General features: G+C 40.2%; 45 protein-coding genes (2 of these 45 running past the window's edge). 16 read left to right on the top strand and 29 right to left on the bottom strand.

Features of this window, described 5'->3' with window-relative positions:
• The 3 genes from yajC to queA form a co-directional block, all read right to left on the bottom strand.
• Nucleotides 1-129, bottom strand: the 5' end (the start) of a protein-coding gene (gene yajC / locus P3L37_RS03150) for a preprotein translocase subunit YajC (protein ID WP_004905542.1). It extends 204 nt beyond the left edge of the window; only the first 129 of its 333 coding nucleotides appear in the window; its start codon is at nt 127-129; the stop codon falls past the left edge of the window.
• Between the two features lie 94 nt (nt 130-223).
• On the bottom strand, nt 224-1,351 hold the full coding sequence (tgt, locus tag P3L37_RS03145) for a tRNA guanosine(34) transglycosylase Tgt (protein WP_004914630.1): 1,128 nt from the start codon (nt 1,349-1,351) through the stop codon (nt 224-226).
• Between the two features lie 89 nt (nt 1,352-1,440).
• Nucleotides 1,441-2,511 carry a tRNA preQ1(34) S-adenosylmethionine ribosyltransferase-isomerase QueA gene (gene queA / locus P3L37_RS03140; RefSeq protein WP_109911878.1) on the bottom strand — a complete coding sequence of 357 codons (1,071 nt, stop codon included), beginning with the start codon at nt 2,509-2,511 and terminating at the stop codon, nt 1,441-1,443.
• A 567-nt stretch (nt 2,512-3,078) separates the two neighbouring features.
• On the opposite strand from queA, the gene P3L37_RS03135 reads away from it, so the two are divergent.
• From P3L37_RS03135 to ggt, 3 genes are all read left to right on the top strand, one after another.
• Nucleotides 3,079-3,690 carry an ACP phosphodiesterase gene (locus P3L37_RS03135; protein WP_123382497.1) on the top strand — a complete coding sequence of 204 codons (612 nt, stop codon included), beginning with the start codon at nt 3,079-3,081 and terminating at the stop codon, nt 3,688-3,690.
• Between the two features lie 217 nt (nt 3,691-3,907).
• Nucleotides 3,908-4,510, top strand: a complete 603-nt coding sequence (locus P3L37_RS03130; protein ID WP_109911876.1) for a peroxiredoxin C — start codon at nt 3,908-3,910, stop codon at nt 4,508-4,510.
• Between the two features lie 238 nt (nt 4,511-4,748).
• On the top strand, nt 4,749-6,515 hold the full coding sequence (ggt, locus tag P3L37_RS03125; protein WP_272667455.1) for a gamma-glutamyltransferase: 1,767 nt from the start codon (nt 4,749-4,751) through the stop codon (nt 6,513-6,515).
• Between the two features lie 57 nt (nt 6,516-6,572).
• Here ggt and brnQ read toward each other — a convergent pair whose 3' ends face one another.
• The 3 genes from brnQ to phoB all read right to left on the bottom strand — a co-directional run bounded on the left by brnQ (nt 6,573) and on the right by phoB (nt 10,412).
• Nucleotides 6,573-7,898, bottom strand: a complete 1,326-nt coding sequence (brnQ, locus tag P3L37_RS03120; protein ID WP_004914636.1) for a branched-chain amino acid transport system II carrier protein — start codon at nt 7,896-7,898, stop codon at nt 6,573-6,575.
• 490 nt (nt 7,899-8,388) lie between these two features.
• On the bottom strand, nt 8,389-9,699 hold the full coding sequence (phoR, locus tag P3L37_RS03115) for a phosphate regulon sensor histidine kinase PhoR (protein WP_004914637.1): 1,311 nt from the start codon (nt 9,697-9,699) through the stop codon (nt 8,389-8,391).
• Between the two features lie 23 nt (nt 9,700-9,722).
• Nucleotides 9,723-10,412 (bottom strand): phosphate regulon transcriptional regulator PhoB, encoded by a 690-nt coding sequence (gene phoB, locus P3L37_RS03110; protein WP_004914638.1) that lies wholly within the window; start codon nt 10,410-10,412, stop codon nt 9,723-9,725.
• A 250-nt stretch (nt 10,413-10,662) separates the two neighbouring features.
• Between phoB and sbcD the strand changes: the two genes are divergently transcribed.
• The gene (gene sbcD / locus P3L37_RS03105; RefSeq protein ID WP_109911874.1) at nt 10,663-11,877 is read left to right on the top strand and encodes an exonuclease subunit SbcD; all 1,215 of its coding nucleotides are present in this window, start codon (nt 10,663-10,665) and stop codon (nt 11,875-11,877) included.
• 1 nt (nt 11,878) lies between these two features.
• Nucleotides 11,879-15,562 carry an AAA family ATPase gene (locus tag P3L37_RS03100; protein ID WP_109911873.1) on the top strand — a complete coding sequence of 1,228 codons (3,684 nt, stop codon included), beginning with the start codon at nt 11,879-11,881 and terminating at the stop codon, nt 15,560-15,562.
• A gap of 47 nt (nt 15,563-15,609) precedes the next feature.
• Here P3L37_RS03100 and P3L37_RS03095 read toward each other — a convergent pair whose 3' ends face one another.
• A complete protein-coding gene (locus P3L37_RS03095) occupies nt 15,610-16,893 on the bottom strand; it encodes a cystathionine gamma-synthase family protein (protein WP_109911872.1) in 1,284 nt (427 codons plus the stop codon).
• A 48-nt stretch (nt 16,894-16,941) separates the two neighbouring features.
• Nucleotides 16,942-17,976, bottom strand: coding sequence for an isopenicillin N synthase family dioxygenase (locus P3L37_RS03090; protein ID WP_109911871.1), 1,035 nt, complete (start codon nt 17,974-17,976; stop codon nt 16,942-16,944).
• 238 nt (nt 17,977-18,214) lie between these two features.
• Here P3L37_RS03090 and P3L37_RS03085 point away from each other — a divergent pair, with 238 nt between their 5' ends.
• The 3 genes from P3L37_RS03085 to P3L37_RS03075 all read left to right on the top strand — a co-directional run bounded on the left by P3L37_RS03085 (nt 18,215) and on the right by P3L37_RS03075 (nt 20,764).
• A complete protein-coding gene (locus P3L37_RS03085) occupies nt 18,215-19,075 on the top strand; it encodes a MetQ/NlpA family ABC transporter substrate-binding protein (RefSeq protein WP_004914646.1) in 861 nt (286 codons plus the stop codon).
• 351 nt (nt 19,076-19,426) lie between these two features.
• The gene (locus tag P3L37_RS03080; RefSeq protein WP_004914649.1) at nt 19,427-20,026 is read left to right on the top strand and encodes a nitroreductase family protein; all 600 of its coding nucleotides are present in this window, start codon (nt 19,427-19,429) and stop codon (nt 20,024-20,026) included.
• 438 nt (nt 20,027-20,464) lie between these two features.
• Nucleotides 20,465-20,764: a hypothetical protein gene (locus P3L37_RS03075; protein WP_004914650.1), complete on the top strand. Its 300-nt coding sequence runs from the start codon at nt 20,465-20,467 to the stop codon at nt 20,762-20,764.
• 196 nt (nt 20,765-20,960) lie between these two features.
• Here P3L37_RS03075 and P3L37_RS03070 read toward each other — a convergent pair whose 3' ends face one another.
• Both P3L37_RS03070 and mak read right to left on the bottom strand, forming a co-directional pair.
• The gene (locus tag P3L37_RS03070) at nt 20,961-22,910 is read right to left on the bottom strand and encodes a bifunctional 2',3'-cyclic-nucleotide 2'-phosphodiesterase/3'-nucleotidase (RefSeq protein WP_109911869.1); all 1,950 of its coding nucleotides are present in this window, start codon (nt 22,908-22,910) and stop codon (nt 20,961-20,963) included.
• Between the two features lie 766 nt (nt 22,911-23,676).
• Entirely contained in the window at nt 23,677-24,582 is a 906-nt protein-coding gene (gene mak / locus P3L37_RS03065; RefSeq protein ID WP_272667456.1) for a fructokinase, read from the bottom strand.
• Between the two features lie 189 nt (nt 24,583-24,771).
• Between mak and rdgC the strand changes: the two genes are divergently transcribed.
• On the top strand, nt 24,772-25,677 hold the full coding sequence (gene rdgC / locus P3L37_RS03060) for a recombination-associated protein RdgC (protein WP_004914657.1): 906 nt from the start codon (nt 24,772-24,774) through the stop codon (nt 25,675-25,677).
• A 237-nt stretch (nt 25,678-25,914) separates the two neighbouring features.
• Entirely contained in the window at nt 25,915-26,430 is a 516-nt protein-coding gene (locus P3L37_RS03055) for a GNAT family N-acetyltransferase (RefSeq protein WP_004914659.1), read from the top strand.
• Nucleotides 26,431-26,769: 339 nt separating this feature from the next.
• Here the strand turns inward: P3L37_RS03055 and yedF are convergent, their stop codons facing one another.
• The 4 genes from yedF to exbB all read right to left on the bottom strand — a co-directional run bounded on the left by yedF (nt 26,770) and on the right by exbB (nt 31,114).
• Nucleotides 26,770-27,009, bottom strand: a complete 240-nt coding sequence (yedF, locus tag P3L37_RS03050; protein ID WP_004914660.1) for a sulfurtransferase-like selenium metabolism protein YedF — start codon at nt 27,007-27,009, stop codon at nt 26,770-26,772.
• Nucleotides 27,006-28,220: a selenium metabolism membrane protein YedE/FdhT gene (gene yedE / locus P3L37_RS03045; protein ID WP_109911866.1), complete on the bottom strand. Its 1,215-nt coding sequence runs from the start codon at nt 28,218-28,220 to the stop codon at nt 27,006-27,008. Before yedE ends, yedF begins: the two co-directional genes overlap by 4 nt.
• Before the next feature lie 1,530 nt (nt 28,221-29,750).
• Entirely contained in the window at nt 29,751-30,176 is a 426-nt protein-coding gene (gene exbD, locus P3L37_RS03040; RefSeq protein WP_004905603.1) for a TonB system transport protein ExbD, read from the bottom strand.
• Nucleotides 30,177-30,181: 5 nt separating this feature from the next.
• Entirely contained in the window at nt 30,182-31,114 is a 933-nt protein-coding gene (gene exbB / locus P3L37_RS03035) for a tonB-system energizer ExbB (protein WP_272667457.1), read from the bottom strand.
• Nucleotides 31,115-31,527: 413 nt separating this feature from the next.
• On the opposite strand from exbB, the gene metC reads away from it, so the two are divergent.
• Entirely contained in the window at nt 31,528-32,712 is a 1,185-nt protein-coding gene (metC, locus tag P3L37_RS03030; RefSeq protein ID WP_109911865.1) for a cystathionine beta-lyase, read from the top strand.
• 163 nt (nt 32,713-32,875) lie between these two features.
• Nucleotides 32,876-33,553, top strand: coding sequence for a DedA family protein (locus P3L37_RS03025; protein ID WP_004914669.1), 678 nt, complete (start codon nt 32,876-32,878; stop codon nt 33,551-33,553).
• Nucleotides 33,554-33,610: 57 nt separating this feature from the next.
• On the opposite strand, the gene P3L37_RS03020 is transcribed toward P3L37_RS03025, so the two are convergent.
• From P3L37_RS03020 to ribF, 9 genes are all read right to left on the bottom strand, one after another.
• On the bottom strand, nt 33,611-34,633 hold the full coding sequence (locus tag P3L37_RS03020; RefSeq protein ID WP_109911864.1) for a MerR family transcriptional regulator: 1,023 nt from the start codon (nt 34,631-34,633) through the stop codon (nt 33,611-33,613).
• Between the two features lie 202 nt (nt 34,634-34,835).
• Nucleotides 34,836-38,057, bottom strand: coding sequence for a carbamoyl-phosphate synthase large subunit (gene carB / locus P3L37_RS03015; RefSeq protein WP_109911863.1), 3,222 nt, complete (start codon nt 38,055-38,057; stop codon nt 34,836-34,838).
• 15 nt (nt 38,058-38,072) lie between these two features.
• Nucleotides 38,073-39,236 (bottom strand): glutamine-hydrolyzing carbamoyl-phosphate synthase small subunit, encoded by a 1,164-nt coding sequence (gene carA / locus P3L37_RS03010; RefSeq protein WP_164528422.1) that lies wholly within the window; start codon nt 39,234-39,236, stop codon nt 38,073-38,075.
• 446 nt (nt 39,237-39,682) lie between these two features.
• Nucleotides 39,683-40,504 (bottom strand): 4-hydroxy-tetrahydrodipicolinate reductase, encoded by an 822-nt coding sequence (gene dapB, locus P3L37_RS03005; protein WP_109911861.1) that lies wholly within the window; start codon nt 40,502-40,504, stop codon nt 39,683-39,685.
• Between the two features lie 290 nt (nt 40,505-40,794).
• Nucleotides 40,795-41,748, bottom strand: a complete 954-nt coding sequence (gene ispH / locus P3L37_RS03000) for a 4-hydroxy-3-methylbut-2-enyl diphosphate reductase (RefSeq protein WP_004914678.1) — start codon at nt 41,746-41,748, stop codon at nt 40,795-40,797.
• On the bottom strand, nt 41,729-42,199 hold the full coding sequence (fkpB, locus tag P3L37_RS02995) for an FKBP-type peptidyl-prolyl cis-trans isomerase (RefSeq protein ID WP_004905629.1): 471 nt from the start codon (nt 42,197-42,199) through the stop codon (nt 41,729-41,731). Before fkpB ends, ispH begins: the two co-directional genes overlap by 20 nt.
• 82 nt (nt 42,200-42,281) lie before the next feature.
• Complete coding sequence (gene lspA, locus P3L37_RS02990; protein ID WP_109911860.1) at nt 42,282-42,785, bottom strand: signal peptidase II; 504 nt, start codon at nt 42,783-42,785, stop codon at nt 42,282-42,284.
• The gene (gene ileS, locus P3L37_RS02985) at nt 42,785-45,595 is read right to left on the bottom strand and encodes an isoleucine--tRNA ligase (RefSeq protein WP_004914683.1); all 2,811 of its coding nucleotides are present in this window, start codon (nt 45,593-45,595) and stop codon (nt 42,785-42,787) included. Before ileS ends, lspA begins: the two co-directional genes overlap by 1 nt.
• A 28-nt stretch (nt 45,596-45,623) precedes the next feature.
• Nucleotides 45,624-46,562 (bottom strand): bifunctional riboflavin kinase/FAD synthetase, encoded by a 939-nt coding sequence (ribF, locus tag P3L37_RS02980; protein ID WP_109911859.1) that lies wholly within the window; start codon nt 46,560-46,562, stop codon nt 45,624-45,626.
• Nucleotides 46,563-47,151: 589 nt separating this feature from the next.
• Between ribF and rpsT the strand changes: the two genes are divergently transcribed.
• Nucleotides 47,152-47,412 (top strand): 30S ribosomal protein S20, encoded by a 261-nt coding sequence (gene rpsT / locus P3L37_RS02975; protein WP_004914688.1) that lies wholly within the window; start codon nt 47,152-47,154, stop codon nt 47,410-47,412.
• A 54-nt stretch (nt 47,413-47,466) separates the two neighbouring features.
• On the opposite strand, the gene nhaR is transcribed toward rpsT, so the two are convergent.
• Together nhaR and nhaA are read right to left on the bottom strand one after the other, a co-directional pair.
• Nucleotides 47,467-48,387, bottom strand: coding sequence for a transcriptional activator NhaR (gene nhaR / locus P3L37_RS02970; protein ID WP_004914690.1), 921 nt, complete (start codon nt 48,385-48,387; stop codon nt 47,467-47,469).
• 195 nt (nt 48,388-48,582) lie between these two features.
• Nucleotides 48,583-49,752 (bottom strand): Na+/H+ antiporter NhaA, encoded by a 1,170-nt coding sequence (nhaA, locus tag P3L37_RS02965; RefSeq protein WP_004914692.1) that lies wholly within the window; start codon nt 49,750-49,752, stop codon nt 48,583-48,585.
• Between the two features lie 391 nt (nt 49,753-50,143).
• Here nhaA and P3L37_RS02960 point away from each other — a divergent pair, with 391 nt between their 5' ends.
• The gene (locus P3L37_RS02960; protein ID WP_110731400.1) at nt 50,144-50,992 is read left to right on the top strand and encodes an EamA family transporter; all 849 of its coding nucleotides are present in this window, start codon (nt 50,144-50,146) and stop codon (nt 50,990-50,992) included.
• A 120-nt stretch (nt 50,993-51,112) separates the two neighbouring features.
• On the top strand, nt 51,113-52,513 hold the full coding sequence (locus tag P3L37_RS02955) for an amidohydrolase (protein WP_004914697.1): 1,401 nt from the start codon (nt 51,113-51,115) through the stop codon (nt 52,511-52,513).
• A gap of 68 nt (nt 52,514-52,581) precedes the next feature.
• Here the strand turns inward: P3L37_RS02955 and dnaJ are convergent, their stop codons facing one another.
• Entirely contained in the window at nt 52,582-53,718 is a 1,137-nt protein-coding gene (gene dnaJ, locus P3L37_RS02950; RefSeq protein ID WP_109911858.1) for a molecular chaperone DnaJ, read from the bottom strand.
• 110 nt (nt 53,719-53,828) lie between these two features.
• Nucleotides 53,829-55,745: a molecular chaperone DnaK gene (gene dnaK / locus P3L37_RS02945; protein WP_109911857.1), complete on the bottom strand. Its 1,917-nt coding sequence runs from the start codon at nt 55,743-55,745 to the stop codon at nt 53,829-53,831.
• A gap of 335 nt (nt 55,746-56,080) precedes the next feature.
• Between dnaK and satP the strand changes: the two genes are divergently transcribed.
• Entirely contained in the window at nt 56,081-56,647 is a 567-nt protein-coding gene (gene satP, locus P3L37_RS02940) for an acetate uptake transporter (protein WP_004905651.1), read from the top strand.
• 79 nt (nt 56,648-56,726) lie between these two features.
• Here the strand turns inward: satP and mog are convergent, their stop codons facing one another.
• A complete protein-coding gene (mog, locus tag P3L37_RS02935) occupies nt 56,727-57,308 on the bottom strand; it encodes a molybdopterin adenylyltransferase (RefSeq protein ID WP_004914701.1) in 582 nt (193 codons plus the stop codon).
• Between the two features lie 191 nt (nt 57,309-57,499).
• Nucleotides 57,500-57,671, bottom strand: the 3' portion of a protein-coding gene (gene tal, locus P3L37_RS02930) for a transaldolase (RefSeq protein WP_004914703.1). Its footprint extends 782 nt past the window's final position; only the last 172 of its 954 coding nucleotides appear in the window; the start codon falls outside the window, past its right edge; its stop codon occupies nt 57,500-57,502.

Here is a 57,671-nt window from a genome sequence, read left to right as displayed (position 1 = left end):
TTGCTGTGGACGCAAAATCATGAAATAGAAGATCAGCGCGAAAACAACAAGCATGATAACCATAGTGTACGGGCTACCTTGCGCTGGTGCACCTGCTGACGCCGCTGCTTCAGAAATAAAAAAACTCATTCAACTTTCCTCATTGTTTTATTGAAAGCAATTTTACATACAAAAAAGCTAAGTTTGATATGCTACACAGATTAATGGCATTTCGCACTTAAATTCATTCGATATTTAATGAAGGTTCAGGTTTACCAATCTTTTGGTAAAAATCTTTAGCAAACTCTTCAAAATTCCCATTTTCAATGGCTTGGCGAATACCGGCCATCAAGCGCTGGTAATAACGTAAATTATGGATGGTATTGAGCCTTGCACCAAGAATTTCATTACACCTATCAAGATGATGCAGATAAGCGCGGCTATAATGACGACAAGTATAGCAGTCACACTCAGCATCCAGTGTTGATGTGTCTGATTTATACTTAGCATTACGAATTTTTACCACGCCATTTGTCACAAATAAATGCCCATTTCGCGCATTTCGTGTTGGCATCACACAATCGAACATATCGATTCCGCGACGAACCCCTTCCACTAAATCTTCAGGCTTACCAACCCCCATTAAGTAACGAGGTTTTTCCGCTGGAATTTGCGGGCAGACATGTTCTAAGATTCGGTGCATATCTTCTTTCGGTTCGCCAACGGCTAAGCCGCCTACAGCGTACCCATCAAAGCCGATTTCCACCAGCCCCTTAACTGAAATATCACGTAAATCTTCGTAAACACTACCTTGAATAATACCGAATAAGGCATTTTTATTGTTAAGTTCGTCAAAACGTTGGCGGCTACGTGCAGCCCAACGCAGCGACATTTCCATTGATGTCTTTGCATAGTCCCAATCTGCTGGATATGGCGTACACTCGTCAAAAATCATGACAATATCTGAACCGAGGTCATACTGAATTTCCATCGACTTTTCAGGACTTAGGAAAACTTTTTCACCGTTGATTGGGTTACGAAAATGCACACCTTCTTCTTTAATTTTGCGCATCGCGCCAAGACTAAAGACCTGAAAGCCACCTGAATCGGTTAAAATTGGGCCTTGCCATTGCATAAAGTCATGGAGGTCACCATGCAACTTCATAATTTCTTGCCCAGGGCGCAACCACAAGTGGAAAGTGTTCCCTAATAAGATTTGAGCACCAGTCTCTTTAACTTCTTCCGGTGTCATGCCCTTAACAGTACCGTAGGTTCCTACTGGCATAAATGCAGGGGTTTCCACCACACCGCGCTCAAAAACTAAGCGACCACGGCGTGCATTGCCATCGGTCGTTTGTAATTCATATTTCACGTTTGCCTCCTAGCAGCAGAAAAACAGTCTGTTGCTATTGATAATATTAATTTGCTAAGCAAGCAGCCGATGCCACCGCTTCAAACTGATTACTCACCAATTTTCTCGAATCGAGCATTTGTATTGGGGGTAATGAACATAGCATCACCATAACTAAAAAAGCGGTATTTTTGTTCAACGGCTTCTTTATATGCATTCATGGTGTTTTTGTATCCAGCAAACGCAGAAACCAACATAATTAATGTCGATTCCGGTAAGTGGAAGTTGGTGATCAGTGCATCTATCACCTGATATTCATACCCTGGATAAATAAAGATTTGGGTATCATCAAAAAATGGAGCAATTAAAGCATCTTGGCTCGCTTTTGCGGCACTTTCGAGCGACCGAACGGACGTTGTTCCAACAGCGATAACGCGGTTACCTCGTGCTTTACAGGCTAAAACAGCGTCTACGACCTCTTGTGGCACTTCTGCATATTCAGAATGCATAATGTGATCTTCGATAGTATCAACTCGTACAGGTTGAAAGGTACCGGCTCCCACATGCAATGTTACAAACGCCATTTCTACGCCTTTTTGGCGCAATGCTTCAAGTAACGGTTCATCAAAGTGTAAGCCCGCCGTTGGTGCTGCAACAGCCCCTGGTTTTTCACTATATACGGTTTGATAAAGTTCTTTATCTGATTCTTCATCAGGACGATCAATATAAGGCGGGAGAGGCATATGACCAATTTGGTTTAGAATGCTTAATACATCACGTTCATCGTCAAAACGCAGTTCAAACAATGCACCATGACGCGCGACCATCGTCGCATTCACGCTTTCATCTTCGCCTAGCAGTAATTCAGCCCCTTCTTTTGGTGCTTTTGATGCCCTAACATGAGCGAGCACGCGGTGTTCATCCAACATACGCTCAATCAGAACTTCAATTTTACCACCGCTAACTTTGCGCCCAAATAACCGTGCGGGGATCACGCGAGTGTTATTGAACACCAGCAAGTCACCATGCTCCAATTTTTCTAGAATATCGGTAAAAACACCATGCGTGAGCTGCCCTGAGCCGCCATCTAGGCTTAATAAACGGCAAGCACTACGCTCAGCCTGCGGATAATGGGCAATCAGTTCTTCAGGTAATTCAAAAGTAAAATCAGAAACACGCATTGTATTGACATCAATCTAAAAAAACAGGCGACTAGTCTAGTGCCGCACTGACTTTGGCGCAAGAAATAAGCGCAAGATCGGACAAAAAACCACCATTTTTTAACAAATAATTTGTTAGCAAAAAATTCTGCATACTATTTATCCATTCAAAGAATGAATTATTTCAATTTCAATAAACTTTTATAACAAATTGATTTCGACTTTTTTCTACTCGATAGGTATACCCATGAATTTCAAATTAGAGGAATTCTTTATTCCTCTGCCAAGTAATGTCCTGTGAGTTTCGAATTCAACATAATTACTGCTATAGTTTGAGCAATCAAAAAGTTAGCTAAGCTGCGTTGCATGTCCTATGGATTTCGAATCACAGGTAGGCAACTTACATAGATTCGAACTATCAAGAATATTTTTTCTTTTGTTTCTCAATGTTCATACCCCATGAATTTCGAATTAGAGCAAGGCAGCAAGCAAATTGATCCCTAGGAGCATACATCAGTATGTGACTAGGGTCGATTTGTGCAGCTAACACAGCTATAATTTGAAAGGCATCGGGTATATCATAGGAGGATGAATTACCTAGCTCACCTCCACCTGGCCCATCTCGCTGGCAGCTCCTTACTCGGCAACATCATGGCTGACTACGTCCGCGGTAACCCTGTGGGCCTTTACTCCCCCGAAATTGTCTCTGGTATCTTTATGCATCGAACTGTCGACCGCACTACAGATACTCACCCTTTAGTCAAAGAAGCTAAATTGTTATTTCGTGATGAATATCGCCGTGTTGCACCTATAACATTGGATTTAGTTTGGGATCATTTTTTATCTTTGCATTGGTCAACTATTGAGCCATCAATACCGCTAGTAGACTTTGTACGTGACTGCCGAAAAATAATTGAGTCGCAGCTTTGTCATACCCCTGAAAAATTCCAGGAGTTAAATGAATATCTCTGGCCTCAACAGTGGCTAATACGCTATGCAGATAAAAATTATATTGGAAAATCACTGAGTGGGATGGCAAGAAGACGCCCCAAGCTCAGTGCGCTAAGTGGTTCATTTGATGATTTTTTATTGCAGTATGATGCGTTAGAAACTATTTTCTTTCAATTTTATCCGCAAATGATGGCTAATGCGCTGCAACATTTTTTTGTACAGAATGTCACAATTAACACAAAGGAATAAATTAAAGCTTGCACTTTAGTGGAATAAAACTATCTTATTGATATTAATTTGATAAACCAGTATTATTGATAGTTAAAACCTATCACAATAATCGGTTTAAATGACTTTATTGTCAAAAGATCTTTTTCTATTCTTTCAGAAGTCTAAATCCACACTATTTATCAGTGATTAAATAGACAGGACAAAAAACTTTAATTCAAACTCATAGGAGTAAATTATGGTTCTGGTAACACGTCAAGCCCCTGACTTTACTGCAGCAGCTGTTTTAGGTAACGGTGAAATCGTTGAAAACTTCAACTTAAAAAAACACATTGCTGGTAAACCTGCTGTCATCTTCTTCTGGCCAATGGATTTTACTTTCGTTTGCCCTTCAGAGCTGATCGCATTTGACCACCGCTATGAAGAATTCCAAAAACGTGGTGTAGAAATCATCGGTGTTTCTTTTGACTCTGAGTTTGTTCATAACGCATGGCGTAAAACACCAGTAGATAACGGCGGTATTGGTGAAGTTAAATACCCAATGGTTGCTGATATCAAACGTGAAATCATGGCAGCATACGGCATCGTGCACCCAGATGCAGGCGTTGCCCTGCGTGGCTCTTTCCTCGTTGACAAAAAAGGTGTTGTTCGCCACCAAGTGGTTAATGACCTACCATTAGGCCGTAATATCGACGAAATGCTGCGTATGGTTGACGCGCTGCAATTCCACGAAGAGCACGGTGATGTTTGCCCAGCTCAGTGGGAAAAAGGCCAAGAAGGTATGAATGCATCTCCAAAAGGCGTTGCTGACTACCTGACTAAAAACTCTGCAAAACTGTAATTCGTTACGCGAGTTTTAGAAAAGCGGGCATCAAGCCCGCTTTTTACTTTTGTGAACCAAGTCTATCTTTTCTCTTCCTACTCGCAATTATTCCACTCAGTTAACAATTCTTAACTCAAATACTCAATGTTTTGTATTATTGTGTGCTATACATTAAAAACACAAATAATTAACAAACTATTCATATTGAATATTTGTGCGATAGAACAACTCAATTAACCCTAACTGGGAGATACGAATGATAAAAACATCATTACGCCCTGCGGTTCTATTTCTTTCCTTACTTGTTTCTAATCAGCTGTATGCCGCTTCTGAACCTGCCGTTGAAGCAAAAAAAGGTATGGTTGTTTCCTCCCAACATTTAGCATCACAAATTGGGGCTGATATTCTAAAATCAGGCGGCAATGCTATTGATGCCGCTGTTGCGGTAGGATATGCACAAGCCGTAGTTAACCCTTGCTGTGGCAATATCGGCGGTGGTGGCTTTATGACTATTCATCTAGCCGATGGCAAAGATTTATTTATTAATTTCAGAGAAACCGCGCCCGGTGCCGCTAGTGCAGATATGTATTTAGACAAAGACGGTAAGTTAATCAAAGATGCGAGCCTATATGGATACCTCGCGTCAGGTGTACCAGGTACCGTTAAAGGCCTAGACTATGCCTTAGAAAAATACGGTACGATGAGCCGCCAGCAAGTAATGGCGCCGGCTATTAAATTAGCAAGAGAAGGCTTTGTGCTGACTAGAGCGGATACTGATGTCCTCGACACCACGACAGAACGTTTTAAACAAGACCCAGAAGTCGCACGTATCTTCTTAAAACCGGATGGTCGTTCTTTCCAACCCGGTGACTTGTTAGTTCAGACCGATTTAGCTAACACCTTAGAAAAAATTGCCCAAAATGGCCCTTCTGCTTTTTACGAAGGAGAAATCCCCAAAATTGTGGAAGAAGCCTCTAAGAAAAATGGCGGCATCTTAACCGCAAAAGATTTTGCAAATTTTACTATCACAGATACAGCGCCTGTTAGCTGTACCTATAGAGGCTATCAATTTATTTCTGCACCACCACCAAGTTCAGGTGGAGTGACTATCTGCCAAACGCTTAATATCTTAGAAGGGTATGACCTCAAAGAAATGGGCTTTAACTCCGCGGACTATATTCATACTCTAACGGAAGCGATGCGCCATGCTTATATGGACAGAAATACCTTCCTCGGTGATCCTGAGTTTGTCGATAACCCAACGGAAAAGCTACTCAGCAAAGCCTATGCAGAAGAGTTACGCAAAGAAATCAACCCCAACCAAGCAACGCCATCCACGCAAGTTCAACCAGGAATAGGGCCTCACGAAAAACCGGAGACCACGCATTACTCTGTCGTCGATGAAAAAGGAAATGCGGTTTCAACTACTTACACGATTAATGGTCGCTTTGGCTCTGTGGTGATCCCGCCCGGAACTGGCTTTTTCTTAAACGATGAAATGGATGACTTCACCACCAAAGTAGGTGAAAAAAACCTGTATGGTTTAGTACAAGGTGAACGCAATTCTATTGCACCAGGTAAGCGCCCACTGTCATCCATGAGCCCAACTATCGTGACGAAAGATGGCAAAGTATTTCTAGTTCTCGGTTCACCCGGAGGCTCACGAATTATTTCGATTACGCTGCAAACCGCTTTAAATATTATCGACCATGGTATGCCACCACAAGAAGCCGTTAATGCACCGCGTATTCACCACCAGTGGCTCCCTGATGAGGTTTATTATGAGCAAAGAGGCGTTTCTAAAGACACCTTAGCACTACTCGATAAAATGGGTTACCAGATGGTTGAACAAACACCGTGGGGTGCCGCCGAGCTGATTATGGTCGCGATCCCTGAAGGAGCTGGTGTTAGTGCCAAATCTTCGGGTAATGATTCCGCTGTTTCAGGGAAAGTTCGCGAAGGTTTCATTTATGGCTCTAACGATGTACGTCGCCCAGCAGGGAGTGCTGTCGGTGTTGATTAATGGCCTAATAAAATAGAAAAAGGAGCTATTTAGCTCCTTTTTTGTAATTTCAATTAATTACACTTGCTTATGCTGTGCAGCAGGTGACACAAACTTATCGCATAAAATAGCCACGACCATCACAACAACAGTTGGTAATACCCAGACTAAGTCTTGTTTATACAGTGGCATTGCTGTCATCCATTCAGGAATATAACCTTTAAGATGGTCTGACGCTTTTACGGCACCGATTAAACCGACGACAAAGCTAACTAACATTGTCGGCGCAATCACTATCGTTGGGTTTTTCCACCACTTCAAAGTAAAGCTTAATAAAATTAAGACAATACAAGGTGGATAAATTGAAACTAGCACGGGTAATGAGAAGGCGATTAACTTACTCAAACCTAAGTTTGAGATCACCATGGAGAACACACCCAAGATCAACACCAGTTTACGGTAAGAAATCGGTACATAGCGGCTAAAGAACTCGGCACAGGCACAAGTTAAACCCACGGCAGTTACCATACAGGCAACAAAGATTAATACCGCAAGGAAGAAGCTACCGTAATTACCAAAAGTATATTGAACATAGGTATGTAAAATATCAGCGCCATCAGCAGGGTTTGGAATTAACGAACCGCTATTCTCACCAAGCTTAAACAAGGACAAATAGACCAGAGTTAATAATACCCCTGCAATTAACCCTGCCCACATAGTGTAACGGGTTAATAGTGAAGAGTTTTCGATACCCCTTGAACGCGCCGCATTAACAATAACGATACCAAATACCATAGCACCAAGGGTATCCATAGTTAGATAACCATTGATAAAGCCATTCGAGAAAGCCATCTCACGGTATTCTATTGTAGAAGGGATCGGATCCCCCGCAGGCCACATGACAGCCGCAATACCCAAAATAGCCAAGGCTAACATTTTTACAGGTGCTAAAATGTGCCCAACGCTATCGAGCAGTTTTCCGGGATATAGTGAAATACCGATAACTAGAACGAAGTAAACTACGCTGTAGATAAGTAACAGCATATCGGACTCACCACCGAATAAAGGTGCGATACCGACTTTATAGGATACAGTCGCCGTTCTTGGCGTTGCAAATAGAGGCCCTACAGACAAATAAGCAACAACCGCCAATAGTAACCCTGCCGTTTTGCCAACGGGTGTACTGAGCGCTTCAATGCCCCCACCCACTTTAGCTAGCGCAATAACGGTTAAAACAGGTAAACCCACGCCTGTAACCAAAAACCCTAGTGCCGCAGTCCAAACTTGTTCCCCTGCCTGCAAGCCAACCATGGGGGGAAAGATAATGTTTCCTGCCCCTACGAATAACGCAAAAGTCATAAAGCCTAATGCGATGATATCTCTTGATGATAAACGATGAGCCATATTATGTTATTTTTAAGTGACAAAATAGAAAATTATGGGTTTACACTTAGCAACCCTTTGAAATATATATAGCGAGATAGAATTCTGATAAACATACTGTTAACAATATAAAAAAGCATGTTTGTTTGTATCATACGAAATGAAAAGTCAAAAAACAGAAAAATTCGCCAATAACTGACAACAAGTAGAACTTTTATAGGGCAAAAAGGCAATAGCAAACCGAAAAACAAGAATAAATAACTAAACTAATTTTCAGAACTAGTGATTACTTTCAGTAAAATCCCAATACTCGTTATATGCTTTGCTCGAAAAATGAACAACCCGTCTTTTTCTGGTGATTAAAATTGATTATTTAACAGAATATATAATTAATGTGATAGCAATAATCAGCATTAAATATATATGTTTTGAATTTAATACAGGTATGGATTGATAAATAGAAATAATCCACTTTATTAATATTTTGATTATATTAACAAAGTGGAATTATTTACCCATTTTTAAGTTTTTTGTCATCAACAATAAATACTGGCGGTAAAGTAAATGAAAACTCACTCCCTTTACCTAATTGACTTGTTACCACCAATTGGCTGCTATGGTGCTGTAATGCATGTTTAACAATAGCCAACCCAAGGCCGGTACCTCCACCGCCTTGGCGGGAGCGTGCTTTATCTACCCGATAAAACCGTTCTGTCAAACGAGGAATATGCTCTGTAGGTATCCCTTGCCCGTTATCTCTCACACTAAAACGAGCACCCTGACCATTTCTTTGCCATTCAACCCAAATTTTGGTGCCTTCTGGCGTATGGCTGATTGCGTTATAGACTAAATTCGCCACTGCACTTCGTAATTGTTCTTCATTACCATGGACACGCAATTTTTCATCAACATGAAATTCAAACTGGTGGCGCCCTTGGCTTAAACTTAACGCTTCTTGCTCAATCATTTTGAGAATGACAGGGATATTCACTTGCTCATCAAGGTTAATTTGAGGAGCAATTTCTATACGTGATAACTGCAAAAGCTGTTTAACCAAGTTATCCATACGATGAGTTTGCTCTTGCATGACATGCAGTGCTTTTTTATTGGCCGCAGTGACATTTTCTTGGTCATCCATGACTTCAAGGTAGCCTTGAATGACAGTAAGAGGAGTTCGTAATTCATGGCTTACATTCGCAAAGAAGTCCCTACGGGCCTTTTCCAAACGGCGTTTTTCTGTCACATCTCGAGCTACCATCAATAACTGCCCTTCGGTATACGGCAAGATACGAAATTCAACAATTTCACCACTATTGAGCTCGATAGTCAGCGCTTGGTCATAACGCTTAATGGTGAAGTATCGGCTAAAATCTGGGTAACGTAATAAATTAAAAATATGTTGGCCATTATCTTCAGGCCAACGGAAACCGAGTAAAGCCTGCGCATGACGATTACACCAGAAGATATTCCCTTCTGTTGTCATCATAACCACGGCATCAGGTAGTGATTCTGCACCACTACGAAACCGTTTAATTAACTGGCCTAGCTCACGACGGCGTTTACGATTACGTTGTTGCATCTGGTAGATGCCATAAAATATCGGTTCCCACCCTCCTTTCCCCTCGGGTGGTAACATGCTTTTATCGAGCCACAACCAGTAAGAAAGTTTAAGTAGGTTATACCCATGCCATGTCAGTGCAGCAAGTAGCGATATCACTAATAGCCACGCTAGGTGGCCAATAAAAACCGATAAGATAAGGGCGGGTAAGATAAATAAAAACAGCCCCCAAATCAGCTGCTTAATCGATAAACGTTCAAGCACGCATGCCTCTCCCTTTGTGGTTTTTAGTAACGGATAGAAAAACGATAACCTGTACCGCGTACAGTTTGTACCATTTTATCATGACCTTCCGTCTCTAGTGCCTTTCTTAACCGCCGAATATGGACATCAACGGTTCTATCTTCCACATACACATTGGCTCCCCATACATAATTTAGTAGCTGTTCTCTACTATATACGCGTTCAGGGTGAGTCATGAAGAAATGCAGTAATTTATATTCAGTTGGCCCCATATCGATAGGGATTTCATTGCTGGTCACACGATGAGAAGTAGGGTCTAACGTTAACCCATTCATTTCAATAATATCTTCCGTCGCCATTGGTGAAATACGACGTAAAATTGCCTTTACCCGAGCGATTAATTCCTTTGGTGAAAACGGCTTAATCAGATAGTCATCCGCGCCAACTTCCAAACCTTTTACGCGGTCTTCTTCTTCTCCTCGTGCGGTTAACATCATGACAGGAACGTCACGTGTTGCGCTATCACGCTTCATATGCTTAATTACTTGGATACCGGAGCCCCCTGGGATCATCCAATCCAGTAGTACGAGATCGGGTAGAGGGTCAACGAGTTGTGCAATCGCACTGTCATAATCATCAGCTTCAATAGGCTGAAAACCATTCTGTTCTAATACAAAACAAACCATTTCTCGGATGGGCGCTTCATCTTCAACAACTAGAATGCGTCTTGCCATGATTGTTCCTGTAAAATTAAGAAGACATTTAAAATGTGAAAGTATTATGCGTCACTTTTATGACAGAATTATGAATATCAATGAGCAAAACTCATATTAATCTTTATTTTAGCGGTTAAATGTCATTTAAGTGAAATATTTCCGCAACATGGTAATAAAGCCGCAAACATCCCTCAACGAGTTATCTGGATCAGGTATACTTAGTTATCGAACGCTCGTGCACATTATTGTTGATAGGAATTGATAGCTCATGCGCATTATTCATACTTCAGACTGGCACCTTGGTCAGTATTTTTTTACCAAAAGCCGTGCGCCTGAGCACCAACATTTCTTGAATTGGCTCGTTGAACAAGTGGAATTACATCACGTTGATGCAGTCATCGTTGCTGGTGATATCTTCGATACAGGCTCTCCGCCTAGCTATGCACGTGAACTGTACAACAAATTTATTGTTGATTTACAAAAAACAGGCTGCCAATTAGTCATTTTAAGCGGTAATCACGACTCAGTTTCTGTACTCAATGAATCAAGTGCTCTACTTCGTTACTTAAATACACAAGTCATTACGTCGGGAAGTGAGCCCCATGTTATTACCTTAGTCAATAAACAGGCTCAACCTATTGGTTTAGTCTGTGCCATTCCTTTTTTACGCCCTCGAGATATTCAACTAAGTATTGCAGGACAAAATATTGAAGAGAAACAACGCTCGCTGCAAACAGCTATTCATGATCATTACCAAGCCAGCTACCAACTCGCGCTAGAACAGCGAACCGCTTTGGGGCTGGATATTCCAATTATTGCAACAGGCCATTTAACTGTTGTCGGCGCAGCCTTAACTGACTCTGTACGAGATATTTATATTGGTACGTTAGATGCGTTTCCTTCAGGGGCTTTTCCCCCCGCTGACTATATTGCCCTTGGCCATATTCACCGGCCCCAAGTGATTGGAGGACAAGAAAATATTCGCTACTGCGGTTCACCTATTGCATTGAGCTTTGACGAAACAACACAACAAAAAAGTGTCTGCCTTGTTGAATTCAGCGGAAGTGAATTGACTCAAATCACACCACTGGAAATCCCGACTATTCAGCCATTACAAAGTATTAAAGGCTCCTTAAACCAAATAGAACAGCAATTAGAGATATGGAAAGATTACCAAGGTGATAAACCGGTTTGGCTTGATATTGAAGTTGCTTCACAAGATTACCTCGCTGATATCCAACAACGTATTGAAGCTTTGACACAAGACCTCCCAGTCGAAGTCGTAATACTACGCCGTGCACGCAAGCAAATACAGGGACAAAGCCAAACCTTGGCCAATGAAACATTGAGTGAACTCACCGTAGAAGACGTTTTTTTACGCCGCCTTGCTCAAGAGTCTTTAGAAGATCCTGAGCGTGAACAGCGTCTATTCCAGCTATTTCAACAATCTTATGACGCATTGCAACTGAGCAAGGAAAGTTAATATGAAAATTTTAAGTTTACGTTTAAAAAATATTAACTCTCTTAGAGGTGAATGGAAAATTGATTTCACTGAAGAGCCATTTGCTAGCAATGGCCTGTTTGCCATTACGGGTGCCACCGGTGCAGGAAAAACGACCTTATTAGATGCGATTTGCCTCGCGCTTTATCACCGAACACCGCGTTTAAAAACCATTTCTAATGCACAAAATGAACTGATGACTCGCCATACAGGGGAATGCCTCGCGGAGGTAGAGTTTGAGGTCAAAGGTAAAGCTTATCGAGCCTTTTGGAGCCAACGACGGGCTGGAGGGAAACCTGATGGCAATTTACAACAGCCTAAAGCTGAGCTTGCAACGGTTGCTGATGGTAAAATATTGACCGTAAAAATCACAGAGATAAAAGAATTAGTGGCGCAAATAACAGGGCTTGATTATGAGCGTTTTACTAAATCCATTTTACTCTCCCAAGGGGACTTCGCGGCTTTTTTAAATGCCTCTGAGAAAGAACGCGCTGATTTACTTGAAGAAATTACAGGCACCGAAATTTATAGCCAAATTTCAATTTATGTTTTTAATCAACACAAGCAAGCCAAAATTGACTTAGATTTGCTAAAAGCAAAAGCGCAAAACATTAATTTACTCACAGAAGTAGAACATCAAGAATTATTGGTACAGCAAAACGATTTGCTTGAACAAGAAGCACAAACCAAGCAACAGCGTGCTCGCCACCAACAAGGGGTTAATTGGTGGCAACAATATCATCAACTCACCCAGCGCATGCAATCACTTGATGAAGAACTCAAAAAAAACGAACTTGAGCTCCAAGCCGCGCAACCTCAATTAAAAAGATTAGCTGATAGTGCCCCTGCGGAATCCCTTCGTCCATTATGGCAGGAAGTTGAACGACAACAGCAACAACTCACTGAATACACGAATAAACAACACCATTTGAAACTTAGCTTGCAAACCCAACAAACTGAGCGCACCCCACTGCAAGAAAAGTTGTTTAAATCGCAATCCGAGTATCAACAACACCTTGATTTTGCCAAACAACAACATCAATTGATTGATGAAACAGTCAGGCCTCTTGATAACCAAATTGCACAATTGAAACAGCAACAATCTGAAATTAAACAGCAAATTGAACAACAACAAATCACTCTTCAGCAAAAGCAATGCTTAGTTAGTGAAACGCAAAGTCAGATCCAAAATGCGTACATTGAGTTAAAAAAACACAATATATTCCTAGAAGAACACCCAAAAGACGCTGAGCTCAGTTCACAAATAGGCAGTTGGCAACAACAAGGCCATTTTATTTTCGAATTAGCTGATAAACTGGCCAGCTTGCACGAAAAACAACAGATACTTTCAAATGAAGTCGAGCAGTTACAGCGGCAACAGCAGCAGCAAACAGAGAAATTATCCCAAAAACGTCTCGAGTTAGAGCACAGCACTGTAGCGTTCAAAAAACAAGAAGAAATCTACAAGCGAAACCAAGAAAAACATGACATTAACACCATCAATCAACACATTGAACAGCTACAAGCACGTTTGCAACATGCTAAGTTATTGCCATTAATATTATCTCAATGCCTTAATGCGCAAACGCAAAAACAGAAACAGCTCCAAAAAGATGTTGAATTAGCGCAAGATATCATCACTACGCAAAAAGCGTTGAGCCTTGCGGTAACACATATTAATGAATTGACCCCACTCATCAAACTAACCAATGATAAATTACAATTAGAACAAAAAATTGTCAGCCTAGAGCATGAGCGCCAGCAACTAATAGCAGGTAACCCCTGCCCATTATGTGGTTCAACAGAACACCCGGCAGTTAACGATTATCAATCAATCCATCTCAGTGAAACACAGCAACAACTCATTGAACTAACAAATAAACTCGACCAATTAAAACAACAACAAACTCAGTTAGAATCACAACTTCACACACAAAAACAACGTCAAAACGAAAATTTACAGCAACAGCAGCAAATCAATGAACAATTCGATGTATTTAACCAACAGTGGCAAAAGACATGTGAGCAAGCACTCACACCTGAGTTGGCCCAAAATGAACAAGCCGTTACGCTCTTTGTTAATCAATTAACAGAGCAATTGGCGACGCAACAGAAAATAGTTGTGGATATGGCTGCTCTTGAGCGTGAATACCAGCAAACCAAACATCATTTACACGAACAACAAGCAAGCTTTACCCAGTTGCAATCAGACCTGTTATTAGTCGAAGAACGCTTAAAAAACCAAACACAACAACATGATGAGTTGCAAAAAGAACAGAGCCAATTCCAACAACGTAAACAGAGACAAATAGAGCAGTGGCAATCTACCCTAGCGCCATTTAACTTAAATGTGCCAGATAAAGATAAGTTCGATGAATGGGTTCTCGATATTACTCAGCGAAGTGAGCGTTTTAATAACCAAAAAATGGCGGCGCAAACACTTAGCCAACAAATCGAGGTCAATAATGCCACATTAAAAGTTGAGTCAAAGCAACTCAATATTCTCAATCAACAAATTGAACAAGAAAGAAATCGCCTTAAACAAATTGAGTTAGGTTTAGAGCAAAAAACAGCGCAACGAAAAACACTGCTTTCTGGCTTAGCTATCAGCCAATTTATTCAGCAGTTGAATGACAAACAAACCATACTTTTCCAAACTCAGGAACAATTAAGCAAACAACTCAATGAGGTTGATAAAGCCATCGCATCTATGAATGGAAGTTATCAAGAGCTCATTGACGCCTGTGAAAAAACAAAACTGGCGCAAATACAAGCTAATACCCTGTTTACTCAAGCACTTATGGATAGCCCATTTCGTCATCAACAAGCTTTCCTTGATGCGTTAATCAGCCATGAAGAAAAACAACAATTAGAAGCACTAAAACAACATATTAACCAAGCTCGCATACAGTGTGAAACGCGTTATAAAGAGGGGTTGCAGGCTATTGAAGCACTGAATCAACAGCGTATCACTGATTTTTCAGCGCTTAATGAAACGCAATTACAAACAATTGTTACTCAGTTCGATGAAGAAATTAAGCAAATAAACCAAAAACAAGGCCAGATAATTAACCAGCTCAGTACAGACAAGCAACTGCGCCATCAACAACAAGATTTGCTGCAACAAATAGAAAAAAGCCAATTAAGTTATGATGACTGGAGCTATCTCAGCTTACTTATTGGTTCTGCTGAAGGAGATAAATTCCGACGTTATGCGCAGGGCTTAACTTTGGACTGTTTAGTTTCTTTAGCAAATCAACAGCTTGAGAAACTTCATGGCCGCTATTTATTACAGCGTAGCCACCAAGCAAACCTTGAATTACAAGTTATTGATGGCTGGCAAGCGGATAGCATTCGAGATATTAAAACCCTTTCGGGTGGGGAAAGTTTTTTAGTGAGTTTAGCATTAGCTTTAGCGCTATCCGATATGGTAAGTCACCGTACACAATTAGAATCGCTCTTTTTAGACGAAGGTTTTGGTACTTTAGATGCAGAAACGTTAGATATTGCCCTTGATGCATTAGAAAGTTTAAATGCATCTGGCAAAACTATTGGCGTAATTAGCCATGTGGAAGCAATGAAAGAACGTATTCCCGTCCAAATTGCAGTGAAAAAAGGCAATGGGCTTGGCTTTAGCGAACTTCCTGCACAATATCGCATCACCTAACTCAATTTAGTGACCATTCAGGGTGGGAAATTTCCCCACCCTGATGATTAAATCGCCTCTAATGCTAATTCCAATGCATATTTAAGGTCATTCACATTTTCAATACCTATAGATAGACGAACTAAATTATCACTAATACCGATTTGCTCTCTGACCTTTTGAGCAACACCTGAATGAGTTGTCGATGCCGGATGGCTAGCGAGCGACTCAGTTCCCCCTAAACTAACCGCTAATTTAAAGATTGCTAAGTTGTCTAGAAAACGAAATGCATCCGCCTCATTATTCCCTACATTGATAGAGAAAGTTGAACCCGCTCCTGTACATTGTTTTTGATAAACTTGATGCTCTACACTCGCTTTCGGAAAAAAAGCAGGAAAATGCACTTTACTGACTTTAGGGTGCTGATGGAGATATTCAGCTAATATTTTTGCACTCTCATTTGCCCTTTCCATACGTAATTGTAATGTTTCTAACGACCGCCCTAACATCCAGCTAGAGTGAGGGTCAAGCTGTGTACCGATGGCATTACGTTGAGCTTTTACTTTCTTGACTAGCTTCTGACTTCCAACCACCGCACCTGCGACTAAGTCTGAATGCCCTCCCACATATTTAGTTAGTGAGTACACACTCAAATCTGCACCTAACGACAAAGGCTTTTGAAACACAGGCCCTAGCAACGTATTGTCGCAAATGACTAACGGAGTTTGCCCATTTTGCTTCGCAGCTATCTGCTTAGCCACATGGCTAATTAATTCAATATCAACAAGTGTATTCAATGGGTTAGATGGTGTTTCAATATAGATAGCCGCAATTTTTTGCTCTTTCCCGACTCGATTAGCAACTTCTAAGATGGATTTCTGCTCGTACCCATTTTGAAATGGAACCGAAGTTATTCCGAAACGAGCCAACGTGTTTAAAAATAGGGTTTCAGTTCCACCATAGAGTGGCTGAGAGTGGAGTAGTACATCACCCGGTTGCAATACTGCCATTAAGCAAGTTGTAATTGCCGACATACCGGAAGAAAATAGTGCTGCGCTTTCTGCACCTTCATACAGGGCTAGTCTATCTTCAACAATCTCACTATTTGGGTGGTTAAAACGTGAATACACCAGTCCTTGTTTCTGGTTTTCGCTTGTTTGTGTGCGCCCACTAACTAAATTAAAAAAATCTTTTCCTTCCTGAGCAGTTTTAAATACAAATGTAGATGTCAGAAAAACAGGCGGTTTAATTGATCCTTCTGAAAGCTTAGGGTCATACCCATAACTCATCATTAAAGTTTCTGGGGATAATTCTTTACCTTGTAAATCCTTTTTATAGCTTTGTTCTGACATTTTTAGCTCCAATACGGTTTATCATCATATCTCTAACGACTCGATTACTCAGATAATATTGTTATTACTTATTATTTGCTCATATTCCTTAGGATAAAAGCGACGAGTTACTGTTAAATGGGAACGCAATCGCCCTTTAATGACATTTTTTCCGAGATTGGTAAATAATGGGTTTAATGGATCGCTATCCGGCCCTAACGCTTGTTGTGCTAAATAATGGGGTAAATTTAATAATGGGACTTCTTCCGCAAAAATATTTGGTGTAATAAAATAAGCAATGGAATAGCGGGAATGACTATTTTTACGCCTAACAACTTGATGAACATTCGCACGTAAATAGCCATTAGTGGCTAATTCAAATACTTCTCCAATATTTACCACAAATGCATTTTCCAAAGGTTCAACATCTATCCAACCAGCATCAGTTTCAACTTGTAGCCCCCCACTATTATCCTGCCATAATAAGGTTAAAATTCCCGCATCTTTGTGCGCTCCAACCCCTTGCTCCCCTTCATTATTATCTTCCCTTGCCGGATAATGAATAAGTTTTAATAAATGTTGGGCAGGGTCGGCAATAATTTCATCAAAGCTATTTTCAGGCAATTCTAATGCAACTAAAAATGCTTTAATTAATTTTACCGCAATGGTTCGCATTTCACGTTGCCACGCAAGTGCTTGGGGTTTAAGTTCAGGTAAGGATTGTGGCCATTGGTTTGGCCCATGTAAATTAAACCAGATAGGGTCATCTTGATTAAGTTGTAATGCCGGTAACTCTTCGCCAATATCAATCTGTTCACGGTAATCTGGCTGGCTACGAGTGCTCTCTTCAGTGGATGCCGTGTACCCTCGAAAATGCTTTGAGTATTCCATCGAGATACTTTCTTTTTCGCTTTGAGGTAAGGCAAAAAATTGCTTGGTTGTCGCTAATAATTGCTCTCGGGTGCCAACGGAAATATTATGCCCAACGAGATAAAAAAAGCCAATTTCCCTGGCAATAAAGCGCAATTTTTTATAGAAACTCTCTCGTGTTTCAGGGTTTTCAAGCTCATGTAAATCAATAATAGGTAATTGTGTGATAGACATATTAATCGGCCTTTTTAAATATTTATTTAAATAATGAATAAAATTCACGATATATTTATCACTCGATTAAATACCACATCTGATATTACTAAAAATAATTTAAAACTATATCGATATAACTTTTTGAATATTTTAGCCTCATATAACTAAAAAGAAAAAATGTGGAAAAAATATTATTTATAAAGCGTTATTTTTATTTGGTTAGATACTGATAACAAAACCAATTAGAGATCATCAAATGAAAAAACTACCTGCAGTGTTATTGTCTTTGTCGTTAACGGCCTTGGTGGCATGTTCCCAAGAAGAAAGCACTAACGAAACAACAGAGTCACAAAAAGCAGCATCACAAAAAATTGTTATTGGTAGCCACGGTAGTGATGCAGATATATGGCAATTTATTGCTCAATCACCGGAAGCTAAAAAAGCCAACCTCGATATTGATGTCAAAATTATTGATGATGGAATAACACTTAATGTCGCCACTATTGACGGAGATGTTGATGTTAATGCATTTCAATCTTGGGGCTTTTTAAAAGATTTTAATAAAAGTCATAATAACCAATTAACCGCAATTTCAACCACCTATTTTGAGCCAATGGGCATATATTCGGTAAAGCATAAAAAATTGGCTGATTTACCTCAGCAATCTATCGTTGCCATTCCTAACGATGCCGCCAACCATATACGTGCACTTAAATTACTTGAAAAGTCAGGATTAATTGCATTAAAACCTGATTTCAACCAAGCCACAGGGTCTACTAATGATATTGTCTCGAACCCTAAGAACTTAGTGTTTAGGCAAATAAAATATGCTCATGGCCCAAGGGCATTACCTGATGTTGATATCGCAGTCATCGGTAATACAGCTGCACAAGAAGGTGGGTTAAATGTTTTAACTGACTCGTTATTTAGGGAAGAAAATGATGAGACTATTATCAATAATATCAATTTATTAGTCGTTAAAACAGATAACAAGGATAACCCCAAATTTGCCAAATTAGCAGAACTGTACCACACTGAAGCGGTAAGAAAGTACATCATTGATAATTTTGGCGGAACTAAAATCGAAATAACCAAAAATGTTAGTGAACTCAATTAAGTAAAACTAGTTATCATTCTTGCCTAGCAGGGTTACGCCTCTAGCTAGGCTCTTTCATTTCCCATATTCCTCCCCCTTTTATACTCAATTATTTTCTATGCATATTATTCATTAGTGTTTATTAATGTGGTTTTTTGCTATGAATCATCGCTAAAAATAAAAATAACCTATTGATTTTAAATCAATTAAATCCAACCCTTAACTTGGCGCAAAAATTTGAACCTTATCGTTAAATTTTTTTTCTATGATTTTTTATTCCCCACGTTATAGTAATAACCATTGAAACACACTACGGCTTCTAAGATTTATTCAATAACATGCCGTGCGCTAATGAAAAGCTAGGAGACTAAAATGTCTAACGCATTTATCGAAATGATTAAAAATCGTCGTACCATTTATAACCTCGGCGATGCTTTACCTGTATCAGAAGAACACGTCACGAAATTAATTAAAGAAGCAGTTAAACATTCACCATCATCATTTAACTCACAAACATCTCGTGTCGTAATTTTATTTGGTGCTGAACACAAAAAATTATGGAATATGACCAAAGAAGCACTACGTAAAATTGTTCCTGAGCAAGCCTTCGCTGCAACAGAACAAAAAATTGATAGCTTTGCTGCAGGTGCCGGTTCTATTCTGTTTTTTGAAGACCAAGACATCGTAAAAGGCTTACAAGAGCAATTTCCTTTATATGCGGATAACTTCCCAATTTGGTCTGAACAAGCCAGTGGTATCGCTCAATTCGCAGTCTGGACTGCATTATCACAAGAAAATATTGGTGCATCTTTACAACACTATAATCCACTGATTGATAATGACGTTCAAGCAGCATGGAATGTGCCTGCTAACTGGATATTACGCGCTCAAATGGTATTTGGTTCTATTAATTCACCAGCAGGTGATAAAGACTTTATGGACGATGATGTTCGTTTCAAAGTTTTCAAATAAGCTGAAATAATACTAAAATTTTAAATAATCCCCTCGTAATATACTTACGGGGGGATTTTATTTATATCATATTATTAAAGTGCATAGCTTAATGTCATCACTTATGATTTCCACCATTTAAAATATAATAATAACTTATTCTAAATTAATCTGCGCTATCGACAAAACATATTTATTAAAAATACTTTATCGAAATAAATATAAATATTTACAATTACACTGTTATTATTACACTTTCATTACCACTTGCTCATTAATTAATCAGAAGAAATTAAACAAATAGATAAATTGATACTTATCAACGAATTAATCAATCACCCCACTAAACTCTAAGTATATTTTCATTTTTAGTTTTGCATTATGGATATTTGAACTACACTAAAAGTGAAAGCACAAAAACACGCTTCATCGTGTAACGTGTTATTAAGGGGGTGGACTATGAAAGGTTTATCTTTACTAACATCTGTTGTTGCTATAATCATTTCAAGTTGTTCTTTCACCTATGCAGGCAATAATTCATCAGGAGGTACAATTTCATTTACAGGTTATATCTATGAGCCACAATGTTCAGTCAATGTTGAACATAAAGAGCAAGTTAATGTTAAGTGTTACCGGAAAGGTAAAGACATCTCAATAACCCGTTCTTTAAAAGAGGGTCAAAAGATAGAGTCTGAATATGTTAAAGTAGAATATGATAAATATTCTAAATTACCTATGTTGAATGTTTTTTATGAATAGTAATATGATGTCTACATTAAATTATAACCGCTCGGGGTATTAAACTTTAAAAGTGATGTTTATATTCCGAGCACTATTTTCCCTTATTATCCTCACTTCACGTTTTTTCCTCTAAAAAAATCGCCTCCCAAACCTATCAGTTAGCCATTAAAAAGCCCACCCGTAGGTAGGCTCGAATAATACAAATACGTTAAAATTACTTCTCAGTTAAGTCTATTTGATAAATAGCGAAACCAATATCATCAGTACCGATTTGTTTCATCGGATACTGTGCATTTTCTTTGATAAAGTTTGCAGCCTTTTCACTTGGTGCTGTTTCAAAGCGAACATCCAGTTTTTTGTCTGTTTTAATTGGTGTGAATGACCAATTATTAGCCGCTTTAGTCGCAATTTGTCCTTTATCTTTAGACTCTTTAGCAATATAAGCCGCTAAAATAGAACGGTTTTCATCCGGAGATGCAAATGCAACATTATTATCACCTGTTCCCGCAAATTTACCGCCGTAGCCACGGTAGTTATTCGTTGCCACTAAGAAGGTGGCTTTTGGATCAATCGGCTTACCTTGATAGGTGACATTTTTGATTCGGTTAGCATCTTTGTTGACAGTTTGGCAATCAACATCGTATTTCGCTGGTTGAGTCAAGTCGATTTGATAATTTACACCACTAATTGTATCAAAGTTATAAGTTCTGAAACCATTCCAATTCAATAAGCTTTGTGGTGCTGTTGATTGTGGGTTGATTTGATTGAACATTCCCGCTGAACATTCTAACCATTCGACGACATCCGCACCAGTCGCTTTAACCACAACCAATGTATTTGGATATAAATACAAGTCAGCAGCATTACGGAAGGTTAAATCACCTTTTTCGACTTCAATGAATTCAGTCGGTGAATTTTTACGACCGCCTGCCTTAAATGGTGCTGCGGCTGCAAGAACCGGTAAATCAGCCAGATCAGGGTCACCTTGAATAAAGTTTTTGGTGTAATCGATTTGGGCGTCATTCACGATTTGTACAGTTGGGTCGCTTTGAACCAATGCTAAATAGCTGTACATGTTTTCGGATGCTTTACCGATATGTTTCCCAACAAATTTACGAGTATCTTGGTGTTCTTGCTCAATAATTTTTGCGAGGTCGCCATCGCGTTCAACCAAGGCTTTCTTATTTGGTTTGTCATAGACAGGGCGTGCGTGAGCGGTTGCATCAACTACTTTCCAAGCACCATCATCATTATTGACCACTAAATCAACAACACCTAAATGATCACCCCACTGCCCTGGCATGACGGCTGGCACGCCATTAACAGTCCCTTTCGCAACATCAACACCCTTGATATCACTGAAATCTTTGCTTGGGAACACACCGTGTGAGTGGCCAAACATAATCGCGTCAATACCCGGAACTTCGCTGAGGTAATAAACTGAGTTTTCAGCCATTGCTTTATATGGCTCTTGCGAGAAACCAGAGTGAGGGATCGCAACAACTAAATCTGCTCCCTCTTTTTTCATTTGAGGTACAAATTTTTTCGCGGTTTCAGTAATGTCATTAACTAATACTTTGCCTTCTAAATTTGGTTTATCCCAAATGAGAATTTGTGGTGGAACAAAACCAATATAACCAATCTTGATGGTGTGTGTTTTGCCGTCTCTATCTTTAACCGGTGTATCGACAATAATGTATGGGTTAAAGTAGTTTTTACCTGTTTTCGCGTCGATAATATTGGCATTAATGTATGGGAATTTTGCGCCATCAATCGCTTTGTGTAAGAACTCTAATCCAAAGTTAAACTCATGGTTACCGAAGTTACCTACGGTGTAACCCATAGTATTTAAAAGTTTATGTGCCGGGTGAGATTCACCGTCTTTTAAACCTTCACCTACTATATAGTCTGCTAATGGGCTACCTTGGATTAAATCTCCGTTGTCCACTAATACTGAGTTTGTTGCTTCTTGTTTAGCGGCTTTAATTAATGTCGCGGTACGTACGTAACCAAATTGCTCTGTCGGCTTGTCTCTATAATAATCAAAGTCAACGAGGTTGCTGTGAACATCCGATGTTTCCATTACGCGTAAATCAACCGTTGCTGCGTTCGCATTAAATGCGACTAACATAGCAAGTGTTGAAAGTTTTAATACTTTATTCATGTAATCCCCTTAGTTGCCATTTTTGAGAGAAAATTGCCTCTCAAATTTGAGTACCTATCCTGTAAAATTGAACAAATAAACAACAAAAATAGCGTTAAAATTTTACACTATGTGCATGACGTCAATTTTTAATGATAATACACTGCAAACACTAACCATTTTTTGTGACTAAATCACGGTTTTCATCTTTTTATTGGGCTTGATTTTTATATAGCTCACAAAAATGAATTAATGATGACAAATTCACCCAAAATAATTGAAGTTATCTTGTCGAGGTATTGTGAATATTTTTTGAAGTAAAAAAAGAATTGTGATTTATATCACTTAATACAAAGTAAACTTATTTTGATTAAAAAACCACAATTCGTTACATAAATAAAATAATCAATCTTATTTATCAAATTTGATTTAATAAATATATTTATTAAATCATCTTCAATTAATTAAAATTTAATTTAAGTAAAAAAAAGATGATTATTTAAGCATTAAAATATCAATATTATTTTCTAACTTATGTGTACCATAACTAGGCGAAAATAAGATAATTTGTCGTTTTCTCCTCAAAGTAAACTACATTTTTTTTAAATAATTCAAGTTGTGGCAAGGCGGAAAAATGAGGTCATCTCAAGGAGCATACATAAGTATGTGACTAGAGTGACTGAATGAAGCCAACGCAGCCACAGCTTGAAGTATGACGAAAAGATAGGAGCATACATTAGTATGTGACCCGAGTAGCCAAGCGCCGCCAACAACGCTACAGCGCAAATTAGGACGAAAACAACCAAGCGGCTCCGCGCACCCCACTCGAATCGCCATGCACCGCTTTACGAATAGGCGTATCACACTCCCCACCAAATACCCATTGGCAGATCCTTGCTGGCAACGCTTCATATAAGTAATCGACATTGCTCATTCCGCCCCCTAGCACTATCACGTCTGGGTCTAACATATTAATGGCTTGTCCGAGGGCTTTTGCGAGGCGGTTGAGGTAATTTTCCAGTGCGATCTTGGCATATTTATCACCTGATTGTGCTAATTCGACAATTTCCATTCCCGTTTTTTGGCTTCCTGACATTTTCGCGTAATCCGCCATAAACCCTGTGCCTGAGACAAACAATTCCGTGCAACCTGTCAGCCCGCAATAGCAGTTTTCTGTTACTAGAAATTGCCTATCTTGCTCATCTTGCCATGGTAGAGGGTTATGACCCCATTCCCCTGCAACGCCATTTCCCCCTGAGTGCACTTGCCCATTTATTGCAATTCCTGCACCACATCCAGTTCCGATAATTACGGCAAACACGACTTTCTCGCCTGCTCCTGCACCATCAACGGCCTCAGAGACGGCGAGACAATTAGCGTCATTTGCCATTTTTACTTTACGGTTTAATAAATAACTTAAATCGGCATCGAACGGTCTGCCATTAAGCCATGTGGAATTAGCGTTTTTAACTCTTCCTGTCACTGGAGACAAGGTTCCAGGGATCCCAACACCAACACTGCCTGACAACCCCGTCGCCGTTTCTGCATCCGCCACTAAACTCGCGATCGCTTTAAGTATCGCATCATAATCACCACGAGGTGTTGGAATACGTTTACGAAACAAAGTATTACCACTGTCATCCAATGCAATAACTTCAATTTTGGTTCCACCAAGGTCAATACCTATTCTCATTATGATGCTCTCTACTATTCAAGGGTTCTATGGTTATCATGGCTTGATTTGAGGAGTATTATCAATAGTTAGCTAATGAAATGATAGCAGCCCTCAACGTCAACGTATTTTTTTTCGCTTAATAACAGACAATTCGCTATCATAGCCCCATGCTCTAACTGGCTATTTATCAACAAAGGTAGGTTTTTCATGTGGTTCAAGAATATATTGGTCTATCGCCTAAATCGGGATTTGGCACTCTCCGCAGATGATTTAGAGAAACAGCTTGCCGCCCTCGCCTATCATCCTTGTGGTAGCCAAGACATGATGCAAACTGGCTGGGTTTCCCCTATGAATGGTGGTGATGCATTGACGCATGCCGCGGGTAATCAAATTCTTATTTGCGCTAAAAAAGAAGAAAAAATGTTGCCATCTCCTGTAATAAAACAAGAATTACAGGATAAAATTGAAAAACTAGAAGCTGAACAAGGGCGTAAGTTAAAAAAAACCGAGAAAGACTCCTTAAAAGATGAAGTCGTCCATGCTTTACTCCCTCGCGCATTTAGTAAATTTAGTAAAACCTACATTTGGATTGATACTGTAAATCAATTAATTATTGTTGATGCCGCAAGCGCAAAACGCGCTGAAGATAATTTAGCTTTACTTCGCAAAAGCCTAGGTTCTTTACCTGTCGTTCCTCTGACTTTTAAAGACCCTATAGAGCTAACACTCACTGAGTGGATCCGTTCAGGCTCATTACCACAAGGCTTTGCTGTCATGGATGAAGCAGAGCTAAAAGCTATCTTAGAAGAAGGTGGTATTATCCGCTGTAAGAAGCAAGACCTAATTTCTGATGAAATCGCAAACCACATTGAAGCTGGCAAGCTCGTTACCAAACTGGCCTTAGATTGGGAAGAGCGTATCCAGTTCATGTTATCTGACGATGGTTCACTAAAACGCCTCAAATTTAGCGATACATTAAAAGACCAAAATGATGACATCGCCAAAGAAGACTACGCTCAAAAATTTGATGCTGATTACGTCTTAATGACCGGTGAACTCAGTGCATTAATCGCTCGCTTGATTGATGTCTTAGGTGGTGAAGCCGAACACTAAATTTGTTTCCATATCCTCTATTGCTCTCACAATGGCAACTAACACTTAAGTAAGTTGCCATCACTTTTTAGATCCCGCTTACATAGCCACAATTAAGTCATTGACTGGTTGTGAAATCTCTGGTTGATTGATTTATATCCATATCGCAAATTTCTGATATTTAATTATGTTCAACAACAATAATAAAAATAATCCATCACTGATGATTATGGTCAATATTCTGTCGAAGGAAATGTTATGAAAGAGCTCATCGAACCTGAATTAGATGAAAATTCACTGGTTACCCTACAAAAAGTCACTGCAGAAAATTTTTCTGAAATTTGCTTACTAAGTCATACACTTAGTGAGGCACAGCGTAATATGGTAGCAGATAACGCCTATTCCATGGTGGAAGCACAATTTTCTGATTGTGCATGGTATCGAGGCATATACGCTGATGATGTCCCTGTTGGTTTTATCATGCTGCATTCAGGGCTAGATGACGATGAGTTAGAATATGACGGCATTATGCTTTGGCGCTTTATGATTGCAGAACCCTACCAAAAACTGGGGTTTGGCCGAGAAGCTTTAGTTCAAGTCATCCAGTATTTAAAGAGAAAAGGTTATCCTCGCCTTTATAATAGCTGTGGTGAAGGGGAAGAAAGCCCATTTGAGTTCTACAAAAAGCTTGGTTTTGTTCCAACAGGCGCTTATATGGATGACGAATGTGAGTTGGTTCTAGATATTACTAATTGGCAAGAACAAGAAGAGTAATCGAACTACCACCTATACTAACCGTGTTCAATTTCCCGATTTACCGACCGCTTTAATATTTACAGGGTATCACTAAGATACCCTATATAATTTGGGTTGTAACTAGGCGACAAGCGAACCGAGCCTTAGGAGCATGCAGTGTGATTAGGGAATAGGCGTAAGCCTATAAGTGCAGTCAACAACGCTACAGCCCGAAGCATGACCAATACCAATACGCTAAATAGTTTGTGCTGTCGCAAGGCGGCAAATGCGTTAGACCCTAGGAGCATACACAAGTATGTGACTAGGGCTAACGCATGAAGCCAACGCCGCGACAGTGCAAAATATGACGCGTATTCGTTATTTTTGGATAAGATAACGAATAGTCGGCCCATCTTGCTGAATATCCAACACAGTATAACCGTAGTTTTTCGCATCCAGAGGAATATTATTGATCGACTGCGGGCAATCACTTACTACCTCTAATATTTCACCTTTTTTCAACGATGGCATTGCTTCTAATGTTGCCACTGCTGGGTATGGACAAGGTTCTCCGACCATATCTAACCGGTAATCAGGGATAATGTCTTTCTTACTCATACAACCTCCACGGATACATTAGATGCTTTTTGAGAACGTTTACGGAAAAAATGTTTTTCCCAGACCAACATTAGTACAAATGCGACCGCTAATAACCCATAAGTGACCAGTAATCCACCTTCTGGTCCAAAGGTTTCAAGTAAATTAACTTTGTCAAAATCAGTCGCTAGCCAAGGGCCTAAGTCATCCCAGTAGTAAGCCAGTACTGTAGCACCAATAATATTACCAAAACCTACCCACCAATAATGAACCTGGCCTTCTACCGCACGGTACATCCAGCCCGTTTCACAGCCACCAGCGAGTACAATACCGAAGCCAAACAGTAATCCACCAATGACGGCATTCGGCCCAGCCCATAAAATTTTTGGCGTTGCACCTAACTGCACATAGCTGAAAATACCAATCGCACTGACCGCCATACCAATAATGATAGCTTTCGCCATATGGGTGCGTCCGGTGATCCACAGATCACGAAATGCAGAGGTAAAACAAATTTGTGCTCTTTCTATCAGTAACCCGAAGCCAATACCACATAAAATGGCAAACCCCATTACTGGGGAGTCTAATAAGGTATAAAAGCCCCAAGCCAGTGCTAAAGTGAAAATCACCATTCCCAGTTTAAAGCGCCTTTTCGCCACATTATGATTTTGTGTTAACGGCGATGCGGTGCTGACTTTTTTTAGTTTCACAGGAATGCGAAACATTGGCATTAGTGTGAATTTCGCACCAAAGTATGACCCTGCCGCAGTAGCAACAGCAAAATACCATGCGTGTAATGAAAATTGAGGGATACCAGTAAAGAATGCAGCTAAATTACACCCCATCGCCAAACGAGCACCAAATCCAGCGATAATACCGCCTAAAATAGCTTGAAAAATACGTATCCGATGCTGAGGCATTCGTAATTTAATATTATTGGCCCATAATGCAGCGGCAAAACACCCTGCAAACATACCAATGATCATCACGCCATCAATACGATCCAGAGGTGTACCCTCAAAACCAATAACTTTAAAATAGCCCCATGTCTCTGGCTCTGCACCAAATAATTGCATGATGTGCCCGCCCCAACGCGTAAACTCACCCGTGACCGCCCAGAATGTGCCGGTCAAGCCAAAGTAATAGGTTGATAAGATACCTGCGGCAATAACTGCAGGTAATGGTTTCCAAAAACCGATGAGATAGCGAGATTTAAAATCAGACCAAGTCATTGTTACTTCCAATTCATTCACGCCAGACCTTGGCAGAGAAATTCGCCGTTGTATAATTATCGTTATAAGTATTTATATCGATCCCCACAGCGAAGTGGCAACATCATACTCCGATAAATTTTTTCGTGAAGTTATTTCATCATAAAACGAGAGACAGATTGATCTTGAGCACACTCAGATTTAAAGAAATAGATGGGAATAAAAAAAAAGCGCTATCTCAATGATAACGCTGGAAGTGTAGTCTTATTTTATCTATAGAAGAGTATAATATGAAATTGCCGTATTACGGCGACGCTTGCTATGCGTAGTCTGTAGTCAGCCCATTTGACTCCAGTAATAACACTTATCTCACAGTATAAATACGTTCACTTAGCTGACCTACTTGTTAAGTAATCATAACTATTTTTAATACAAAGGCCTAAACGTTCACTAACTTTGTATTATTTCCAAATTAGCATTGGCCTTATTGATTCCCTAGCATAAGTAAATTATAAAAATAGATAACTCAGTATAATAAAGTATTTAAAAGTGTTTCTAAATGTTATTGGTTGCATTATAGCGCAACACTTTTGTTGCGCAAGTGTTTTTTTATTTTCATGATAAGCTACAAAAACCATGCAACAAAGCAATTAAAATCAAATAGATACATTGAAAAAACCGAAATCAGGCAAAATATTTAACCTATAGTTAAGATATTACAAACAATTTACATTTTTTATAGAAAACAATTTACTTAAAATTTAAAAGTAAATTTAATATTAATTAATATATATCACATAGCTTTACAAATATATTTTCTGGAATAATAAAACATTCTGAACATTAATAAAACTTACATATTTTTCAATTATAAATATTAATGGTATTTACGTAATTAAAATTTATTAACCTACGAATTAAATATAAAAACAATCAGGCTCATGATAAATAATAACTTTTCTGATGAATCCTTCCCTTACAAAATAACCACCAATTTAATAAGGAATTAGGTCAAATAGATTAAAAATGATCCCCACATAAATCCTTAATTATAATATGGTTTATTTTTAGTTAAGTTTCACATCGCTATTGCATCACTTTTGATAAAATAATCAGCATTAATATGCTATTTAACTCGCATTTAAAAATTAAAAAACCAAGAAAATGAATCAATGTAACTAATAGATAAATAGTAAAAAAGGTAAAATCAATAGACATTACTGTGATAATAAAGAAAAAACAAACAATGATTCATTATAAAAATTAATAAGATGCTTCATTGCTTATAGAAAATACAAGCAAAAATATCCTAAATAGAGTGAAACAATGAGTGCAATAGCCACCCCAGCCTATCAAATTACGAATAGAAAGCGTCAAATAAGAATAAAATTCTTAAAAAGAAATCTAATTAGCAAAATAAATATGATGAGATAGACAAAAATAGTGCCAAAGGTAAATTAGATCGCCACAGGCTTACCTTAAGGCATAGTTAGATAATAAAAAACGCGTTTTACCTTTAACGATAAAACGCGTTTATACGATGTAATTCGCTTATTTTGAAGTTGTTGCTTCCATACCCACTAAACCAATCTTCAAGTACCCAGATTGACGCAATGCATTCATTACATCCATCATAGTTTCATAATCAACACTCTTGTCCGCTTGGAAAAAGATTGTCGTTTCCTTATTAGAACTTGTTGCTTGGTCAAGTGTAGAAGCAAGCTGTTCTTTTGTCACAGCTTGGTCCCCAATAAAAAGCTGGCTGTCCGATTTCACCGTTAAAAAAACGGGTTTTTCTGGACGCGGCTGCGGCTTCGCTGTCGAGGCGGGTAAGTCGACTTTAATATCAACTGTTGCCAATGGTGCCGCAACCATAAAGATAATCAATAAAACCAACATAACATCGATAAAAGGTGTTACGTTAATTTCATGCATTTCACCGCTATCGTCTTGTTCGTCACCTAAACGCATTGCCATAATAATTACCTTGCTTTGCTATTTGCCAGATCAAGATCACGCCCCAGTAACAATGCGGACTGAGCAGCGACATCTCCTACTTGACCACGATAGTTGTTGATCATACGAGCAAAAATATTATAAATCACAACCGCAGGGATAGCGGCAATAAGACCGATTGCTGTTGCTAATAATGCTTCTGCAATACCTGGCGCAACAACAGCAAGGTTAGTGGTTTGTGAGTGGGCAATCCCGATAAAGCTATTCATGATCGTTCCAAATAAACCGACGAATGGAGAAATCGCACCAATAGTAGCCAAATAACCATTGCCACGCCCCATATAACGGCTAATAGCAGCAACAGCCCTTTCTAGGCGGAATGATGTGCGCTCTTTTGTACCTGATAAATCAGAGCTATTCGCTGATAAAGCTCGCTCAGTAACAGCTTCATTTAATAACATACGAGTAATGCTATTTGCTTTGAAGCCTTCTGCAATACTGACCGCCTCATCAAGTGATTTTACCTCAGCAATCGCTTTCGCTTCTGCTTTTAAGCGACGGCGAGCAACTAAAATCTCCAAACCTTTTGAGAAAAATAGCGCCCATGTAATAACAGAAGCAATCACCAAACCAATCATAACGGTTTTAACCACGTTATCTGCATTTTGGTACATTCCCCAAACAGATAAGTCTTGATCAAAACCTCCTGTTGGTGCTTCTGTTGCAATTTCAATGTTTTCATTAACAACTGTTGTGTTCACAGCTTCGCCTTGTACAGGCTCAGCGGGTACTGATGCAACTTCAGCACTTGGTGTTGTTGTTGGTGCAGCCGGGTTTACTGCCGGTTGTGTTGATGGTGTATTTTGAGACGCAGCTGGTGTTGTTGCAGGTGTGGTTTCAGCGACTGCCGTACCCATCAAGCCGAACGCCAATAGAATAGAAGCTGTTAGTTTACGCATCAGTTGGCCTTTACTCTCTTTTTAGTGTTGTATAATAAAATTCATATCGATGATTGTGCCATTCATCGACTAACCTTTAAAAGCGAAATTTGACTCGCGCTGTCCGTCTCTTTTCAAAAAGACGGTGCTGATGATATCAAACACAGCGCGAATTGATAGTAATTATCATTAGTATTCGCGATTTTTTTATATTTTTTTGCGTTTAGACAAACATGTCCTTCTCTATTATGCGGTTATTTTCCTTAATAATTCATAGCTCAATTAAGTGTTCATACGCAACCTGAGAAAATGAGACTTACCTATGAATTGAAAGTTGAAGAATACTCAGGTTACATTTCTATCAGGATCATTTAACGTCTTAGTATAAATCACCTTTGAGTTTAACTAGTTCACATCCTGTGTAGGGAAAAATCATGGCAGACATAAAACCTGAAACACAATTAGTTCATATTGGGCGAAACCCTAAATACACACAAAAAGGAGTAAACCCCGTTATTCAACGAGCTTCTTCTATTATTTTTGATACGCTTGAAGAAAAACGACATGCAACTCGCCATCGTGCAAATAACGTACTATTTTATGGACGCCGTGGTACGCAAACACATTTTGCTTTCCAAGAAGCCATGACAGAATTAGAAGCAGGTGCAGGTTGTGTCCTTTACCCTTCAGGTGCTGCCGCAATTACCAATGCCATTTTGTCCTTTATCTCTGCAGGCGAACATATCCTTGTTACCGGTTCAGCTTATGACCCAACCCAAAATTTTTGCGACAATATTCTCACTAAGTTAAATGTCCAAACCACGTATTTTGATCCCCTAATCGGAACGGGGATTGCTGATTTAATACAATCCAATACACGTATTGTATTCTTAGAATCCCCCGGCTCTATCACCATGGAAGTTCATGACTTACCTGCAATCGTAAAAGCTATACGTGCTAAATCGCCTGAAATTGTCATTATGATTGATAACACTTGGGCTGCGGGCGTCTTACTTAAACCATTATTATTTGATGTTGACGTTTCAATCCAATCAGCAACTAAATATATCAATGGCCATTCCGACGGAATGCTCGGCCTTGCTGTGGCAAACCAACGCTGTATTGAAACATTACGTGAAAATTCTTATCTCTTAGGTCAAACAGCTGACCCAGACACTGTTTATATGGCTAATCGTGGCCTGCATACATTACCGACTCGATTAAAACAGCATCAAATTAATAGCTTACAAGTTGCTAATTGGTTACAGCAACGTCCTGAAGTTGAACAGGTTTTTCACCCGGCACTTGAGAATTCTCCGGGTCATGAATTCTTTATTCGTGATTTTACAGGCTCTAATGGTCTGTTCTCTTTCCAACTAAAATCACGCTTAACCACGGAGCAATTTACCGCTTTTCTTGATAATTTTAATCATTTTAAAATGGGTTATTCATGGGGGGGTTTTGAATCGCTGATTTTGGGATACCAAAAAGAAGATTTGCTCAGTATGCGGCAGTATGATTTTTCACCAAGAGAAGGCACCTTCTTCCGAGTGCATATCGGTTTAGAGCACACCGATGATTTAATTCACGACTTACAATTAGCTTTTGAGCGAATTTAATTTGTAGCTTAAATCAAGATGTTAATTGCAGGATAATCATTAAATATTTCCTGCAATTTATCCACTCAATGATTAATTCATCAAACAAATCAAACTTGAACCCTTTTTTTCCTGTAATATAGATGATAAAGAAATTCGCTTTTACGCAGATACAGGAATGATTATGGAAGTCCTACGCGAAATCGTACTGGCACTTTGGCACCACGATTTCCTTAAACTCTCCAACCCTGAAGTGCTTTGGGTTATTTATACCGTACTTTTTGTTGTCATTGTTTTAGAAAATGGCGTTCTTCCCGCCGCTTTCCTACCCGGTGATACCTTGTTGATCCTTTCAGGTGCATTAATTGCCAAAGGGGTCTTACACTTTATTCCCACAATACTATTGCTAACAACAGCAGCCAGTTTAGGTTGCTGGTTAGGTTTTCTACAAGGCCGATGGTTAAGTGAAACCAAGGTTGTGAAACGCTGGTTAGCGCAAATTCCTGAGGAATATCACACCAAAGCAAATAATATGTTTAATAAGCAAGGATTATACGCCCTACTTATCGGCCGCTTCCTTGCATTTGTCAGAACAATATTACCTTTGCTCGCTGGGTTATCTGAATTAAGTCACCGCCGTTTCCAATTTTTTAACTGGCTAAGTGGCTTGTTATGGGTTGGCTTGATTGTCACCTTGGGGTATGCCTTAAACCAAATTCCTTTTGTGAAAGAACATGAGCAAATTGTTATTAGTGCGCTAATGATTATCCCTGTCATCCTACTAATTAGTGGGCTAATTGGTTCAATTGTAATGTATTGGAAACACCGAAAGGCACTCTCTGGTAGCAAAGAAAAATCATAGTATGACCGAGTAATGGCCGCTAATTAGCGGCCATTTGGTTTTATTGATCCATCAAACTTATTGATCCATCAAACTAATAGCAGAAAATAAGTACTGGCCAATTTCTGCTGTCATCCATGTTCCTTGCGAAGTCTTGGGTTCCTCACGATAAATTACCCGAATTCTCTCTTGTAGCTCAGGATCTCCCCCCGTAAACTGGTTGAACATCGCTAACCATGTTTTCGCTAATTGTTGTACTTCGGGTGAGTCTGGGGATTTATGTGCTTTTAATGCATTATATAAACCTGCGATTAATTCGGGCCACGCCTCACCTGAGGAAAAATAATGCTGCTGAACAAAAGCAAATTGCTCCGCGGTTAAATGTGGTTTAAACAGTGATAATTGGTACTCACTAAAACCCTCTGCTACATATTGGATCATTGCAACAGAAATACCTGATGAATAGGCTAACGTGTTATCCGATAAATGAATTCGATTCAATCGTGCAAAGAAATCCGGGTTGCCTCCGGTATCTCTTTCTAATGCCGTCATCCATTCATGTGCAATTTGTTGCACCTCGATAGATTGAGGTGTTACACCTTGTTCCATCAACTTATTTACCGTTGCTACGCGCTGTTGCCACTCTTGGTTTTTCAGCGTGTGCGCCGTATAGAGTGGCAATTGTTCCAATTCTTGAGGGGTAAAATATTTATCAAACATCGACATCATCTCCAATACAGAAAACCAATCAGCCTGAGTTAAACTATTACCTGTTTGCATTTGCTTGTGTAATTGCTCTAATCGATAACGTAATGTCGCCATTTGCTCCATTTGTTCCGTTAATAATGCAATTCGTTCTTGCAGCAAACTCGTCATATCTCCACTCTGGCCATCCAGTAATTCACCGATGTTTTTCAGTTTGACTCCAACCTGCCGTAGCAATTGAATTTGCGTTAAACGCTCTATGCATTGCATGTTGTAAAGCCGATAACCCGCATCGGTTCTTGCAGTTGGTACCAATAAGCCAATTTCTTCATAATGATGCAGTGTACGGATGGTTAATCCTGTTTTTTCCGCAATCTCACCAACTTGAAATAGCATAGGTTCCTCCTGTAATTGCGACCAAGGTTAGTGCCTCACGTTACGTGAGAGTCAATCTCAATTTTGCATTTTTTATTGGAATTATATTTTACCCACAATATCACCAGACAATTATTTTCTCGCTAGCGATAGTTTAAAAGTAGCCATAAAAAAGCCCCAGTAAATTGAATACTGAGGCTTACATAGGTGACTTATTAAATAATTACTTAATTAATGCATGCATTTCTTGTACAGAGATTACTGTATCTGTTGGATCTGCACTGAGCGACATCGTGGTGGCAAAACCGCCATTCAACGTCGTGTCATAGTGAACTTTGTAGCGCAATGCACTGCGACGAATTAATTTTGAGTCTTCAATAGCTTGACGGCCTGCGGTGGTATTCACAATGTAATCATATTCACCATTCTTAATTCTATCTTGAATGTGTGGACGACCTTCATGAACTTTGTTAACGAGGCGCGGATTAATCCCAGCCTCTCCTAACACAATCGCCGTACCGTGAGTAGCATCTAACTCAAAGCCGTGTTTTAACAGCTTAGCGGCTAAATCAACCACACGTGTTTTATCCCCTTCACGAACGGATAACAGTGCACGGCCTGATTTTTTCATCGTCGAGCTACTGCCTAACATCGCTTTAGCAAATGCTTCTGCAAATGTCCGGCCGACACCCATTACTTCACCTGTTGAGCGCATTTCAGGCCCAAGAATTGGGTCAACCCCAGGGAATTTATTAAATGGCAATACGACCTCTTTTACAGAGTAGTATGGTGGAATAACTTCTTCCGTTACTCCTTGCTGTGCCAAGGTTTGCCCTACCATCACTCGCGCTGCAACTTTCGCTAATGGTACACCTGTTGCTTTAGAGACAAAAGGCACAGTTCTTGCGGCACGTGGATTGACTTCAATTAAATAAACTTCGTTATTTTTGACGGCAAACTGCACATTCATCAAGCCACGTACACGTAATTCGAAGGCAAGATTGCGGACTTGTTCGCGCATCACATCTTGAATTTCTTGGCTAAGTGTATATGCAGGTAGTGAACATGCAGAGTCACCAGAGTGCACGCCAGCTTGCTCAATGTGCTCCATGATACCGCCAATCAGCACCATCTCACCGTCACAGATCGCATCTACGTCAACTTCAACTGCGTCGTCTAAGAAGCGATCAAGTAGCACTGGCGCATCGTTAGAAACGCTCACCGCCGTTTGGAAATAGCGACGCAAATCGATTTCATCATATACGATTTCCATTGCACGGCCACCTAACACATAGGATGGGCGAACAACCAGTGGATAACCAATAACAGCTGCTTTTTCAACTGCTTGCTCAATAGCAGTGACAGTTGCATTCTGTGGCTGCTTTAAGTTCAAGCGATTAACGGCCTGCTGGAAACGTTCACGGTCTTCTGCGCGGTCAATGGCATCTGGGCTCGTACCAATAACAGGAACACCCGCAGCTTCCAACGCTCTAGCTAATTTTAATGGTGTTTGACCACCATACTGCACAATCACACCTTTTGGCTGCTCGATGCGTACAATTTCCAGCACATCTTCAAGAGTGACAGGTTCGAAATAGAGACGGTCTGACGTGTCGTAATCGGTTGAAACAGTTTCTGGGTTACAATTCACCATAATGGTTTCATAGCCGTCTTCACGTAACGCTAGAGATGCATGTACACAGCAATAGTCAAATTCAATCCCTTGCCCAATTCGGTTTGGCCCACCGCCTAATACCATCACCTTCGGTTTAGCATTATTTGGGTTTGACTCACACTCATCTTCGTATGTGGAATACATATAAGCCGTGTCTGTTGCAAACTCTGCCGCACAGGTATCAACACGTTTATAAACGGGATGTAAATCATAGCCTTGACGTAGTTTGCGTAGTTCTGCTTCAGAAACACCGACTAAACTTGCCAGACGTGCATCTGCAAATCCTTTACGCTTAAGTACACGTAAGAAGTCCTTAGTTAGGCCATTGATGCCTAATTCAGCCACTTCTTCTTCTAAACGCACCAATTCTTCGATTTGCACTAAGAACCAGCGGTCAATATTGGTTAAATTGAAAACACCATCAACAGAAAGACCGGCACGGAACGCATCCGCGATAAACCAGATACGTTCTCCACCTGCATCTTTTAACTCACGACGGATGCGAGTTAGTGCTTCAGGGTCTTCTTGGGCCACTTTCGGGTCGAAGCCTGTTGCGCCTACTTCTAAACCACGTAATGCTTTTTGCATTGATTCTTGGAATGTGCGACCAATAGCCATTACTTCGCCGACAGATTTCATTTGCGTTGTTAGTCGGTCATTCGTGCCCGCAAATTTTTCAAAGTTAAAACGTGGAATTTTTGTCACAACATAGTCAATGGAAGGCTCAAATGATGCCGGAGTACGGCCACCAGTGATGTCATTCATTAACTCATCAAGGGTATAACCCACTGCTAATTTTGCCGCAATTTTTGCAATTGGAAAGCCCGTCGCTTTAGAAGCAAGCGCTGATGAACGCGAAACCCGTGGGTTCATTTCAATAACAATTAAGCGCCCATCTTTAGGGTTTACCGCAAATTGAACGTTAGAGCCGCCCGTTTCAACGCCGATTTCACGCAATACTGCCATCGATGCATCACGCATGATTTGGTATTCTTTATCGGTCAATGTCTGAGCCGGAGCTACGGTGATAGAATCCCCCGTGTGGATCCCCATGGCATCGAAGTTTTCAATGGAACAAACGATAATACAGTTGTCTTTTTTATCGCGGACAACTTCCATTTCGTATTCTTTCCAGCCAATTAACGATTCATCAATCAATAATTCGTTAGTAGGGGACAAATCTAAACCGCGAGTACAGATTTCTTCAAACTCTTCACGGTTATAGGCAATACCGCCACCGGTGCCTCCCATCGTAAATGATGGGCGAATAATACAGGGAAAGCCGACCGCATCTGCAACGGCATATGCCTCTTCCATATTATGTGCAATACCTGAGCGTGCAGTGCCCAAGCCGATTTTTTTCATTGCTTTATCAAAACGTTGGCGATCTTCAGCTTTATCGATTGCATCTGCCGTTGCCCCAATCATAGTGACGCCGAACTCGGCTAAAACGCCTTTACGCTCTAATTCAAGCGCACAGTTCAGTGCGGTTTGGCCACCCATGGTTGGTAATACTGCATCTGGGCGCTCTTTTTCGATGATTTTACGCACAACTTCCCAGTGAATCGGCTCGATGTAAGTTGCATCTGCCATTTCTGGGTCAGTCATTATTGTCGCAGGGTTCGAGTTAACTAAGATTACGCGGTAGCCTTCTTCACGCAGTGCTTTACATGCTTGAGCACCTGAGTAGTCAAATTCACATGCTTGGCCAATCACAATCGGGCCGGCACCTAAAATCAGAATGCTTTTTATATCAGTACGTTTTGCCATTTCTTTTGCTCCCGATTATTGTGCGTTTTGACGAGGTGTGTTCTGACGGTATTCATTAATTAATTCAATGAAATGGTCGAATAAATTTGCCGCATCATGTGGCCCTGAACTTGCTTCTGGGTGGCCTTGAAAACTGAATGCTGGTTTATCCGTACGGTGAATACCTTGCAATGTTCCATCAAACAGCGACTTGTGAGTCACTCGCAGTGTGTCGGGAAGTGTCGATTCATCAACAGCAAAACCATGGTTTTGCGCCGTGATCATCACCACATCTTTATCTAAATCTTTAACTGGATGGTTAGCACCATGATGGCCAAACTTCATTTTCATGGTATTAGCGCCACTCGCCAGGGCAAGTAACTGGTGCCCTAAACAGATACCAAATACTGGAATTTCTGTGGTTAAAAATGTTTCAATGGCCTTGATGGCGTAATCGCATGGGGCTGGGTCACCAGGGCCATTCGATAAGAAAATACCATCGGGGTTCATCGCTAATACAGTTTCTGCGGGTGTTGTTGCTGGTACCACCGTTAAACGGCAGCCACGGTCAACTAACATACGTAAAATATTGCGCTTCGCACCGAAGTCATAAGCGACAACATGTAAAGGGAGTTCATCCGCAGTTTTTGCGCCTTGCTGGCCATTTTCCAGCGTCCATGAACCTTGGGACCAGTTATAAATCTCTTTAGTGCAGACTTCTTTTGCTAAATCCAACCCATTCAAACCTGAAAAACTACGCGCTTTTTCCAATGCCAGTGCAACATCTGGGTTATCACCCGCAATGATACAACCGTTTTGAGCGCCTTTTTCTCTCAGTAAACGTGTCAATTTACGTGTATCGATATCTGCAATCGCCACCACATTATGGCGTTTTAGATATTCAGATAACCCTTCTTGCCCGCGGAAGTTACTGTATACCAATGGTAAGTCACGAATGATTAAGCCTTGAGCATGAACATTTGGAGATTCTTCGTCATCAGCATTAGTGCCGACATTACCAATATGGGGATAAGTGAGAGTAACAATTTGGCGGGAATAGGAAGGGTCTGTAATTATTTCTTGATATCCGGTCATCGACGTGTTGAAAACGACTTCTCCAACAGCAGCGCCTTCTGCACCGATAGCACGCCCGTGGAATTGGGTTCCGTCTTCCAGAACCAATATAGCTGACTTAATCAAAACACCCTCCGGAGAATAATAAATCACGTTTTTTGCATATTAATTCAGATTTTGCGATCTAAATCAATGCCAAAATGAGTTTTTAAGCAAATTTTTGGCAAATTGCGCGCATTCTAATGATGAGATAGGGTCTTGTCTAGAAAAAAATGCATTTTTTTCACTTTTATCTTACTTTTTTACTCAACTACCTCACTTTTAGTTGGATGAGTAGTATAAATCATAGTAAAAATGAATTAGTAAACGGTTGCAAAGTAAGATAACTAGTTTATTGATAATAACTCAGCTAAAAGAAGGAGGGAAGGATAATTAACGAGCAAAACCGAAGATAAAAACAATGAAAAGATAAGGTTATGTTGATTTGAATGCAAATAATTCAAATCAACATAAAATAAATACTTATTAATCGCAATTAACTGATATATAAACAAAAAAATAAATAATAAATACTATAAATCATCAAGATTTAACACATCTTTCATATTATATAACCCACTATTTCTAGCACAAACCCAACCTGATGCCTTAATTGCACCATTTGCAAAGGTCATGCGGCTAGAGGCTTTGTGAGTAATTTCAACTCGTTCCCCGATATCTGCAAACATGGCGGTATGTTCACCCACAATATCCCCAGCTCGGATAGTTGCAAAACCAATGGTTCCAGGTTCTCGCTCTCCTGTGTAGCCTTCACGGGTGTATACGGCACACTCTTTTAAATTTTTACCCAGCGCGCTAGCAATAGATTCCCCCATAGCTAAAGCAGTACCTGATGGCGCATCCACTTTATGGCGGTGATGAGCTTCAACAATTTCAATATCCGTGTAATTTCCCATTACTTTTGCTGCTTTTTCCAGTAATTTCAGTACGACATTGACGCCAACACTGAAATTTGCTGCAAAGACAATAGGAATAGATTTCGCAGCTTCGGCAATGGCTTGCTTCCCTTGCTCATCAAACCCTGTCGTACCAATGACCATGGCTTTTTGGTTGGCTTTACAAAATGCTAAGTAATGCAATGTGCCTTCTGGACGCGTAAAATCAATAACCACATCAAAATCATTAACAACTTGGTCAAGTGAATCAACAATGGAAATACCTAACTTACCGATACCTGCGAGTTCACCTGCATCGGTTCCGATAAGTGATGATCCTTCACGCTCAATCGCTGCCCCCAATTGAATTCCATCTTGTTGTTGTGCGGCTTGGATTAGCTGGCGTCCCATACGTCCACCTGCACCAACTATTGCGACACGTACCACTGAATTTGCCATGGTTTATCCTTTTTTAATTAATGCAAATATATAAATTTGAACTGTTGTTTAGGATAAAAAGGCTATTTTTACCCACAGTTTAGAAATGATTGTGATACAGATTAACTATCCTGACTGTATTCTGCTAGCAAAAATGCAGAGTTATTAACAAAAGCGTAGAAAGCATAGAGATTATCAGTAAAAGTTTTAATTGAGAGAAAACGCGAAGGGAACAACTTGAATAAAAAGGTTAAAACAGCCGCAAAGATAGGAATGGTAAAGCGGCTGTTCCTGTAATTAAAACCAAATGATTAATTAATCTCTTTAACCTCAACTCTTAATTCTTTAGGGACTTCAAAGACGATATTTTCTTCACGCCCTTGCAACTCAACAACCGAGTCGGCTCCTAACTCTTTAAGTCGATCAATGACTTGCCTAACTAAGATGTCTGGCGCTGATGCCCCCGCAGTTAAGCCAATAATGTTTTTATCTGCTAACCATTCCGTTTTAATATCTTCTGCACCATCAATTAAAAATGCAGGTTTTTGCATGCGCGAAGCTAATTCCGCTAGACGATTTGAGTTTGATGAGTTTTTAGAACCGACGACTAAAACAATATCAGCGCGTTCTGCTAGTTCTCTCGCTGCCTCTTGGCGGTTAGTCGTTGCATAGCAAATATCGTCTTTACGAGGTCCTACAATGCTTGGAAAGCGAGAAGTCAGTGCATCAATAACATCAGAGGTATCATCAACAGAAAGTGTTGTTTGTGTCATGAAAGAGAGATTATTTTCATCTTTCACTTTTAATTTCCAAACATCTTCTGGGCTCTCAACAAGATACATCCCACCTTCAGGGTTACTATATTGGCCCATCGTGCCTTCGACTTCTGGATGCCCGGCATGCCCAATTAAAATAGCTTCTTTGCCTTTACGACTCGCTCGTGCAACTTCCATATGGACTTTCGTCACCAAAGGACAAGTGGCGTCAAATAACATCGTTAGATCGCGAGAACGCGCTTCTTGGCGAATGGCTTGAGAAACGCCATGCGCAGAAAAAATCAAGATTGACCCATCCGGTACTTCTGAGATTTCTTCAATAAAGATAGCACCACGTTGACGTAAATCATCAACAACATAACGGTTATGAACCACTTCGTGACGAACGTAAATCGGAGCACCATATATTTCTAATGCCCTTTCTACGATGCTAATTGCGCGGTCTACGCCAGCACAAAACCCACGAGGGTTAGCCATTAATATTTGCATTGTGATTCTCCAATTGCGGGTCTACTTCAAGCACTTCGATATCAAAACTAATCTGCTGCTCAGCGAGAGGGTGGTTAAAATCAATAGTAATCGACTCACCTTCAATTGATTTTACTACACCTGGCATTTCACTGCCATTCATCGCGGTAAATAGCATTATCGTACCAATTTCAGGAATGCCTGTTTCTATAAAGTCACGCAATGAAAAATATTGAACTAAATCAGGATTATGTTTCCCAAAAACAGTGTCTCCGGGCAGCGAAAAACTTTTCTTTTCACCTTCATTAAGGCCAATCAATTGAGCTTCAAGTTCTGGCGATAAGGAGTCATTCCCTAAAACAAACAACGCAGGCTTTCCTTGTGCATGCGAGGAATCAGCCGTAGAGCCATCTTCCAATTTCAGTGTGAAATGCAGTAAAACAGAGCTCTGCGCCTGTATTTGAGTAGACATAAACCAAACCTATTTATCATAAAATTCAGCCCAGAAAATCTGGGCTGTGAGTTATTACATTCTAACCTAGTGCACTACCATTTTATTTGGCTTTTTCTTGCTTTGATTTATCTGGTAGGAAACCTTCTAAAATCACAAGAGCTGCACCAATACATATCGCCATATCCGCTAGGTTAAATGTCGGCCAATGCCAATTACCGACGTAAAAATCAAGGTAATCGATAACGAAGCCATGGACTAAACGGTCGCTTAAATTACCGATAGCACCACCAATAATCAATGCATATGCAATGTTAGATAGGCGTTTTTGTGCACTTTGGCGATACATCATAACCATTAAGATAACGGAGATCCCAATTGCAATACCTGCAAAGAACCAACGTTGCCATCCGCCTTCATCAGCCAAGAAACTAAATGCCGCGCCAAAATTTTGCGCATACATTATGTTAAAAAATGGCATGATCGGATGCGGTTCGTACAAATTTAGGTCACTAAGCACTAATTGCTTAATGCCTAAATCCGCAACGATGATCACAATGGTTAACCATAACCAACGCAAACCGGTAGAACAAACTGGCGTCTTCATTAAGCAAACTTACGTGTTTCGCCGTTACCGGCTACGTTAGTGACACAGCGACCACAGATTTCTGGTTGCTCGCTTGAAGAACCAATATCACTTGCATAATGCCAGCAACGTGGGCATTTTTCACCCGCTGCTTTACTGAAAGCAATTTTCAGGCCTTTCAATTCACTTTCTTGTGCATCTGCTGGAGCTGTTGCGATATCAGCGACATGGGCTTGTGATGTCAGTAAAACAAAGCGTAATTCATCACCCAAGCTTTGCAGTTTTTCGGCCAGAGCTTTATCCGCATACAATGTCACCGCAGCTTCTAATGAGCCCCCGATAAGCTTATCAGTACGCGCTTGTTCTAAGACCTTATTCACTTCACCACGAACAGCCAATAGCTCAGTCCAGAAGCTGTTGTTCATTTCATTTGATTCATCTAAACCAAACAAACCGTCATACCACTCTTCGGTAAGAACGAATTGAGCGCGTTTTCCTGGTAACTCATTCCAAATTTCATCGGAAGTGAAGGACAGAACTGGAGCCATCCAACGCACTAACGCTTCAACAATATGGAATAACGCAGTTTGGCAGCTACGACGCGCTAAACTATCACTTTTCGCCGTATACTGACGGTCTTTGATGATATCCAGATAGAATGACCCCATTTCAATGGAGCAGAAATGCATTAATCTCTGGATAACAGACAAGAAGTCGTATTCATCATAAGCTTTGGCTATTTCTTGCTGAGCTTCTAACGCACGGCTCACCGCCCAACGGTCTAAAACCACCATATCTTCTGGTTTCACCATATCGGTTTCAGGATTGAAACCACTCAGGTTAGCCAGTAAGAAACGTGCAGTATTACGAATACGGCGATATGAATCAGCAGCACGTTTTAAAATTTCATCTGAAACCGCGATTTCGCCAGTATAATCCGTTGATGCAACCCATAAACGTAAGATATCTGCACCCAGTTTATTCATTACATCTTGTGGGCTTACTGTGTTGCCTAAAGATTTAGACATTTTGCGGCCTTGGCCATCAACAGTAAAACCATGTGTCAACACTTGGCGATAAGGTGCTTTCCCTTTCATTGCTGTTGATAACATCAATGATGACATAAACCAGCCACGGTGTTGATCCGACCCTTCAAGGTACATATCCGCTGAATTACCATGGAATTCAGGACGTGCATCAACAACCGCAAAATGCGTTGAGCCTGAATCAAACCACACGTCTAAGGTATCAGGTACTTTACGATATATTTCAGCTTCATCACCCAGAAGCTCGGCAGGGTCAAGATCCCACCATGCTTGGATGCCATCCACTTCAACACGCTTAGCCACTTCTTCCATTAATTCTAACGTGCGAGGATGTAGCTCTTCAGTGTCTTTATGAACAAACAACGACATTGGGGTACCCCAAGTACGCTGACGAGAAATACACCAGTCAGGGCGGTTTTCAACCATAGACTCAATTCGTGCACGTCCCCAACCCGGGATCCATTGAACAATATCAATTTCTTTCAGAGATTGTTCACGTAAGCCGTTTTTATCCATGCCGATAAACCACTGTGGCGTAGCACGGAAGATAACTGGAGTCTTATGGCGCCAGCAACATGGGTAGCTGTGTTGAATCGCTTGTTTGTACAGTAACGCACCTTTTTCGTTCAATAATTCAACGATAAGGTCATTAGCTTTAAAAATAAATACACCATCTAATGTTGGGTAAGTATTTGGTAAGAAGCAGCCATCTGGGCCCACAGGATTAGCCGTTTCTAAGCCATATTTCTGCCCGACAACATAGTCTTCAGGGCCGTGGCCTGGTGCGGTATGAACAGCCCCCGTACCTGCGTCTAATGTCACGTGATCGCCCAAAATAGCAGGAACATCAAAGCCCATAAATGGGTGCTGGAAGCGCAACAATTCTAATGCTGAACCTTCGCATTCACCAAGAACTTCCCATGCGGTGATACCCGCAGTTTTCATCACGTCTTCAACAAGGTCAGCAGCTAAAATGACTAACTCACCATTTGCATCGACCAAGTTATATTTGAATTCAGGATTTAATGAAATTGCACGGTTTGCTGGCAATGTCCAAGGTGTCGTTGTCCAAATAACCAGCGACGGAGTTTTGTCACTTGCCACACCAAATTTTTCGCACACGGTTTTGCCATCTACCGCAGGGAATCGAACATAGATAGATGGCGAGGTTTTATCATAATATTCGACTTCAGCTTCCGCTAATGAAGAACCGCAAGCTGTACACCAGTGAACAGGTTTTGCCCCTTTCACTAAATGGCCGTTTGCAATAGTTTTCGCCAATGCTCGAATAATGTGAGCCTCGGTTTTAAAATCCATTGTTAGATAAGGTTTATCCCACTCACCTAAAACACCAAGACGCATGAAATCAGCTTTTTGACCTTCAATTTGCTCTTTAGCGTATTGACGGCATTGTGCACGAAATTCAGCGGCAGAAACTTTTTCCCCTGGCTTACCGACGATTTGTTCAACTTTATGTTCAATCGGTAATCCATGGCAGTCCCAACCTGGGATGTATGGGGAATCATAACCCGCCAACCCTTTGGACTTAATAATAATATCTTTGAGAATTTTGTTAACTGAGTGACCAATATGAATACTGCCGTTAGCATACGGAGGACCATCGTGCAGAATAAAGGTTTTCTTGCCCGATTTTGCTTTACGGATTGCCTGATACAAACCTTCTTTGTACCAGCGCTCTAACATCTGTGGTTCGCGTTTAGCGAGATCGCCACGCATTGGGAACCCTGTTTCTGGTAGATTCAGGGTATTTTTATAGTCACTCATCGATTCTCAGTTCCAATTTTCCGCTAAATTATCTGATTCCTATTGCAGTAAGATACTCTCTCGCTGCAATTACATCATTAGCAATTTGCTCCTTAAGCGCTTCCAACGAAGCAAACCGCTGCTCATCACGTAATTTCTTACGTAACACTACATCGATATGACGCCCATATAAATCCATATTTGCATCAATCAGATGAACTTCTAACTGTGTTCCTTTTCCAGATACAGTCGGACGTGTGCCAATATTTGCCACACCAGGTAGAGGCTTATCACCTAAACCGTAAACTTCTACAGCATACACACCAGTAACTGGTGTGACTAAACGTTTTAACGGTAGGTTTGCTGTTGGAAAACCTATTGTTCTGCCAAGTTGATTACCATGAACCACTCGCCCGCTAATACGATAAGAATGCCCTAATAGGCTTTCAGCTAATTCAAGATTGTTTTCTTGAATCGCTTTTCGTATCGCCGTACTGCTAATACGAAGCCCTGAATCACAGAAGCTTTCTGTATCTGCAACTTCAAAACCGAATTCATCACCCGCCTGTTGTAAAAAAGTAAAATCCCCCATGCGATTTTTCCCAAAGCGGAAATCATCACCTATAGCGAGATACTTTACCCCAAGCTTACTGACAAGTAAGTCAGCAACAAACTCAGCGGGTGTTAATGATGCAAAGTGCTGGTTAAATTCAACACATAAGAGGTAATCAATACCACTGTCTGCAAGATATTTAACTTTGTCTCGCAAGCGTGTCAAACGCGCAGGCGCTTTGTCACCAATAAAAAATTCAAGGGGCTGTGGCTCAAATATCATCACGACAGTTGGTAACCCTAACTGCGCTCCCTTAAGTTTCAAATTTTGAAGCAAAACCTGATGCCCACGATGGACACCATCAAAATTACCGATAGTCAGCACGCAACCATGATGGCACGCCCGGATATTCTGTATACCGCGAATTAGCTCCATAACAGGCTCAATACCGAGGAAATTGCAGGATTATACCTTGTACGACGCATAAGGTTAACCTTAGTTCGCAAAAGGTTTCATTAAACCCTATTTTTTTGATCTCTACACGATTTATTAACCACTATTTTTATGCAATTAGTGGGTTATTACGCTCCTCAAACAGAGCAATTAGATTCGAACATCAAAAACTTTGGGGTAACCAATGGATTATCAATACAACAAATTTGTTCCAAGGTCTCTAAAAATATTATATTTTTATGTTTTATACTTCAATGGTTATAACCACGTGGTCAAAAAGAACAAAAAACAACCATAACATGCTTGGTTTTCATACTACCCACTGATTGATAAACTAAAAAATATTTTTCGCCTTAATTCTTTTTAAATTTCTGCCATCAATTACGCATTTTTTCACGCTAAGATCTGTATTCTTCTTATATTTGCTGATAGAATCTTGCACCATTCACAGCGCATGAGCATCGAAGTACACGATGTTTATTTGCACAAATCCATTGACAAATGAAGGGCGAAAGGGCATATTCCTCGACCTTTGAATTGTCCTCAATAGAATACATTTGGGAGTTGGACCTTGGCTAATATCAAATCAGCTAAGAAACGTGCCGTTCAGTCAGAGAAACGTCGCCAGCATAACGCTAGCCGTCGCTCTATGGTACGTACTTTTATCAAGAAAGTTTACCTTGCTATCGCTGCAGGCGATAAAGAAGCTGCTCAGAAAGCATTCAATGACATGCAACCTATTGTTGATCGCCATGCTACTAAAGGCCTGATCCACAAAAATAAAGCAGCACGTCATAAAGCTAACTTAGTTGCTCAAATCAAAGCAATGTAATTTTGCTTCTTGATTAGCTTAAAAAACCGGCTTATGCCGGTTTTTTATTTGTCGTTATTTTTTATCTAAGCTATCAAGCGGAACTGAAAATAAATCTGAAAAATCTTTATTACACACTCGCTGTACTGCTGGGTGCTGTATCATTCTCTCTGCAAAAATAACGTAATATTCTTCTTTTACGCTCTCTAAACGGCCTAACTCTACAATGTCTTCGCCACCTAGAAGATCAGGTGTATACTGCGATGGAGCTACAAAAATCGCGTTATAATGCATACCAAATGCTTTCATAAGCGCCGCATCATCAAACTCACCTAACACTTCAACTTGCAGATTTTTATTTCGTATCCAAGCTAAGATATGCCTACCTAACAAATATCGCCGCCCAGGAATTAATAAACGACGTTCCTCTAAACATTCAGGGAATGGCTTTTTAGGGATTGGCTGACGACAAAAGAAACTCATATTACACTCGCCCAATTTCACCGAAAATAAGCCTTCTTGCTGCGATGAGTCAACTGGGCAGTCAGACAAAATCATGTCCAATTTATGTTGGCTGAGCTGTTCTAATAGCAATTCATGTGTTGATTCAAAACAACGCAAATGAATTTGTTCATGCTCTACAACTGTAGTTTCTAATATTTTACTAACTAACTGTTTTGATAGGGTATCCGCAACCCCGACGTCAAACAGTAAATTAGATTCGCGGCTGTAATTAACGATATCTAGCATTTCTTGGCTAAGCATGAACATTTTATCTGCATAGCGAAAAATTAATTGCCCAAGCTCAGATGGCACCAAACCTCGCCCCTGCCTTTTGAATAATTTTCCACCTAATCGTTCTTCCAATGCTTTTATTTGCCCTGTAATTGTCTGAGGAGTCAGGTAAAGCGCTTCTGCTGCTCCGACGACAGAGCCTTCTTTACATACATGCCAGAAGTAGTAAAGATGGTTAAAATTAAGATGTGAAACCCGCATATCGATTCCTTTTGTACCGTCACTAGCTAGAAAAACCACTATTGACCATACACATTTACCCGCAGCTCATATTTCTCAGAGCCTTTAAAATGAATACCGTAGTGTATTTATAAACACACTACGGTATATCATAGATTATTAGTTCGGAAATTCTTACTAATAATTTGCAAAATTAAATATTGAGCTGGTACTAAGTTAGTCTTTTTGTTTCGGTAACACGACTCTTAACATAAAGTAACCTAAAAATGCAGCTAACGTAGAACCAAGCAAAATACCTAGACGTGAATAGGTACTATACACCTCATCAAGCCCATCAAATGCGAGGCCGGTTATAAAAATAGACATAGTAAAACCGATCCCACACAATACAGAAACGGCAAAAACCTGTTTTAAGTTAATCGACTCAGGCAACTTTGCAAACCCAAGTTTTACCGAAACCCAACTAAATAGAAAAATTCCGATAGGCTTACCAAAAATTAGCCCTGCAGCGACACCTAATGGCAGTGGGCTTAATAAACCTTCTAATGTTACACCTTGAAGCTGTACACCCGAATTAGCAAACGCAAAAATAGGTAGAATTAAGTAAACAACCCATGGGTGTAAGACGTGTTCCAATTCTTCTGAAGGCTTGGTCTGGTTAGTACCATGTAAAGGAATCAAGAAGCCAACAATGACCCCTGCTAGTGTGGCATGAACCCCAGATTTCAAAATACACACCCATAATATTAACCCAATAACTAAGTAAGCCGCTGTATTCTCTACTCTACGCCAATTCATCATACAGAGAATGGCGATGCACAATGCTGAAAGCCCCAATGCAACCAAAGAAACAGAACTTGTGTAGAAAAAAGCAATAATTACGATAACACCAAGGTCATCAATAATAGCCAATGCTAATAAGAATACCTTAAGTTCTGTTGGAACCCGCTTACCTAATAAAGCCATCACCCCCAAAGCAAACGCAATATCTGTCGCTGCAGGTATCGCCCAACCTTGCTGAGTAACTGCATCTCCCCCATTAAATAACAGGTAAATTAGTGCAGGGGCAATCATTCCCCCTAATGCTGCAATTGCTGGAAATATCGCTTTATCACGCCCGGCAAGAGATCCCTCTAATAATTCACGTTTTACTTCAAGGCCGACCACCAAAAAGAAAATCGCCATTAAGAAGTCATTAATCCATAATATCAGAGGTTTATCTAAACCAAACTCTGATATTTTAATTGATACAGGAATATCTAAAAATTGCTGATAAGCCCCTTGTAATGGCGAATTAGCCATCATTAAAGCGACTATGGCAGCAATAATCAGGAGTAAGCCCCCTGCTGCTTCTAACCTTAGAAATTTACGAATAATTGCTGTCATATAGTTAACCCCAATATATTTTTGAATGTTAATACTATGCTAATCATCAATTCGCAAAAAGTCGTTTATTCATCAGAAATAAATCGGAATTATCGAGCAATTTAAGTTAAGCATCACAGAGAATGATAAAGAAACGTTAATTTTACTATAGACAACTTTTATAAAAACAAATAACAAATTTTGTTAAAAATGGACTTTATAATTTCAATTTCTTATTACAGTATCCAACCTACATTTTTCAACCACCACAGAATAATTATATATCTTCTTTTCTCGATACCTTTCGTGAAGATTTTAAATGTGGGAAACTGCTTGCAAGATATTTGCAAAGCGCTTCGCAAATAAAATGCGATTAGATTGCCAATAAAAAACTCAAGATTACAATTTACTAATGACAACTCACGTACTATTTGCCGTGCTTTTTGCTGCTTTTTGCCATGCAAGCTGGAACGCCATTGTTAAATTTGGCAATGACCGCTTTTTCGGTCTAGTCATGATTTCTGTTTTTTCTGGCATCTTAACGCTACCAGCAATATCCTGGTTAGGCCTACCATCACCAGAAGCTATCCATTGGTTAGCTTTATCGGTATTATTTCATATTGGCTATACCTATTTTTTAAGCCAGGCTTATACACATGGTGATTTAAGCCAGATATACCCCATATCACGTGGGTCTGCGCCATTAATGACTGCACTACTCGGCGCTTTGCTATTTAGTGAGCTAATTCCATTAATGGGCCTTATTGGTGTTTTATTTATCATTAGTGGCGTAGTGCTCATTGCCTTTGCAGGAAAAAAATTCACCTTAAATATCAAAGGAAAAGCACTGGCTTTTGCCATATCAACTGCCTTTTTTACTGCCTGTTATACCTTATCTGATGGCTATGGTGCTAGAGCAAGTGAAGACCCTGTAGTGTATACACTTTGGTTATTTCTATTGAATGGGATTGTGTTAGCTGTATCTGGCTTTATCAAATATCGTGGTACCCTAATTGTTGGAATTCAACAATACTGGCGCTCTGGGTTACTAGGTGGGTTAATGCAACTGATTAGCTATGGTATTGCCATATGGGCGATGAGCCAAGCACCCATTGTCATGGTCGCTGCAATTAGAGAAACTAGTGTACTATTCGCTATGTTCCTATCTATTGCTTTTCTTAAAGAGAAATTCAACGTCATGCGAGTCGTTGCCTGTGTTGTTATTGTTTTTGGTGTTTTATTAGCAAAATTAAGTCATTAATAAAATTATTATTATTTAAATGTTCGGTTACCAAGCAATCAATTTTGTTTTATTAAAAATAGTATTATTTTTTTTATTTACCTATAGTTTTTATATTTTCTCACCAGATATGAGGCCAAAATGTCGCTTTTAAAATCTTTACTGGCTATTTCCATTATTAGTGCTTCTTTTTCTAGCTTTGCTGCTACACCCGCTGACATCATAATTGTAGATGGCACCATCTTAACTATGGATGCTCAAAAACAGGTTATTGACCATGGTACGGTTGTCATCAAAGGCAATAAAATTATTGCCGTTGGTGGCCCTGAGCTTACTCAACATTATCAAGCACCTAATGTACTGAATGTTGATGGTGATATTGTCATGCCAGGTCTAATTAACACGCATACACATGCATCTATGACCGTATTTCGTTCTTTAGCCGATGATGTACCAGACCGTTTACACCGTTATATTTTCCCATTAGAAAATAAAATGGTCTCCCGTGAAATGGTACGAGTTGGGGCAAACCTTGCTAATGTTGAAATGATTAAAGGGGGTGTCACAACATACGTTGATATGTATTATTTTGAAGATGAAGTGGCTAAAACCGTTGATAAAATTGGCTTAAGAGCTGTCCTTGGTGAATCTGTTATTCAATTTCCTGTCGCTGATGCAAAAAATGCAGATGAAGGCATCAATTATGCCGTAAACTTTATTAATCAATACAAAGATCACCCACGTATCACTCCTGCTTTTGCTCCCCATGCCCCTTATACCAACACAACAGAGCATTTACAAAAAATAGCAAAATTATCTCAAGAACTTGATGTTCCCGTGATGATCCATCTAGCGGAAACAGATCGTGAGCAAGAAGAAATCGCCAAACGCACTGGTGGCAAAAGCCCGGTACAATATATGGCAGACATAGGTGCACTGAACAATAAAGTAATAGCTGCCCATGCCATTATGGTTGATGAAAAAGATATAGATTTGCTCAAACAATATGATGTCGGTGTTGCACATAATATCAGTGCGAATACTAAGTCCGCTAAGGGTGTTGCCCCTGTGACAACCATGCTTGAAAAAGGGATCCGTGTTGGCTTGGGAACTGATGGACCAATGTCGAGTAATACGTTGACGACGTTAAATGAATTGAATTTAGTGGGTAAGATTCACAAACTAGCAAATAAAGATAGAGCAGCGATGCCACCAATCACTGTTGTTGATATGGCAACAATGGGCTCTGCTCGTGTATTACACATGGAAGATAAACTGGGCTCTCTCGAACCAGGGAAATTAGCTGATATTATTGTTATTGATACTAAATCACCTAATATGGTTCCTATGTATAGCCCATATGCTGCGCTGGTATATGGGGCTAATGGAGCCAATGTTCGTCATACCATAGTTGATGGCAACGTATTGATGAAAGACCGTAAAATACTGACTGCGGATGAAAATTCAATCATCAAAGAAGCTCAAGATTTTGCCAATAAAGTCCGAGAAACTGTGGTTGCTAGCGGTGAAGTTGTAAAATAAGATAAAAAAAATGGCTGACTTGGCAATATGCTCAGTCAGCCATTCTAACTTTACCAACTATTAACTAATTATTTATTAGTTAAATCATCAAAGAATTTCTTCACACCATCTAAAAAGCTTTTAGAGCGCGGGCTGTTCTTCTCACCGCTCTTTCCACCTAATGATTCACCAAATTCTTTGAGTAACTCTTTTTGTTTCTCATTGAGTTTAACAGGGGTTTCAACAACGATGTGGCACATTAAATCACCTTGCAGGCCACCACGTACCGATTTCACACCTTTTCCTTTCATACGGAAAATTTTACCGGTTTGAGTTTCTGCTGGGATTTTCAGTTTTACACGCCCATCAAGGGTTGGCACTTCAATTTCGCCACCCAGTGCTGCATCAGCAAAGTTAATCGGCACCTCACAGTGCAGGTTATTACCATCACGCTCAAAAATATTATGAGGCAATACATGAACCTGAACAAATAAGTCTCCTGCTGGTGCTCCGTTTTCTCCGGCTTCACCTTCCCCTGACAAACGAACACGGTCACCCGTATCTACGCCAGCTGGAATTTTAACTGACAGTGTTTTATATCTTTCAACACGGCCATGACCATGACATTTGTTGCATGGATCTTTGATAACTTTACCGCGACCATGGCAAGTTGGACAAGGCTGCTGTACAGAGAAAAAGCCTTGGCGCATATGGACTTGGCCCATACCGTGACAGGTTGAGCACGTATCCGCACTGGTTCCCGGTTTCGCACCATTACCATGACAAACGTCACAGGTTTCTAAGGTCGGAATACGGATTTCTTTGGTCACTCCACGGACAGCCTCTTCAAGAGTCAGTTCCATGTTGTACTGTAGGTCAGAACCACGGCTTGGGCGCTGCTGTCTGCGGCCACCTCCAAAAATATCACCGAAGACGTCACCAAAGATATCACTAAAGTCAGCGCCACCACCAAAGCCGCCGCCTCCGCCCATTCCGCCTTGCTCAAACGCTGCATGACCATATTGGTCATAAGCGGCGCGTTTTTGCTCGTCAGAAAGAACTTCGTAAGCTTCTTTAATTTCTTTAAATTTACCTTCTGATTCTTTATCCCCCTGATTACGGTCGGGGTGATGCTTCATCGCTAAGCGCTTATAAGCTCGCTTAATATCTTTATCTGAAGCATTTCTTTCGAGGCCTAGCACCTCATAAAAATCTCTTTTCGCCATTCTATTTACCCTTAACATGCGGAACGGGCGTAGAGTTCCCTCGACGCCCGTATCCGGTATCAGTAACCATTAACTAGCATTTGCTACAGCTACTGCGCCCGCTAAGGGCATTATTTTTTATCTTTGTCGTTAACTTCTTCGAATTCAGCATCAACAACGTCATCATCTTTCTTCGCTTCTGCGCCAGCAGCACCACCCGCTTGCGCTTGAGCTTGTTGCTGTGCGATTTCCAGAAGTTTTGCAGATGCAGTGACTAAAGCTTGGATTTTCGCTTCAATATCCGCTTTATCTTCACCTTTTGCTGCCGCTTCTAATTCAGAAGTTGCTTTTTCAATATTCGCTTTATCTTCAGCTGGTAATTTATCACCGGCTTCTTCAATTTGTTTACGAGTACCGTGAACTAATTGGTCAGCTTGGTTACGAACCTGAACTAACTCTTCAAATTTACGGTCAGCTTCAGCGTTTGCTTCTGCGTCACGTACCATTTTTTCGATTTCCTCGTCATTCAGACCTGAAGAAGCCTTAATGGTGATGTTTTGCTCACGTCCGCTATTTTTATCTTTCGCAGAAACATGCAAGATACCATCAGCATCGATATCAAAAGTCACTTCAATTTGTGGCATACCGCGTGGGGCAGGTTGAATACCATCTAAGTTAAACTGACCCAGTGATTTGTTGTCACTTGCACGTTTACGCTCACCTTGCAGAACATGGATAGTTACCGCTGCTTGGTTATCTTCCGCTGTTGAGAATACTTGGCTATGTTTCGTTGGGATAGTGGTGTTCTTCGAGATTAACGAAGTCATCACACCACCCATGGTTTCGATACCTAAAGACAGAGGAGTTACGTCAAGTAACAGAACGTCTTTAACATCACCCGCTAAAACACCACCTTGTACTGCCGCACCCATTGCAACTGCTTCGTCAGGGTTCACGTCTTTACGTGGTTCTTTACCAAAGAAATCAGCAACAACTTTTTGAACCATTGGCATACGTGTTTGGCCACCAACTAAAATAACGTCGTTGATTTCGCTCACGCTTAAGCCCGCGTCTTGCAGAGCAACTTTAACTGGCTCCATAGAACGCTTAACTAAATCTTCTACCAGTGACTCTAATTTCGCACGAGTCACTTTAATATTCATATGTTTAGGACCTGTTGCATCCGCTGTAATGTACGGCAGGTTAACGTCTGTTTGTTGTGCAGAAGACAGCTCAATTTTTGCTTTTTCTGCAGCTTCTTTCAGACGTTGCATCGCTAACGGGTCGTTACGTAGGTCAACACCTTGTTCTTTCTTAAACTCTTCAACTAAGTAGTTGATTAAACGAGTATCGAAGTCTTCACCACCTAAGTGAGTATCACCATTGGTTGCCAAAACTTCATAGGTTTTTTCGCCATCAACTTCATCAATTTCGATGATTGATAAGTCAAATGTACCACCACCTAAGTCATAAACCGCAATAGTACGGTTACCCACTTCTCTATCTAAACCATATGCTAATGCCGCAGCTGTTGGTTCGTTAATGATACGTTTTACTTCTAAACCAGCGATACGACCAGCATCTTTAGTCGCTTGACGCTGAGCATCGTTAAAGTAAGCAGGTACAGTAATAACTGCTTCTGTTACAGGCTCACCTAAATAGTCTTCAGCTGTTTTCTTCATTTTTTTCAGAACTTCAGCTGAAACTTGTGGCGGAGCCATTTTTTGGCCTTTCACATCTAACCAAGCATCGCCGTTATCAGCCGAAATGATTTTATATGGCATGATAGAAACGTCGCGCTGAACTTCTTCGTCTTGGAAACGACGACCAATCAAACGTTTGATTGCAAATAAAGTATTTTCTGGGTTAGTCACAGCCTGACGTTTTGCTGGCTGACCTACTAAAATTTCACCATCTTGAGTGTACGCAATGATGGAAGGAGTCGTTCTATCACCTTCGCTGTTCTCCAGAACACGAGCTGTAGTACCATCCATAATTGCAACGCATGAGTTAGTTGTACCCAAGTCGATACCAATGATTTTACCCATCTAAAACGCCTCCAAAGGAATTCTTTTCACTATGATTTCGATATCAATCTATATGAGGCTCAATATTTCATTTTCAAGGGAGTTTTCACTCTGAGCCTAAATTATTTTTCAATACGCAATAATTTGGATTGATATCAGTTGATGCTTTTAAGATGGGGTCACAAATTCATTCATCAAGGGGGAGAATCAAAAAAATTTGCATTTATTGCAAAAAAACCTGTCTTGTGATCATGGTTTAAACAATCAAAACTGCGTATGATGCGCCGCCGCTGTCACTTTGGCAAAACTTTCTGTTTTTTATCTATTTGAATTTTATATATTTTACCAGAGGTTATATGCAGTCTAGCTCTCTTGCAAATCCAGGCCCACTTGGTTTACTAGGCTTTGGTATGACAACCATCCTGCTAAACATTCATAACGCAGGTTTTTTCCCTCTTTCATCCGTTATTTTAAGTATGGGCATTTTTTATGGTGGTATTGCTCAATTTATTGCGGGCCTGATTGAATACAAAAAAGGCAATACATTCGGTGCAACCGCATTTACTTCTTACGGGATGTTTTGGATTGCATTAGTTGGTCTATTATTTTTACCTTCAATGGGATTAGCTGAAGCAACTTCACCTGAGTTTTTAGGTGTTTTCCTCGCTATTTGGGGAATTTTTACCTTTTTTATGTTCTTGGGAACATTCAAAGCTAATTTTGTTTTGCAATTTGTCTTTGGTAGCTTAACTGTATTATTCGCTTTATTAGCGATTGGTAATATTACGGGAAATGCGGCATTACTAAAATTTGCAGGTTTTGAAGGAATTATCTGTGGTGCTAGCGCATTTTATTTAGCGGTTGCGGAAATCTTAAATGAGCAATATGGCAAAACTGTATTACCGATTGGTCAACGTGGTTAAGTTTGACTAACGTATGTGATTTTATGCATTAAATATTATTAATCAGGTGAGTCAATGCTCACCTGATTATATTGAAATACTACTCAGAACGAATTGCTGATTTAGGTCTAAATGCCTTCACAACCGTAGGGTCTGTTTCCACATATGGGCCATCAAGCAATTGAATACAATAAGGAACACTGGCGAAAATACCAGAAACGACTACATTCCCTTCTTTGTCCTTTAAGCCTTCCAGAGTTTCCGCAATTGCTTTAGGCTGCCCTGGTAAATTTAAAATCAGAGCCTGATTGCGTATTACTCCAACTTGGCGTGATAATATCGCAGTAGGCACGAACTTTAGGCTAATTTGGCGCATTTGTTCGCCAAACCCCGGCATCTCACGGTCTGCAATCGCGAGGGTTGCGTCAGGTGTAACATCGCGACGAGCGGGGCCTGTGCCCCCGGTAGTTAGGACTAAATGGCAAGCAAACTCATCCACCAGCTCACATAATGTTTGCTCTATCATGATTTGCTCATCAGGGATCAGGCGAGTTTCGATGCGAAAAGGTGTTGTCAGCGTTTTTGCTAACCACTCTTCTAGTGCAGGAATACCTTTGTCTTCATAAATACCGCTCGAAGCACGATCAGAAACAGAAACCAGACCTATGCGCAATTCATCCATACAAACCTCAAAGAAATTATTCAATCAAAAACTGTTCACTTAAGAATAAACAGGAGCGATATCATATCATGATGAACGACTGCATACAGTGTCGAGGTGTTTTTATCTTCAAATTGAGAACTAACTCAATGAAAAATGGATATAAAAAAACCCAACCAACCGGCTGGGTTTTAAAGAAAAAACGAAATAAATTACAGTAAATCTGCAATCATTTTTTCCAGTTTCTCTTGGTCTACTGCAAACTTACGAATACCATCAGACAGTTTATCAACCGCCATTGGATCTTGATTGTGCTGCCAGTAGAACTCTGCTTCCGTCAACTTAGCGCCTGGCTCTTGAGTTTTACCTGAATCTGTCAGTTTA

The organism is Providencia sp. PROV114, assembly GCF_032704305.1.
Lineage (GTDB): Bacteria > Pseudomonadota > Gammaproteobacteria > Enterobacterales > Enterobacteriaceae > Providencia > Providencia rettgeri.
Note: the sequence above shows the minus strand (reverse complement) of the source record. Positions and strands in the feature narration are given on the sequence as shown.

Bases quoted from the DNA above. Each gene is read 5' to 3' on its own strand.
- metC (WP_109911865.1), top strand. From the start codon at position 31,528: ATGGCAGACATAAAACCTGAAACACAATTAGTTCATATTGGGCGAAAC.
- carB (WP_109911863.1), bottom strand. From the start codon at position 38,057: ATGGCAAAACGTACTGATATAAAAAGCATTCTGATTTTAGGTGCCGGC.
- mog (WP_004914701.1), bottom strand. From the start codon at position 57,308: ATGGATGAATTGCGCATAGGTCTGGTTTCTGTTTCTGATCGTGCTTCG.
- ileS (WP_004914683.1), bottom strand. From the start codon at position 45,595: ATGAGTGACTATAAAAATACCCTGAATCTACCAGAAACAGGGTTCCCA.
- P3L37_RS03020 (WP_109911864.1), bottom strand. From the start codon at position 34,633: ATGCTATTTCAAGTTGGTGAGATTGCGGAAAAAACAGGATTAACCATC.
- sbcD (WP_109911874.1), top strand. From the start codon at position 10,663: ATGCGCATTATTCATACTTCAGACTGGCACCTTGGTCAGTATTTTTTT.
- P3L37_RS03055 (WP_004914659.1), top strand. From the start codon at position 25,915: ATGAAAGAGCTCATCGAACCTGAATTAGATGAAAATTCACTGGTTACC.
- P3L37_RS03130 (WP_109911876.1), top strand. From the start codon at position 3,908: ATGGTTCTGGTAACACGTCAAGCCCCTGACTTTACTGCAGCAGCTGTT.
- P3L37_RS03135 (WP_123382497.1), top strand. From the start codon at position 3,079: ATGAATTACCTAGCTCACCTCCACCTGGCCCATCTCGCTGGCAGCTCC.
- nhaR (WP_004914690.1), bottom strand. From the start codon at position 48,387: ATGCGGGTTTCACATCTTAATTTTAACCATCTTTACTACTTCTGGCAT.
- nhaA (WP_004914692.1), bottom strand. From the start codon at position 49,752: ATGACAGCAATTATTCGTAAATTTCTAAGGTTAGAAGCAGCAGGGGGC.
- P3L37_RS03080 (WP_004914649.1), top strand. From the start codon at position 19,427: ATGTCTAACGCATTTATCGAAATGATTAAAAATCGTCGTACCATTTAT.
- dnaJ (WP_109911858.1), bottom strand. From the start codon at position 53,718: ATGGCGAAAAGAGATTTTTATGAGGTGCTAGGCCTCGAAAGAAATGCT.
- rdgC (WP_004914657.1), top strand. From the start codon at position 24,772: ATGTGGTTCAAGAATATATTGGTCTATCGCCTAAATCGGGATTTGGCA.
- P3L37_RS03095 (WP_109911872.1), bottom strand. From the start codon at position 16,893: ATGTCAGAACAAAGCTATAAAAAGGATTTACAAGGTAAAGAATTATCC.
- ispH (WP_004914678.1), bottom strand. From the start codon at position 41,748: ATGCAAATATTAATGGCTAACCCTCGTGGGTTTTGTGCTGGCGTAGAC.
- lspA (WP_109911860.1), bottom strand. From the start codon at position 42,785: ATGAAGACGCCAGTTTGTTCTACCGGTTTGCGTTGGTTATGGTTAACC.
- brnQ (WP_004914636.1), bottom strand. From the start codon at position 7,898: ATGGCTCATCGTTTATCATCAAGAGATATCATCGCATTAGGCTTTATG.
- exbD (WP_004905603.1), bottom strand. From the start codon at position 30,176: ATGGCAATGCGTTTAGGTGACGAACAAGACGATAGCGGTGAAATGCAT.
- P3L37_RS03075 (WP_004914650.1), top strand. From the start codon at position 20,465: ATGAAAGGTTTATCTTTACTAACATCTGTTGTTGCTATAATCATTTCA.
- P3L37_RS03025 (WP_004914669.1), top strand. From the start codon at position 32,876: ATGGAAGTCCTACGCGAAATCGTACTGGCACTTTGGCACCACGATTTC.
- ribF (WP_109911859.1), bottom strand. From the start codon at position 46,562: ATGGAGCTAATTCGCGGTATACAGAATATCCGGGCGTGCCATCATGGT.
- P3L37_RS03100 (WP_109911873.1), top strand. From the start codon at position 11,879: ATGAAAATTTTAAGTTTACGTTTAAAAAATATTAACTCTCTTAGAGGT.
- satP (WP_004905651.1), top strand. From the start codon at position 56,081: ATGCAGTCTAGCTCTCTTGCAAATCCAGGCCCACTTGGTTTACTAGGC.
- P3L37_RS03070 (WP_109911869.1), bottom strand. From the start codon at position 22,910: ATGAATAAAGTATTAAAACTTTCAACACTTGCTATGTTAGTCGCATTT.
- P3L37_RS02955 (WP_004914697.1), top strand. From the start codon at position 51,113: ATGTCGCTTTTAAAATCTTTACTGGCTATTTCCATTATTAGTGCTTCT.
- ggt (WP_272667455.1), top strand. From the start codon at position 4,749: ATGATAAAAACATCATTACGCCCTGCGGTTCTATTTCTTTCCTTACTT.
- dapB (WP_109911861.1), bottom strand. From the start codon at position 40,504: ATGGCAAATTCAGTGGTACGTGTCGCAATAGTTGGTGCAGGTGGACGT.
- dnaK (WP_109911857.1), bottom strand. From the start codon at position 55,745: ATGGGTAAAATCATTGGTATCGACTTGGGTACAACTAACTCATGCGTT.
- P3L37_RS02960 (WP_110731400.1), top strand. From the start codon at position 50,144: ATGACAACTCACGTACTATTTGCCGTGCTTTTTGCTGCTTTTTGCCAT.
- queA (WP_109911878.1), bottom strand. From the start codon at position 2,511: ATGCGTGTTTCTGATTTTACTTTTGAATTACCTGAAGAACTGATTGCC.
- mak (WP_272667456.1), bottom strand. From the start codon at position 24,582: ATGAGAATAGGTATTGACCTTGGTGGAACCAAAATTGAAGTTATTGCA.
- phoB (WP_004914638.1), bottom strand. From the start codon at position 10,412: ATGGCAAGACGCATTCTAGTTGTTGAAGATGAAGCGCCCATCCGAGAA.
- yedF (WP_004914660.1), bottom strand. From the start codon at position 27,009: ATGAGTAAGAAAGACATTATCCCTGATTACCGGTTAGATATGGTCGGA.
- yedE (WP_109911866.1), bottom strand. From the start codon at position 28,220: ATGACTTGGTCTGATTTTAAATCTCGCTATCTCATCGGTTTTTGGAAA.
- exbB (WP_272667457.1), bottom strand. From the start codon at position 31,114: ATGCGTAAACTAACAGCTTCTATTCTATTGGCGTTCGGCTTGATGGGT.
- fkpB (WP_004905629.1), bottom strand. From the start codon at position 42,199: ATGTCTACTCAAATACAGGCGCAGAGCTCTGTTTTACTGCATTTCACA.
- P3L37_RS03090 (WP_109911871.1), bottom strand. From the start codon at position 17,976: ATGTCTATCACACAATTACCTATTATTGATTTACATGAGCTTGAAAAC.
- P3L37_RS03085 (WP_004914646.1), top strand. From the start codon at position 18,215: ATGAAAAAACTACCTGCAGTGTTATTGTCTTTGTCGTTAACGGCCTTG.